Genomic DNA, 57,671 nt, shown 5'->3' on the forward strand with positions numbered 1-57,671 from the left:
TTACTGAACAAAAAGAAGAAGGCTTCTTTGGAAAAATGAAAGATGCTTTTGGCGGCAAAAAATAAAATTTGAGGTTCAATCAATTCTCTATTGATTGAGCCTCTTTTTTCTTTTACTATTATTAAGAAGAGAATAAGTGTTGAAGGAGGTTCGTATGGATAAACTAGATAAGTTGTTTGACCGAATGACTAGAGACATGATGCATTATTTTATTGCTGGAGGACTCGCCGAACCGGATGGACTTATTCGCACAGTTGAATTTTTTTTAAGTTTTGTCGATAAAGGAAAGCTTAGTAATAAATTATTGGATGAAAAAATTGTAAGAGATGCATTGATTCATCACATGCCGAAGCATATGCCGCTGTTTATTGACGAAAGTTTTTATGCCTATCAAATTTTATTAGACCTCTATAGTGCGCTTTATCATGAGGGAATCATTACAGAAAAAGATTGCAAAAATATGCAATATTTTATCTATCTTAACAAAACGACCTTTCTGACACGTATGAGCAGTCCAAATTTTTGGTCAAAAACAAAATTAGGAATTATGGACGAATGGCGTGAAGGGAATTTTGAAGTTGAAGACTCCTATACGGACGGTCATCATGATTATGAACTTGAGGAAGTTCCCCAAAAAAGCAACCTTAATAATATTTTGAAGTTTCCTAAGAAAAAACATACGGAGAATCAGGAGAAGAGCTATTTAATACGTGTTGATCTAAAAGGATATAAACCGCCAATTTGGCGTAGGCTCCAAATCCCAGCTGACATTACGTATGGACGTTTGCATCGCATTTTACAGGTTGCTTTTGATTGGGAGGATAGTCATCTGCATAGTTTCTTTGTCGATCGTACAAAAATGATCGGGCCGAGCGAATTAGAGATGTCACGATTTTCTGAAGAAGAACAGGTGATTGACGAGGACTTTCGTGAAGGCGTCAAAATCGAATATATTTATGATTTCGGGTGTGACTGGGATCATCGGATCTTAGTCGAAAAAATTATCATTAATGAGGAAATGCACGATGACCATGCGATTTGCGTCAAGGCAAAGGGAGATACACCAATGGAAGATTCACGTGGTAATGAGCTTTGGAAGCCATTTGATTTGGCAACAATAAATAAAAAATTAGAACGAGAGTAATTTCAAGTTAATTCAAAACAGTATTCTTTGTTTATTAAAGTCTAGGACACCTTGTCCTAGACTTTTTATGTTTTAGTAATTTTTCTTGACCTTTAGTGAAAGTGCCGTTCTATGATTTTTTTTAGTCGTATTCGAGGAATCACCAAGTTTTATCCAACTAGCAGATTGATTGGATATGGCTAGTGAATTAAATAAATTTTCTTGGTTTAATTGATGACCAACAATACGAGCCATTCTACGTAGTTCATGTCGGCACTCGTGATCTTGTGAGATTCCTAATCTGAGCAATAGAGCCTGACATTCGGATAATTCATCATCAGATAAGTTTTCGATCAAAGATGTATCAATCATGATTCCATCTGTTTTTGTAATTACTGATTGTAAAGATTTAGCCTCAAGATTGATTAAACATGCTTTTCTTTGGGTACAAACAGTTAGTTGAGCGCTCAAAGTAGTCGGTATTTGAATCAATGAAAGGCCACCAAGATAAGTTGCTGAAATATAGCCACTTAACTGGCAGAGTGCGTCATCCCCTAGACCAATGACACCATCAGATGAGGAGAACTTTTGCCTTGTCAGAAATTCATAGACAAAACTCGCAGTGTTAGTGGTATATAGTGATTCATTTAATAGTAAAGTTTGTACGTCAAATCCAAAAATAGTCAAGTATTGAAGTATCTTTGTTCCGTACGTGTTGAAATTATTCTGATCACTAATTAAGACTACTTTTCGTTTTGTCCATAAAGAAGTTGCGTAACTACCGATTGCGGCAAGACCATCTGGTTTAATCATAATTTTAGGTACAGTGTTCATAGATATTCCTCCAATTTTTTTTATTGCCGCATAATCGCCAAAGAAAAAAGCTCATCATAGATTCGAAAATCTACAATGAGCTTTAATAATACAAACATAAAGCCACAATAGATTTTCATCTACGTGGCGAAAAGTCAGCGTGAAAAGCCTTAGCCATCATAGATACAAACTTGAACGTCTGTATCCACGAAGCATGAATACAAACCTATCTAAAATAGCTAAAGTAAAAATTATTCAGTTGTAAAGAGATTAATTGAGTCATAATAAGCGCTCCAAACTGATTTCATTTATATTGTTGTTAATACTAGACGGATACCTTGGGCTTGTCAAGACAAAAAAGCAACTTCGAAAACGAAGCTGCTAATCTCTAAAGATAAAACGTTTAAAGCCACGGTATTTTTTATCACCTTGAATCGGCGCATTATCGGTAATCAATAGTGCAATCATAACGTAGCCGATCCAACTATCACGAGAATACAAAACATATTCTGGAAGCCACTCATTCGCATATTTATCCTTATACTCTTTCAACCCGCCAAACGAGTAGAAACGAGAACCAAAGTTGTAAACCAAATAAGCGACTCGTTCTTGAGTAAAACTTTTTCGAGATGTTCCAACATTGGCTAAAGGGGCCATTCCCAAATCAAAATATTCGATGCCCATTTCATCGCGCATATATTGGAAAAGATTGATAAAAAGAAAATCCATGGTTCCATTAGGTGCTTTTTCAGGACTGTGACGCATTAAATCGATTGTGCCAATTTCGTTTGTATAGGTTGGCATAAAATTCGCGAAGGCAACAATTTCACCATCGCTGTCTTTTATCACAGCGATAGGTGCTCGTTGTAAGTAATCCTCCGAAAAGAAACCGAGCGAGAAGCCCTTCTCTTTGCGGCTGCCTAGCCACTCATCAGAAATTGTTTTCAATGACTTCATAGTTTCAACCGAGAAAGGTGGTTTGAGAACTTCAAATTGATAGCCTTCTTTAAGTACCTTATTGAAGCTGGCGCGCTGACCCTTCATTTTCTTTCCGCTCAAGGTAAAATCACGAAGGTGTACATGGGCCCGTTCACCGAACTTGATAAAGTCATAGCCAAACTCGTGGAGGATCATGACCATTTCTTCACTATTTTCGTAAAAGACAGGTAAGTAATTATAGCGATCCACCTCATTGATTAGAGCCTCTGTTGCCGCTTCAAAGTCGCTTGATTTCCCAGAAGGGTCACCCATTACTAAAATTTTATTATTAAAGGTAGCCAATTGGAAAAACACCGTATCTTCTTCACCGTCATTATAATAGAAAACTTTTTTATCCTTTAAAAATACTAGCTGGCTGTCCGGATTACCGCCATAAGTTTCTAAAATATGTTGAACTCGCTCTTCATCGAGTGTCTCGCCTACCTGAATGCGTTTGTTCTTCAAAAAGCGAATTAATAGCAAGATTATGAAAGAGACAATCAAGATTGCGACAAAGCCAACAATCCAAATTTGTTCACTTGGGAATAGGAAAAATTCCGGTAAATGATGACGATGATGAGTTTTCGGACTGTTGTACACACCAATAATAATATACAGAATAGTCAAACCGCCCATAATAATTCCATCAATCGTTACCCATTCGGCAGAGTAGACAAGTTGCTCCCTAAATAACTCATTCTTCGAAAAAATAACAAATAGTAACAAGAGTGCGAGGAAGATCCCGGTTGAAATACGAAAACCTGCAAGTAAGGAATACAGGAAAGTAAACGTCACAATAATAATCGTTGGGATATAAGCTCGTTTGACACGCGCAGAAATTGCACGACCAGAAACAATCAATAAGAAACCCAGCAGGATGGCTGGAAAGACAACGATTACCCTAGAATGAATCGGATTTAGACGCTGTAAGAATGGCAAGCGAATAAATGCCTCAGGTATAGTTGCAGATAAAACGAGCATTATCCCTGTAAAATAGAGTAGAAAGCTTTCGAGTTTGTGCGCTAATTCTTTAGACAAACTGACTGGAATTCCTTTGTAGCGTGTATTGATTGTCGTACCAAGGTTTTTGAAAAAAAGAATTAAACCGATGGCAAAAGGAATAAAATAGTAAAAAAGTCGGAATAATAAAAGCCATGCTACTACGGTCTCGCGAGGAGTCCCAAGGGCAGATAATCCAAAAATCATCATCAGGTCGAAACTTCCAAGTTCGCCTGGGATCATTGACACGATTCCGATGACTGTTGCTGCGATAAATAACGGTACAACATCACGAATGCTGACGTTGACACCCATTAAAAGTCCAGTAGAAATGAAACTGATCAACACACCTGTCCATTCAAGAAAAGAGGTAGCGATCAATTCAAGTCTGTGAGAGCTCTTCAAATCGCCAAGATATTCACCTTTACCGAAAAGGCTCAGACAGAAGATGATTGGAAAATAGAGTCCGCCGCCAATCAGCCAAATCCAGTATTGACGTAAATAGGCATTATGATCGTCAAACATTACCAGAAAAAAAGAAAGCAAAGCGTAAATAGACAATCCTGACATAGTGAAAACAAGGATTTTTGATAAAGCCTGTACAACTTTTTTCCCAGAAGTTTGCTTTCCGTAAAACTCTGAACGCAATCCCGCACTTACGAATCCGCCAAATCCAGCAATGTTATTTAAAGTATTGACTAACCAGCTGGTTTCAAAGATATATAATTTCTTGGGCTTTTGTTCCAAAATGCTGTTTAATGTGAAATCGTAACCGATCATAGGTATCACAGAAATCAGCCCAATCAGCCCCATTAATAAAATATTCCAAATACTGATCTCGCTAAAAATAGTTGAAAGTTGGCTGAAAGAAATCTTTTTCGCGATATTAGATAATTCAAATAATACAATGATGATAACTGAAATCAAAAAAATCATTTTAAGCTTGCTTAGATGTGCTTTGAACCATTCAATTAACTTTTCCACCAAATTACTCCTCCTCGATTAGAAATTGTAAGACTTCCTGATTGAAGCGCTTTGGGTTTCTTCGTGCGAACATGTGACCTTGCCCTGAAACAATCGCAAAACTTGCATTAGGAATTGATCGTGCGATATACATGGAATGTTGAGTTTTAATCGAATCATGTTTCCCTACGATGACCAACGTTGGTGCTTGAATCTGACTCAAATCTTCTGCGGTCAAACCGATATCTCGGAAAAGCAAGCGTAAAATTGGAAGAAAGTTCCTCATTCCTGTATCGACGAAAGCTCCCACCCGGACAATCGCGTATTGTACATAGCTTAACAAATGCGGAATTGTGCGAACACCGCTGGGTACAGTATTGCCGGCATTCAAAATTAAGTGATCTACTTTCTTGGGATAAAGACGTGCAAAAACCATCGCTAAGTTGGCCCCGTCACTGAAACCTAAAAGATCCGCATGATCAAGTTTTTCTTGATCCATAATCGTAGCGAGATCGTTGGCCATTAATTGGAAGCTCGTCTCTTTTTGCGTATTGGTTGAACGGCCATGACCACGGCTGTCAACGACATAAACGTTGAAATGTTTGCTGAAACTATTTAATTGTTTTGAAAAATATCGACCGCTGCCGCCGTTACCATGAAGCAAAAAGAGCGCTGGTCCTTGACCGTATTTTTCATAATAGATTTCTGAGCCATCGCTCATTTGAGCAATTTTTTTTTCATTTTTCACAACATCACCTACCAGTCATAAGTATACCGATTTTTTTAAATCTTGCACATTAATTTAATTCCCAGACAAAATGAAAACTTTAGAATGATTAATTAAATATAAAGCTATCATTTTTTGCTTTTAAAAGTTCAACCGATTCTTGTAGTATGAATAAAGAAAAAAGAAGATAGTTGGGCAGATTTTTATGTTGAAATTAATTGGAAATTTTTTGAAAATAATTATTGCTTTTGCAATTATTTCCGTCCTGATAATCGGCGGAATTTTTACAGTTCGAACCTACAAGAATACAAACACGGTAAACAGTTACCGCAGTGATGTGCAAACCTTGGCAGATCAGGCAGGAATTGGCAACTATACTGATGTTATTTTAGGGATTATGTACACGGAATCAAAAGGGAAGGGAACGGACCTAATGCAAAGTTCCGAAAGTGTTTACGGCAGTCGCGGGAAAATTGCCAGCCAACAGGAAAGTATCGAGAATGGCGTTAAACATTTTGCGGAAAGTTACAAGCAGGCAAAAGCTGCTGGTTGCGATCTTAATACCGCGATTCAGGCGTATAATTTTGGGACTAAATATATTCAGTACGTACAAGAACGCGGGGGTAAAAATAGTGTTGAGTTAGCGGAAGAGTACTCAAGGGATGTTTTATCACCAGGGTATGGAAACGATCAGCAACACACATATCGGTATATGCAGATGCAGTCAGTGTTATACAATGGCGGTTATTTGTATCAAAACGGTGGTAACATGTTTTATGCCGAAATCGTCCAAATGAACAAGCGATTCATTGACTTATTTCAAAGGTTTCAAAATAGTTAAAATAATGAGCGGAAAGCTTGTAATAATAAAGAAATATGCTAAAATGATAGTCGTATAAGATTGTCTAAAAAAATCGCGCTGTTCGAAAGATGAATTGGGGCGATTTTTTACGGCTGTTATCATATTTTTGGGAATTGGGGTGAGGTTTTTGGTGCAAAGAATTCCCCAACAGGTTATTGATGAGGTTCGTGAAAAAACAAATATTGTCGAAGTTATTGGTCAGTATGTTCAACTTAAGAAATCCGGCAAGAATTATTTGGGGCTTTGTCCATTTCACGAAGAAAAGACTCCGTCATTTTCAGTTGCTGAGGACAAGCAGATATTTCATTGTTTTGGATGTGGCAAAGGCGGCAATGTTTATACTTTTTTACAAGAATTAGAAGGGATTAGTTTTCCCGAAGCAGTAAAAAAGGTTGCCGACATGGAACAAATTCCTTTAGATATTGAGATTTCTAGCGAACCGATCAATCAAACATCAACAGGACAGCAGCAATTGATCGCTTTACATGAACGGACTCGGGATTTGTATCATCACTTATTGATGAATACGAAAGCCGGGGAGGATGCTTTGACTTATCTTCACGAACGTGGATTAAGCGACGAACTGATCAGCGAATTTAAGATCGGTTTTGCGCCAAGTCAACGTGATTTTTTAGTTCAAGTCGCCCAACAGGATAAAGTAAATGCTGATTTGATGGAACGAAGTGGATTGTTTATTCGGCGCGATGATGGAAGCTTTAGTGATCGTTTTTATCAGCGAGTGATGTTCCCTTTGAATGATTTTCGGGGAAAGCCGATTGGTTTTTCCGGGAGGATGCTAAAAACAGAAGAATTTCCTGGGAATGATCAACCAAAATATTTAAACTCGCCTGAAACTGAATTGTTTAACAAACGACAAGTATTGTTCAACTTCGACAAAGCGCGAAACGAAATACGCAAGCAAGGCGAAGCGGTTTTATTTGAAGGCTTTATGGATGTATTAGCTGCCTGGCAGGCGGACATCAAAATCGGCTTAGCCTCAATGGGTACCAGCTTGACTGAGCAGCAAATAGCTGCGATAGAGCGAATTACTGGTCAAGTAGTAATAGCTTACGATGGTGATGACCCGGGGCAAGCGGCTACAGATCGTGCACTGGCTATTCTAGATGCGCATAGTCGATTAACTCTCGCAACGGTTACTGTACCAGAAAAGCTTGATCCAGATGAGTATTTGCGAAAATATGGTGTAGCTGAGTTACAAAATTTATTGAAACATGGTCGACAGACACCCTTTGCATTTAAGATGCAGTATCACAAGAAGGGGTTAAATCTTGATAATGAGTCTGATCGATTAAAATATCTTGAGTTCGTAATGCAAGATTTGGCGAAGGTCCAGTCTCCGGTTGAACAAGATTTGTATTTGGGACAGTTGGCAGTCGAATTTCATTTGACACGAGAAAGTTTAAAGCAACAGCTGCAAATGGTTCGCCAAACGTTACGTACGGAACGTCGTCAACAACAGACAGTCGCTTCTCCTGCACCGGTTCAGCCAGTAAGAAAAGTGTTAACAAAAGAAGAAAAGGCTGAGCAAATGTTATTGTATCGTTGCATGAATGAAAGTTCGATTCGTGAACAATTGGTTCAAACGGATTTTCAATTTATCCACGATCAGTATCAAGAATTGCTTCTTTACTTAGATAGTTATATGATGGTTCATGGAAATTTTATTTTAGCAGATTTTTTGAACTATCTAAAAGAAGATGAGATGAGGCAACTAGTCATCAATATCTCGATGATATCCATGTCAGAAGATAGTAACGAACGAGAAATCTATGATTTGATGCGGGTTATTTCCCAATCTGGCATTGCTGAAGAAATCAAACAACGACAAAAAGAGCAGCTTGAGGCCAGAAAAAACGGGAACCAGCAACGTGAATTAGAGTTGACTGTTCAAATTATCGAATTGACGAAACGCTTGAAACAAGCCTAGAAGTGAAAGGGGCATTTATTTTATGGCAGATGTAAAAAACAAAAAAGAGTACGAAAAAGCTTTAGCGGCCTTGATTAAGGAAAAGAAACCTATGGGACAGGTGGTTTACGATGAGTTAACAAATCGATTAGCCACGCCATTCGAATTAGGCGCAGAAGCAATGGATCAATTGATCCAAAAAGTCGAAGATGCTGGTGTCAGTGTCGTTGATGAAAATGGTGAACCTTCTAAGGCTAGTTTAAAACAAAATGAAAAAACTGCGAAAGCCGCGCAAAAAGAAGATTTATCGGCCCCAACTGGTGTCAAAATCAACGACCCAGTTCGTATGTATTTGAAGGAAATCGGACGCGTTTCGCTGTTGACCGCTGAAGAAGAAGTTGAATTGGCATTGTTGATCGAACAAGGAGATCAAGAGGCAAAGCAACGTCTAGCGGAAGCAAACCTACGTTTAGTTGTAAGTATTGCCAAACGTTACGTTGGTCGTGGTATGCAATTTCTTGATTTAATTCAAGAAGGAAATATGGGCTTGATGAAAGCTGTTGAGAAGTTTGATTACCGTAAAGGATTCAAATTCTCAACTTATGCAACTTGGTGGATTCGTCAGGCAATCACGAGAGCGATTGCTGACCAAGCGAGAACAATTCGTATCCCTGTGCATATGGTCGAGACCATTAATAAGTTAATTCGTGTGCAACGTCAATTATTACAAGATTTAGGTCGGGAACCAACACCAGAGGAAATCGGTGCTGAAATGGACTTGCCAACTGAAAAAGTTCGTGAGATTCTGAAAATTGCTCAAGAACCGGTATCTTTGGAAACGCCAATCGGCGAAGAAGATGATTCACATTTAGGCGATTTTATTGAGGATCAAGAAGCAACAAGTCCTGCTGAACATGCGGCTTCTGAAATGTTGAAAGAGCAATTGGAAGATGTTTTAGATACATTGACTGATCGTGAGGAAAATGTTTTACGTCTGCGCTTTGGTTTGGACGATGGCAGAACTCGAACGTTAGAAGAGGTTGGACGTGTGTTCGGGGTTACTCGTGAACGTATTCGTCAAATTGAGGCGAAAGCACTACGGAAATTACGTCACCCATCTCGTTCAAAACAATTGAAAGACTTTTTGGAATAAATATTTCGAACTCCTCGGGAACTTCTCGAGGAGTTTTTTTGTAGGATTATTGGAGTAAAATCGCGCTAATACGCATTCTTCAAAATGCGAATGGAATTTATTATTTTTGATTAATTCATTCGAAAATTGCTTGGAACATCCCTAAACATATGATAGATTAAAACATATGATTAAAAAAAGGAGCCGATTTCATTGCAAAAATGCCCTAACTGTGGTTTTGAACCAGTCGAAGGATGCACGACTTGTCCGAAGTGTGGCTTTTCATTACAGTTAAATGATTCAGAAAATTCCAATGACATTAATGATAAAAATGATACGATAGAATGGTCCGAACTTGCCGATATGCCAATTGAATCTGTGCAAAAAATGTTTAAGGATAACGAGGATAAGATGAAAGAAGAAAATTCAAAAGAATTAAAAGAAGAGACTCCCGAAATGAATCCTATTTTGGCAGAATACATTCGTGAGCACAAAGATGAGCAAGGAAAACCGGAAAAGGAAGATGCCGAGAAAACGCTTGAAGCAGAGTCAACTCAGCTAGATGAATCTGCATTATCAGAAGAAACCCCAGATACGGAAATCAAAGAACCACTTTCTGACATCATTGAAAGTAAAAATGAGGACAATGATGAAATAGAGACAACTGATGAAAAAAATTCGAAGTTACCAGAGGTGTCTACGGACAAAGAAGTTGATCTTCTTGAAGATGAGGGTCCTGCAGTAACAGAGACTGAAAAACAAGAAGCAAATGCGGAGAAGGTAAAAGAGGAATTTGATGATGGGAATTTACCTCCAGAGCAACCTGGCTCTTCTGAAGAAAAATCTAAAAAAAGCCGAAAGAGACTCTATATTACTTTAGCTGCTATCGCAGTTTTGGGTGCAAGTGGAGGATATTATTATCACCACGAAAAAGAAGTTGAAGCCCAACGCATTGCAACTGTTAAAAAGGAAAATAAGGCGCTTGATTCAATCGAAGAAAGTTTAGCGAGTTATTATACTGATGATAAGCAAGTGTTTCTTGCTGCAGATAAGGTTAATCTTAATGCTGGTAAAATTGATGAAGAACTATCCCGCTACAAAGATAGTAAGCGCTATGCAGAATTAAAGAAGGGGTACGATGAGTTAACGGATAAACAAAAGGCCGAACAGTCCGTTAATCAATTGTTTACAGCTGCTGCAATCAGCGGAAATAAACTGGCGGATAAACCATTATTGAAAGCTGCTTCTCCTGTTGATCTATCTATTAATACAGGGGATAAAGATTTTGATAACTTAATGAATCAAGCAATTAATAACGCAAAAGATCAATATACTAAAATTGAGGCTGCAAAAAAAGCCGCTGACGGTCTATTGAAAGACGGAAATGTTATCGATTCAGTCAATAGAGACCAATATAATGTTGCAAATGACGCTGTTAAGGCAGTCACTAATCAAGAATTGATCCAACCTCAAAAAGAAGAATTAGCGAAGGTCGAACAGACCTTAAAAGATAAAGAGAAAAAGGCGGCTGATGAAAAAGCGGCGGCAGAAAAGGCAGCACAGGAAAAGGCCGAACAAGAAAAAGCTGATCAAGAAGCACAAAACAGGAAAACAACTAATAGCACTAACCAAGTTGGAGATACTAGCAGCGATGCCTATGCCTGGGCGCCTGGAGTTAAAGAAAAGGTTATACAAACTTGTATCTCGCGAGGCTACATAGTGGAAGGCGGGTATAGTCTTGAGCCGGTAAAAGTTGAAAATGGGGAAGGTTTTTATAATCTTTATGCCACTTCCAACCAGGCATCATTAACGAAAGGTTATTCAAATTCCGATCTGCCTATGTATTTAGTCACAATCAACTGTAAAACAGGTTGGTTTAAGGGCGATGGTCCCAATTAATTAATATGAACATTAAGGCTGGGGAGAACGTTCTTCCCAGCTTTAATAATGAGCTATAATATTTATTGAAAATGACGGCTCATCTTTAGATGAAACAATAAGACATAATCTGTGAATTTTGACAGAATGATCTGTACTATGAAGATGAACAGATATTAATATAAATGGGGAGTAATGATTATGAATGAATTATTAGGTCAAGTATTTACCGGGTTAATCATCGATGAAAATGAAAGCATGTATTTAGTACAAAAAAATGGTGTGACATTCCGTCTGTTGAAGGAGGAGGATGTCTCGCATAAAATTGGTGAATCAGTTGAAGGTTTCGGCTACGTCAATCAAAAGAAAGAAGCCGTTTTTACGACAAAGATTCCGCAAGTTCGAATTGGTCATTATGCTTTTGGAGAAGTAACAGATGTTCGTAGAGATCTTGGCGTTTTTGTGAATATTGGACTGCCTGATAAAGACATGGTCGTTTCTTTGGACGAAATGCCTAGTATGAAAGAGCTATGGCCCAAAAAAGGCGATCAATTAATGATCAGCATGCGGGTTGATGAAAAAGACCGGATGTGGGGTACATTAGCAGATGAGGCAATCTTTCACTCATTGAGTCGTGCTGGCTCTGGTGAAATGCAAAACGAAAATAAAAAAGGCACGATCTATCGCTTAAAAGTTATCGGCTCTTATTTGATTACGGAAGATTTCTATCTTGGTTTCGTTCATCCTTCAGAACGCTATCAAGAACCGCGTTTAGGTGAAATAGTCGAGGCGCGTGTAATCGGGGTTCGACCAGACGGCGTTCTAAATATGTCTTTGAAACCTCGTAGTTATGAGATGATCAACGATGATGCAGCGATGATTTTGACGTTACTGCAAAGAAATGCCAATCATGTATTGCCTTATTGGGACAAATCAGCTCCAGAAGAGATAAAAGAAGCCTTTGGAATTAGCAAAGGACAATTCAAACGTGCAATCGGTCATTTATTGAAAGAAAAATTAATCGAGCAAAAAGACGGAGAAATCCGCCTAAAAAGCTAATTGAGAATGTCCTTGCATAAATAAAGCCGATAAACTATAATAATTCTAAGAAAACTTGCAGTGATTTGAATTCTTATTTAGAATTATTATAAAATAGATGGAGGAGGGTTCTCTTGAACGCTATCTTAGCCCTACAAAAAACCAAAAAGCAACTTCATGATTCTGGATTCAAGTTGACACCTCAGCGTGAAGCCACCGTTCTCGTTTTATTGGAAAATGAGAAAGACCATTTATCGGCAGAAGAAATATATTTTTTAGTCAAAAAGAAAAGCCCTGAGATCGGCTTAGCAACAGTTTATCGTACATTGGAGATTTTAACTGAGCTGCATATCGTCAATAAAATAAGTTTTGATGATGGCCTAGCACGTTACGATTTGCGCAAGGAAGGGGCAGAGCATTTTCATCATCATTTACTTTGTCTTGAATGTGGAAATATTGAGGAAATCGAGGAAGATCTATTGGGTGAGGTTGAGCACGTTGTTGAATCGAGATATCATTTTCTAGTGAAGGATCATCGCTTGACTTTCCACGGTATTTGCCAAAGCTGCCAAGAAAAAAAAGATGCTTAACTTTCCTTGGCAAATTGGATTAAGTTATAATTAAATTATATAGTCCCTTGTAAAGATACGTGCTATCATTTCAAGGGACTTTTTGTTATGATAAAGCGAAAGTGGTGAAAACATGGAAGAACAAATAACGGAATATTTGCATTATTTATCGATCGAGCGCGGTCTTTCCGAAAATACACGAATTAGTTACCAAAGAGACTTACAACAATATTTGTCATTTTTGGCTGGCCAGAATGTCAATGAATGGCAGGCAGTTGATCGCTATATGGTTGTGGCTTTTTTGGCGAGTCTGACCGAAGCTGGTAAAGCATCTACTACGATTACGCGAATGATTTCTAGCTTACGTCGCTTTCATCAGTTTTTACGTCAAGAGCGTTATACAGATCATGATCCAATGCAGCATATCGATAGCCCTAAAAAGGCTCAAAAATTACCTCAAACACTTTCACTTGCAGAGGTGGAACGTTTAATTGCTGCGCCAGATACGACAACAGATTTAGGGATTCGGGATCGTGCGATTTTGGAGGTGATGTATGCAACTGGCTTACGAGTTAGCGAACTGATCGGGTTAAGGCTGGGTGATATTCATCTAGAGATGGGATTATTGCAAACTGTCGGGAAAGGTGATAAAGAGCGAATAGTTCCACTTGGGGATTATGCGATTCATTGGGTAGAACGTTATCTTGGGGAAGTTCGTCCCTTATTAACGAAAAAAACACCTAATGAAACTCATTTATTTGTTAACAACCATGGACATGGCTTGAGCCGCCAAGGAATTTGGAAGAACCTGAAGCAGCATGTAATTAAGGCAGAAATCACTAAAGATGTTACGCCCCACACGCTACGGCACAGTTTTGCAACCCATCTGTTGGAAAATGGAGCAGACTTACGGACTGTACAAGAGCTTTTAGGTCATGCGGATATATCTACTACACAAATTTATACTCATATAACTAAACGAAGAATGACCGAAGTATACAAAGAATTTTTCCCGCGCGCTTAATTAGGAGGAGAAAAAATGCTTACTCAATATCGAAAGAATCAACGAAAAATCGCGATGGGCCTTTTAGGTTTTCATGAAACCTTGAGAGATCAACAACATTTACTGAAAGAAATAGATACATATGAAAGTGATGATCATTACCAGCTTTTTTGTTATTACAATGAAAATTCTGATAATGTGCAAGGTGTAATTGGCATCAGCAAATTAGAAGATCAAGAAATCGTACTTCATGACATCAGTTTAAATCCTTCGTATCGCGGCGAGGGTATTAGTATTGTAATGATGGATGAATTACAGGCGCTGTATCCAGATCAAAAAATTATTGGTACACCTGCGACTTCTGCTTTTTTGGCAAAATGGCAGGAACATAAGCGAGGGTAATATGGAAGCAATCAGTTTGAAATTAGATGTTTTTGAAGGGCCGCTGGATTTGTTACTTCACCTTATCCAACAGTTAGAGATCGATATTTATGATATTCCTATTGCGGAAGTTACGGAACAGTACATGAATTTTATTCATACTATGAAGACACTGGAGCTGGAAGTGGCGGGAGAGTATTTGGTAATGGCGGCAACACTGATGTCGATTAAAAGTCAAATGCTTTTGCCGAAACCGGAGCTGGAGTTTGATTATGATGATGAAGAAGGCGAAGATCCGCGTGAAGCTTTGGTTCAGCAACTTTTAGAATATCGAAAATATAAGTATGCGGCGACTGTTTTGTCAGAAAAGGAACAAGAGCGTAGTTTGTTTTATACGAAAGCGCCAATGGATCTGACTGATTATGAAGAAGAAATTCTGCCGCTGCCCAAAAATCAATTGAATACGATTGACCTTTTTTTGGCGTTACATGATGTTTTACAACGTAAGAAACGAAACCAGACGATTGAGACGACGGTTTCTGCTGAAACGATTACTGTCGATCAAAAGGTAAATGAAATTAGTCAACGATTAGTAAGATTATCTGAGAATGAAGGCTTATCATTGGAGTCTTTTTTTGTGGATTATACGAAGGACGAAATGATTACAACCTTCATGGCATTGTTAGAATTAATGAAAAAAGGTCAAGCTTTGGCAATTCAGAAAGAGACCTGTGCACCAATCTTGATTTTTAAAGGAGTCATTATATGAATCAATTGAGTCAAATCGAGGCTATGCTTTTTGTGGTAGGTGAAGAAGGGATTAGTTTGGAAGAATTATCCTTTACGCTGAGACGCCCAATGCCGGAGATTTATCAGAGTATTAATAATTTAAAGGAATCTTATGAGAAGGATGAAAATTCAGCATTGACTCTTTTAGAAGTAGGAAACCATTTTGTTTTGAGTACTAAAAAGGAGTTTGCCCCCTTACTAAAGGAATTTGCTCGTTCTCCTATGGCTAACCGTTTAAGTCAGGCAGCACTTGAAACGCTCTCTATCATAGCTTACAAACAGCCTGTGACGCGATCTGAGATTGATGAATTACGAGGAGTTCAATCAAGTGGAGCTGTTCAGACATTAGTGGCTCGACAATTAATTGAGGAAAAGGGGCGCGTTGATGGTCCGGGCCGTGCAATTTTGTATGGAACTAGTAATTATTTTATGGATTACTTTGGACTGAAGGATTTAGAAGAGTTGCCAGATGTTCAAAAAATGGAAGAAGATTTAGCGGATGAAGACGAATCATTAGATTTGTTTTACGATCGATTTAAAGAAGAGGATGGTCAATAAATGGAGAGATTACAAAAAGTTATCGCGCAAGCGGGAATCGCGTCGCGACGCAAATCCGAAGAGTATATCACTGGTGGAAGAGTAAAAGTGAATGGTGAACTCGTAAAAGAGTTAGGGACAAAAGTTGGCAAGAAAGATATCGTAGAAGTTGATGGTGTCCCCATCTATCAAGAAGAACCTGTGCACTATCTCTTTTATAAACCACGCGGTGTGATCTCAGCAGTTTCTGATGACAAAAATCGTAAAGTTGTGACAGATTATTTTACGGCGGTTTCTGAACGAATTTATCCAGTAGGGAGATTGGATTATGATACGTCCGGTATTCTGATTTTGACAAATGATGGTGATTTTTCACAACGATTAGCCCATCCGAAACATCAAATCGACAAGGTTTATGTTGCAAAAGTTAAAGGTTATGCGGAAAAAAGAAATCTTTTACCCTTAACAAGAGGAATTAGAATTGAGGGTAAAAAGACTGCGCCCGCGCGGTTTGAAATTCTTTCGACGGACAAGAAGGCTGAGACAAGTATTGTTGAGTTAACTATTCACGAAGGCCGCAATCATCAAGTGAAAAACATGTTGGCGGCGGTTGGACTGCCTGTTCAAAAATTGAAGCGAGAACGTTACGGGGATTTGACTTTACAAGGTCTGCGTCCAGGTGAATACCGACGTCTGAACTCAAAAGAGATCAACGGTTTGCTAAATCAATCTAGGTAGCAAAATCATTTACTTGTTTTTTGATAGTAAAATTGTTATAGTAGTTTTACAATAAAAAATAATTTAAGGTTCGTCTTCAGGGGCAGGGTGAGAATCCCGACCGGCGGTGATAGTCCGCGAACTGCGTAAGCAGCCGAATCGGTGTAATTCCGATACCGACAGTACAGTCTGGATAAAGAAGATAGAGCTTATTTGAGTGAGACTATATTCAAGTAACTCTATGCTTTTTCTGAAGCATAGAGTTTTTTTGTGGAAAAGTTTAATTCAAATAGTTCGATGAAGATGATTCCGAAACGGAGGATTTCAGATGAAGAACTTACGATTACAAAAAATGACAGCAGTAGCAGTGGCCGCGGCAATGGGATTGATTTTACAATTTATCGCTTTTCCGATTGTCCCAATGTTTCCCTTTTTAAAATTGGATTTTAGCGATATTCCAGTTCTGATCAACATGTTTATCTTTGGACCGTTGACAGGAGTAGCAACTGCTTTTATACGTTCATTGTTACATCTAACTATGAGCGGCTTTTCTCTAGATAATATGATCGGAGATTTTGCCAGCTTTTTTGCCTCAACTTTATATACCCTGCCAATTTTTCTACTATTTAGAAAAAGGACGGCTTCAAAACGAGTCTTGGGCCTTGGGTTAGGCATTTTGGCAATGACACTATTTATGAGTGTGGCGAATTACTTTGTTATCACACCTCTTTATTTGAAGGCTTTTGGTCTTTCGGCCGGACAAATGTTAGGTATGGGATTAGGACGTTACATTTTGGTTGGAATTGTACCTTTTAATATTCTTAAAGGAATAATAGTTAGTGTTGTTTTCTTAGTTTTACATGCTAAGTTGCTACCGTGGTTATCGAAAAAGACAATGACCTCTCAGCATCATTCAATTTAATAATCAAAAAATCTCAGACAAAACGTCTGAGATTTTTTTTGTTCATGTATGTTATTATGAGTTTTGAAACAATATAGCATGAGAGGGGCACCGTTTTGCCGCCTGGATAACTTCCGGCTGCTGTTCTATGGGAATAAATTCATGAATTGCATCTGGTTCTCCCACGAAAAGAACAAGCCCATCATCTGTATAATCAAAAATTTCTGGCGCAATCGTTTGGCATAAACCACAAGCGATACAACGTTCAGGAATGATTTCGCATTTCATTTTTTCACCTACCACAGGAGATTTTACTATGACTTTTTTTATTTTAACGTTATTTCAGACTGGCTACAAGTTAAGAACCTCAACTTTATATCATTTATTAGTAGGAAAAAGAACCAGTTCGGTCTTACTTCATGGTTTCTTTTTTAAAAATTTGGCTTATTTGGGTTCGCTACCTAATCTGAAAGAAGATACCTTCCAAAAGGAGCTGCAACGATTAGTTAACAATCAACTAATTGCGGTTGAAGACGGTTTTGGTGAATTAACCACAAGAGGTAAAGAATTACTGGAAGAAGATTCTTTCGACTTGAGTGGTTTAAATAATTTGCGCTTCGGTCGAACGCGAGAAGACTCTTGGCAAATGATTCTTTTTGCTGTACAAGTCGTTAGTTATCTTTCATTTGGTGAGAAAAACTATCTTCCTATTGAGAATCGTCCCTACTCTTTACAACAAGTTAAAAAGTGGCTTGCACAGGCAGAGTCAGATTTAGTAGTGCGATTTCAACACGAATTAACGACTATTCTTCAGCGATTACCGGATGAAACGGCTGATTTTTTAGCTAATCAATTTTCCGGTCTTGGTTTTCAAGGAAAAATCACTTTTCAATTATTGCTAGAAAAATGGCAGACAGAGCCGTGGAACATACTTTATCGACAAAACGCGATTGATCTGTTTTTAGCGCAAGTTGAAGGTGAGCAATTGTCAGAGTTATTGTTTGCCTTAGATCAACAAAATATCAATCAAAGTATGCTAAAGACAAAAGAATTCTTTTTAGCTGGTAAAACTGTGAGCGAAATTATGAACTTACGTCATTTAAAACAAGGGACAATCAATGATCATTTTATCGAGTGGGCACTAATGGATAAAACTTTTCCATTTACAAGATTTGACCCAATCGATTTTGATGATCTTGATGAAAATCAAGTAGTCAATGCACACTATCAGGATTACGAGACCCCTTATTTAAATTTTCGGCTGTCACAAATCTATTATTTGAGGAAAAAGCAATGGAATTAACAGAGTTGTTAAAAACAAAATTTAATTATGATCGCTTCCGTCCCGGACAACAAGAGATTATTGAGACTCTTTTATCTGGTAAATCTGTACTTGGAATGCTTCCGACAGGAACTGGCAAGTCTTTGTGTTATCAATTACCAGGATATCTGCTTGAGGGAACGGTAATCGTGATTTCCCCTCTGATTTCATTGATGGAAGACCAAGTAACGCAATTGCAGCGTCTCGGAGAAAAACGTGCTGTCGCCTTAAATAGCTTACTTTCATCTTGGGAAAAACAATGGATTTTGAGTGAAGCACATAAATACAAATTTATTTTTATGAGTCCAGAAATGTTCTTAGCACTTCACGTTCAAAAAACGCTACAGGCGATGAGGGTTTCTTTGGTTGTGGTTGATGAGGCCCATTGTATTTCACAATGGGGAATTGATTTTAGACCAGAATACCTGAAACTTGCTGATGGAATAAAATCCATAGGAGATTCATTGGTGTTGGCATTGACAGCAACGGCTACTAAAACGGTTCGGGAAGATATTCAGCGATTGCTCTTTGATCATGCAGTACCGGAGGTGATCTATTCTGTTGACCGACCGAATATAAGTTTTTTTGTTTATCAAGAAGATAAATACAAGAGATTACAGAAATTACTCGGCTCCTTGGACGGCTCGGGAATTATTTATTGTGCCACCAGAAAAAAAGTCGAAGAGCTCTATGAGGCACTTAAGCAAAATTATGCAATCGCGTATTATCATGGCGGACTTAGCGGGCAAGAAAGACGAATGTTGCAGCAACAGTTTTTATCAGGAGATTTACAGTTGCTAATTGCAACGAATGCTTTTGGAATGGGGATAAATAAAGAAAATATTCGTTTCGTCATCCACTACGATCTACCAGACTCACCAGAAAACTATTTGCAAGAAGTTGGACGTGCTGGAAGAGACGGAAATCCAAGCCAGGCAATTTTACTCTACGAAGAGGGCGACGAACATATTCATCATTTTTTGCAAGAACAAACCAATCAATCGAAGAAATTATTTGAAATTAAGCAAAAAATTGACGGTCTCGTTTTTGAAGATCCATTAATCAAAAAATGGGAACAGTTTTTTCCTAATGATGAATCACACTTGTTAGACTTGTTAAGTCAGCGAGGAACGACAAAAAAGGTTCAGTTGCAAAAAATGCTTGACTATATAACTACATCACAATGTCGACGTAAATTTCTGGTCGCCTATTTTGGTGAAACCTTACCTGAAAAGAATCCAAACTGTTGTGATAATGACGGGGCTATTTTGCCAGAAAAAAAAGGTGAGCGAGAAATTGTCACAGATGTTTTACCGTGGGAAAAAATAATTCAAAAAATTTTTAAAAATGTAGAGAAAGATTGAAAATCGACACCACATTTTCAAGAGCTATGGTATAATACATGGCGATAGCATTTAGGAGGTTAGAGAAATTGAGTAGAAAAGATCGCTATAACGATACGAACAATGAACCGTGGGATCAACATATTTACGAATCTGATGGTGAAGAAGAGTCTTATTCACGCAGCCAGTCTCGCCGTAGTGGTGGTGGAAATAAAGGCGGCGGAAATACGAAATTCTTGACGATTCTAGTCGCGTTATTGTTAGCCCTTATTTTGATTCCGGCTGGTGCTTTTTTCTGGATCACTCGTGGAAATGATAAGCCAGCAGCCTCTCCTGAGAGTACAACGCAGGTATCAAAGGTATCCTCAACAGAAAAAATAAGTACCAAAGAAAGCAGTACTGAAGAAAGTACGACTTCTACAGAATCAGAAGCCAATCAGCAATCGCAACAACAAGCTCAGCAGGCTGCGCAAGAACAACAACAGCAAGCTGATCAGCAGGCAGCAGCGCAACAACAGCAACAGCAGCAGGCACAACAAGAACAGCAGCAAAATCAAAATAATACACAAAGTGATGCAAATGCTCAGTATGGTACAGTTCAATCAGGTGAGGGTCCACAGCAAATAGCTGGACGCTACGGTTTGAGTGTAGATGAATTTTTAAAACTAAATGGTATGGATAGAAGTAATTTCTATTTTGATCCAGGTCAACAAGTACGTGTTAAATAAATTGAATACTCTGCCGTAATCGTTTAGCGATTACGGCTTATTTATTGAAAAGAGGCAGGATATGGATAAAATTTCAATTGCAATCGATGGCCCCGCATCATCTGGGAAGAGCACAGTGGCTAAAATTTTGGCAAACAGTTTCAACTTTGTCTACGTCGATACAGGTGCGATGTATCGTGCCATTACTTTTTTAGCAATTAAGCATCAAGTAGCTTTCTCAGATGAGGAGGCATTAGCTGAATTAACAAAAAGATATCCCATCAATTTCCAGCAGTCTGTACATGGACAACTAGTATTTGCGGATGGTGAAGATATCACCCAAGCGATTCGTCAACCCGATGTGACAGCAGCAGTTTCTGAAGTTTCCGCTCATCGAAAGGTTCGTGAAGAGCTGGTAGAAGCCCAACGTCAGTTAGCGCAACTTGGTGGAATCGTAATGGATGGTCGTGATATTGGAACGACTGTTTTACCACAAGCGGAGGTTAAGATCTTTTTGGTTGCAAGCGTAGAGGAGCGAGCGCAGCGACGCTACAAAGAGAACCAAGAAAAAGGGATTGAAATGGATTATGAAATGATCAAGGAAGCCATTGCGAAACGTGATTACTTGGATTCACATCGAGAAGTTTCGCCGCTTGTTCAAGCAGCAGATGCCGAATTGGTCGACACGACTGGAATGACGATTGAACAGGTAGTAACGAAGATTAAAGAGGTCATCAGCTCAAAAGGTTTCTGATTTTTAGACAAAAACGATAAATAAAGCGAATTTCTTCCGAATTTTTAGAAAAAAAGAAGAAATCGCTTTATTTTTCATGTGGATTATTCTAAAATAGAACATGTAGTGTATTTTACGCAGAATTGTTGGTAAGGAGGACAAACGACATGACAGATTTAGAACAAAATTCGATGGACAACGAAAATGTTTCCATGGAAGCAGCAATGGAAAGTGTGCATGAAGTTCAAGTTGGCGATATTGTTAAAGGTGAGGTGCTCGCCTTAGAAGATAAACAAGTTATCGTTGGTATTGAAGGTGCGGGAGTAGAAGGTGTAGTGCCTGCGAAAGAACTTTCAACATTACCTGTTGAAGATATCAATGAAGAAGTCAAGGTTGGCGATATTCTTGATTTAGTCGTTATCTCTTCTATCGGAAAAGACAAAGAAAATGGTAGTTATCTCCTTTCTAAACGTCGCTTAGATGCGAAAAAAGTTTGGGAAGATATCGAAAAAGAATTCCATGACGGAAAAATTATCGAAGCACCTGTAACTAGCAGCGTCAAAGGTGGTTTAGTTGTTGATGTCGGTGTACGTGGCTTTGTACCAGCTTCAATGATTGATGATCATTTCGTTGATGATTTTTCAACTTATACTGGAAAAACATTAAAATTCAAGATTATTGAAATTGAACCTTCTGAGAATCGTTTAATTTTATCTCATAAGGCAGTTGTCGAGGCTGAAAAAGCCGAGAAGAAGAAAGAAATTTTGGCGGACCTATATGAAGGCCAAGTAATCAAAGGCCAAGTGGCTCGCTTGACTGATTTTGGAGCTTTTATTGATCTAGGCGGCATTGATGGTTTGGTCCATGTGTCAGAGATTTCTCATAGTCACGTAGCAAAACCGTCTGACGTATTAAACGTTGGCGATGAAGTAGAAGTTCAAGTTCTTTCGGTTGATCCAGAAAAAGAACGTATTTCGTTATCGATCAAAGCAAACTTGCCTGGACCATGGACAGATATTGAAGAAAAAGCAGCGCCGGGTTCAGTACTTGAGGGAACGGTGAAACGTTTGACCAGTTTTGGTGCATTTGTTGAAATCTTCCCGGGTGTAGAAGGCTTAGTGCATATTTCTCAAATCTCTCACAAACATATCGCAACGCCTCATGAAGTTTTACATGAAGGTGATCAAGTTCAAGTGAAAGTTTTAGAAGTACACCCTGAAGATCATCGTGTTGCTCTTTCAATCAAAGCGTTGGAAGAGAAACCTGAGGAAGCTAAAGCAGAGCCTGTTGAAGAAGAATCCTATGAATTACCAGAAGAAAACACTGGATTCACTATGGGCGATATCTTAGGTGATGCTTTGAGTGATGATTCAGAAGATAAAGAATAGTAGGGAATCTTAAAGGCGTGCTATTTGCACGCCTTTTCTTAATTTAATAGATGAAAATGGCTCCTTCTCTTGCAAGAAGGAGCTTTCTTCGTTAAACTAAGGAGAATTTGAAAAAAAGCTAGCTGTTAGTTCCATTTTTCACTTTAATAGGATGAATGGAATAGTATATAATCGAATCTGAAAATAAGTTTTATAGAAATTTATTACATTAATTTGAGAGTGTCCAACTGTATTTACTCAACATTATTTCAAAGTCAGTTGATTCGTAATATTTAGTTGGATGTTATACGCTGTGAGCACAAATTTATTTTTTCTTTTGGGATAAAGTAAATATATTAAAAGGAACGAGGAATTAAGATATGTCAAATCCTACAATTGCAATTGTCGGACGTCCAAATGTTGGTAAATCAACACTGTTTAATCGAATCGCTGGAGAACGTATTTCGATCGTTGAAGATACCCCCGGTGTCACTCGTGATCGGATCTATGCGAAAGGTGAATGGTTAGATCATGAATTTTCAATAATTGATACCGGCGGAATCGATATTGGTGATGAGCCATTTATGGAACAGATTAAACAACAAGCACAAATAGCTATTGATGAGGCTGATGTTATTCTATTAGTGGCAAGTGGAAAAGAAGGTGTCACTGATGCCGATGAAGCCGTTGCAAAAATATTATACAGAAGTAAAAAGCCAATTATTCTGATGGTCAACAAAGTAGATAATCCTGAGATGCGTAACGATATTTATGAATTCTATTCATTAGGATTAGGAGAACCTTACCCTGTTTCAGGCAGCCATGGACTTGGCTTGGGAGATGTGCTAGATGAGGCTGTCAAACATTTTCCAGAAGATAGTGAAGAGGAGGAAGATCCGTCAATCAAATTTAGTTTGATCGGACGTCCAAATGTTGGAAAGTCTTCTTTAATCAATGCTATTTTAGGTGAAGATCGAGTAATTGTTTCTGATATTGAAGGGACGACTCGTGATGCAATTGATACAAAATTTGTTGGTCAAAATGGGCAAGAGTTTACTATGATCGATACAGCTGGTATGCGTAAACGGGGAAAAGTTTATGAGAACACTGAGAAGTATTCCGTAATGCGCGCTATGCGGGCGATTGATCGTTCAGATGTTGTTTTAGTTGTCTTAAATGGTGAGGAAGGCATTCGCGAGCAAGATAAACGCATTGCTGGATATGCTCATGAAGCAGGTCGTGGTGTAATCATTGTGGTTAATAAATGGGATCTAGTAAAAAAAGATACCAATACCATGAAAGAATTTGAACAGGAGATTCGTGAGGAGTTTGCTTATTTAGATTATGCTCCAATCATTTTTGTTTCAGCAATGACTAAACAACGGTTAAATAAAGTTCCATTGATTATTGAAGAAGTCAGCATGAATCAGAATCTGCGTATTCCGTCATCTGTCTTAAATGATATCATCATGGATGCGGTAGCAATCAATCCAACGCCAACTGATAAGGGCAAACGTTTGAAGATTTTCTATGCGACTCAAGTTGCGGTGAAGCCGCCAACGTTTGTTGTATTTGTTAACGAAGAAGAATTAATGCATTTTTCATATGCACGATTCTTAGAAAATCAAATTAGAAAAGCATTCGAGTTTGAGGGAACTCCGATAAAAATAATCGCTCGAAGAAGAAAATAAGGTATTTTATCATACTTTTATTTTGGTGACAACAGATTTCACTGATTGATAAAACAACCATGAATTTTATGCCATTAATCGCTAAAAACCTTGCTAACATAAGGTTCTTATGCTATCGTTATAACAGAATATTGACCAAATCAATATTTCTTAGCTGATGACTGGACCACTCAGTTATCAGTCGATGTTTACACATCACTACTCATTTCTCAGGAGGTGAATTCATTCATGGCAAACAAAGCAGAATTGATCGAAAAGGTTGCAGCAGCTACTGACTTAACTAAGAAAGACGCTACAGCTGCTGTCGATGCTGTATTTTCAACCATCCAAGGCGCATTAGCTGACGGTGAAAAAGTTCAGTTGATCGGCTTCGGTAACTTTGAAGTACGTGAACGTGCGGCCCGCAAAGGACGTAACCCACAAACTGGTGAAGAAATCGAAATTCCAGCAAGCAAAGTACCTGCGTTTAAACCAGGTAAAGCGCTAAAAGATGCAGTTAAATAATTTTTGCTGCTAAAACCGTTGTGACTTTAAAGTCGCAACGGTTTTTTGTTGAAAAATGAGTGTAAAAATTGCCTGTTCATTGTCTAGTATTCCTTGACTGTTATTTCATTCAATTTATAACTTATTTTTTATTTTACGAAAGGCTTTACATACGATAGAATAAAGTAGAGAACTTCATGAGGAATAGAAAGAGAGTGGAACGATGTCAAAGGAAAAATTATTTTATGTAAAAAGAAATGATTCTTGGCATTCATATGAATTTCTTGCTCAAAGACAAAATGATCCTAATTGGAGACAGGCATTTTTGGAAGCTGAGGCATTGCAAGAGCAAGAAGACAAGAAAAGAAAACGTCGTAATTTTTTAATATTAATAATATCAGTCCCGGTTCTTTTGATTGCAGTTTTAGTGGGGCTATATTTTTATGGTTCTTCTGGAGAGGAAACAGTACCAAAACGAGATGTGAGTTTGAATGACTCTTTGTCTAGTTCCACAGAAGAGACCGAGGTATCTCAGACCGTTGATACTTCCAGTGTTGGTCAAGTATTAACTACGCCTTGGGGTGAACAGGTAACTGTTCTACGTGTGCTGCCAAATGGGGAGCGTGTAATCAAAGAGGGTCCCTCACAATCGGATTTGAATAATGATGGTGTTCTGACTTTTGAAGAGCTATCACAGGTAGAAGAGGAAATGAATCGAGCAAATCAATAGCAATATCAGCAACAACAGACACCACAGCAGGGACAGAACAACCAACAGCAACAGCAAACGCCGCAACAAGGACAAAATAATCAACAGCAACAGCAGACGCCGCAACAAGAGCAGAACAATCAACAACAGCAAACACCGCAACAAGGGCAGAATGATCAACAAGGTGGATCGACTCAAAATGAGGGAAATACACCCCAAAGCCAAGGACAAAATTATTAATCGTGAGGCTTCGTTGAATCAAAAATTTGGAAATTTGAATATATTTTGATTTTTTTCTTTTTACCTAATAAAATAGTCTATTTACCTTTCGCTGTTTTGTTGCGAGAGGTTTTTTTGTAGTATAAAATAAAGAAAATGGGGTGAGTGAAATGGAAGTAACATATCGAAATAAACAAAAGGAGACACTAATTACGTATGGTGAAACCGTTAGCTCCATGATGCGCAAAAAAGATTTGGCGGATAAACAGATCCTTTTTTGCGGAAATCAACGTTATTATGATTTATATGCAGAAAAGCTACGCCAGTTCATCCCAAAAACGAGTTCACATGAGTGGTTCATTACTCCGAATAATCGTTATTGCAATACGATGGAGACGTTCCAAGAGCTGATCCGATTTTTGGATCGTTTCGGCCGACAAAAGGAGACGATTTTTATTGGGATCGGCAATGAAGGAGTTATTGAACTTTTAGGCTTCACTCATCATGTCACAAATTTTCAGGCGGAGTTGTGCTTTCTGCCCGTTTCATTACGCTCATTTGCTCAAAGTCTATCTTTTGCAGATCAAATCGTTTCTGATAAAACACTAATGACAGTTATGGAGATCGAGGAAGCTCCACAGAGTATTCTTTTCGATCATACATTAGCTGATCAGCAAACGACTGGTAAAATGGTGGATCTGCTAACCTTGATTCGTTGTGGAATCATTTGCGATTATCCATTTCTACAAAGTTTATACGGAAACTTTCCAACCCGCGAGGCACTTTTGCAGCAATCATTTTCAGCCTTTAGCGAAACTCTGATCAACTATTATCAGTTGTACAGTGAGGAACTTCGTGATTTTGGGAAACCATTTGAGAAAGCTTTTTTTCAAACAGAGAATGGTTCTTTGCTATCAAACAGCATGAAGACGATGTTCGGATTATTGTTTGAATTAGCTTGGAATGTATCTGCAAACAACCTTCATTTCAATTTTAAAAATTTTGTGATATGGTTGGTGCGATTAGGATTTCCAATTGTTATGCCAGAGGGAATTTCCATGGCTGATTATGGACAGCAAGTTATTGCTTTAGCACAGGAAAAACCGTTGGCCGAGTTGATTCAAATCGGTGAGGTCGGAATGAAAAAAGTTCCAACTCAAAAGGAATTACTTCAAACATTTGAAGTGTATCAAAAAATCGTAACAGAGATCAGGGGAGAATAGATGCCAAGTTATAGTGAAAAAATGCTAACAGCATTAAAAAATGAAGAGTTAACACAAGCGAACCTAATGTTTGAAGAGGCACTGAAAAAAGATGATCCGGAAATGTTAGCAAGTTTAGCAGAAGAACTGCAAGGATTAGGCTTTTTGGAAGAAACAAAGCGGGTCTTACAAAAATTATTAGCAGATTTTCCTGAAGAAGATGTTTTTAATCTTTCACTTGCAGAAATTGCCATAGAGAACGATGATATTGATGGTGCTTTCGAGTACTTGGAAAAAATCAAACCGGATAGCGATAATTATTTAGAGAGTTTATTAGTGACTGCTGATTTATATCAGGTTCTAGGGATTCCCGAGGTTAGTGAAGCTAAATTATTGCAAGCCAAGACGATTGCACCAGAAGAGCCATTGATTACATTTGCTTTAGCCGAGTTACATTTTTCTGCTAATCAATTAGGAGAAGCAATCAACGATTATGGGCAACTGCAGAAGCAGGGCGTTGATGAAATTGCTAATATTTCGATTGATGAAAGGATTGGATCGGCTTATAGTATGATGGGCGGCTTTGAAGAAGCGATTCCGTTTTTAGAAAGAGCGTTGGAAAATGATCGTACTTCAGATCGATTATTTCAAATAGGTTTTACTTATTATCAGTTACATGATCATCAAAAGGCAATCAATTATTTGCAAGAGTTAATTGCTCTAGATCCACAATATCAAAGCGGTTATTATTACCTTGCTGACAGTCTGAAAGAGGAAGAACTATTAGAAGAAGCGTTACTTGCCGCTGAAGAGGGTATCAAAGAAAATCCATACCAAGTAGAGTTGTTGCATTTAGCCTCCGAAATTGCTTATCGCTTACGTGATAGTAAGAAGGCGGAAGAATTGTTGCTGCAGGCGTTGGAAACAGGTGAAAAAGCCGACGAAACGCTTTTAACATTGAGTAATCTTTATCTTAATGAGGAACAGCCAGATAAAACGATTGAAATGATCAGCCAGATGGATGAGGAAGATAATCCATATGCTGCATGGAACTTGGCACTGGCGTATAATGAATTGGAAGATTTTGGTGCGGCACGGACGTATTACAAGCAAGCATTTGAAAATCTATCTCATGAGCCAGATTTCTTAAAAGCATATGGACTCTTTTTACGCGAAGACGGTCAATTGGAAACCGCAAGAGAGGTTTTAACAAACTATTTGCAGCTTGAACCAGGAGATCTAGAAGTACAGTCATTACTAGAAGATTAGAGAGGTGAGAAAAATGATCGATGTTGGTGAAAAACGTGAGTTTCTCGTTTGGTTGATCAATAATGTGAGCTTTCAACGACGAGAAGTGATTTGGATCTTAAACTATCTAATTAATCATGAAGCAATTTTACGGAATGTTCATATTGTGGAACAGGCCATGGCAACGAATCGAGGTTTGGTCTTTCGGGATATCTCGCAACGTGAAGATCCGATGATGTTTTCGGTAGAGGGGCATCAGTTTTCCAATAGTGATCAGATTTTTCATGAGATTCGTCTACATTGGCAGCAGCCTTTATATTTAGAATGCGTCTTTCCTAATTCTTGGCAGAATGCACAGTATCTATCGGTTTTAGAAGACAACCCTGCGCTTTCTTGGAATGATAATGTCAGTGAAGAGATCGTTTCTGAAGTTGAAAACTTCTTAAAACACCAAGAACAAGAAGCACAAGTTGATTTATTAAAAAAACAAATTGATATGGCTTTGGAGGATGGCGACAAAGAAGCTTTTCTGATTTTGTCTGATGAATTGAATCGGCTAAAATTGACTTTACACGAATAAAAAACTAGCACAGACGTGGATTACACGGTCTGTGCTAGTTTTTTTATTCACCTCGTTTTAAGGTGAATCTACGTCGTTGCGGTTTTAAATAGGTAAAGCCTTCGCCTTCTACGTCGTGAACATTGCTGATTAATATGAATGCTTTTTCATCAACAGAATGAATGATCTTTTTCACTTCATTAATTTCTTGTTGTGAAACTACGATATAAACGATCCGTTTTAATTCTGAAGAGAAACCACCTTCGCCGTGGAGATATGTGACACCGCGTTCCAAATGGGCCATTAATAACTCGGCGATCACATTGCTTTCATTGGAAATAATCATCACGCCTTTGGCGGCATAACCACCAGATGAAAGGACATCGACCACTTTGCTGAAAACAAAGGATACGATCAGGGTGTACATCATCCGCTTTAAATCAAGATAAGTCAGTGAACAAATCAAAACAATAATATCAAAAACCAATAGTGATTTTCCCATCGTGAAGCCAAATCTTTGCTCCAGAATCCGCGCAATAACGTCTGCCCCACCAGTCGTTCCACCATTCCGATAAACTAATCCGCTACCAAATCCAGCGAATAGTCCCGCTAAAATAGAGACGATAAACAAGTCGTGATCTAAATTGATCTGTAAGGGAATTCTTTGCCAAATCCATAAAAAGACTGACAAACAAACAGTCCCTAAAATTGTATAGTAGAAGGAACGTTTTCCTAGAATTTTTCCACCGATTAAAATCAATGGAATATTAATAATCAAAGTGGTATATGCAGGATCAATCCCAACAAGTGCTCGAATAATCAAAGTGATACCAGTGACGCCGCCTTCTGCCAAATGATTTGCAATATTCAAGTAGACTAGACCAAATGCATAAATAGCAGTTCCCACCACAATAAAAATAATTTCTTTGATCCGTGTAGTCATAGTCGTTTCCATACGACACCTCCTAATTTGATTGAATGTATTTCCATGAAAAAATTGACTGATTTGAATGCTGAATGTCATTCAAACAAGCCATTCATTTTCTTTTATGCCGAACTGTAAAAATAAAAAGTTGAAATAGTATCTCAAAATTCGTCCTCAATCAACATAGCATGAAAATCAGATTGTTACAACAACATGATAGGAAACAAATCTGTTTTTTGATAAGATAGGTTTGAGGTGGTTTGATGAATGAAAAGACAATGAAAATCATGCAACAAGAAGTTGATGATTATATCCAGCAATTCAAAACGGGTTATTTTTCACCATTAGGACAAATGGCTCGATTAACAGAAGAAGTTGGGGAGTTGGCACGAGAGGTCAACCATCATTATGGTGAAAAAGCAAAAAAAGATTCGGAACAACCGAAAACGGTACAAGAAGAGTTAGGCGATGTCCTATTTGTTACAATTATCATGGCAAATTCTCTCGATATTGATTTAACAGAAGCATTTAATCGTAATATGGAAAAATTCAATCAACGAGATCGTTTTCGATTTGAACGTAAAGACGGTATGACAGAAGGTGATATTCAATGAGATTAGAAGCGTTTCCTTTAGAATTTCAAGGGGCCATGCCTATTTTGCGGAAATTGCAAACAGCTGGATATGAGGCGTATTATGTTGGCGGGAGTGTCCGTGATATTTTACTGAACAAGCCAATTCATGATGTGGATATCGCAACGAGTGCTTTTCCAGCGGAAGTGAAAGAATTATTTCATCGCACAATAGATGTTGGCATTGATCATGGCACGGTGATGGTGATCACTAAAGAGGCTACTTATGAAGTAACTACTTTTCGGACAGAATCAACATATCAAGATTATCGTCGCCCTGATCATGTAGAATTTGTGCGCTCGTTGAAGGAAGATCTAAAACGTCGGGATTTTACAATTAATGCATTAGCTGTTGGAATCGACGGTACCGTGATAGACCTTTTTGATGGATTAGAAGATTTGCGAAATAAAGTTTTACGTGCTGTAGGAAATCCGCATGAAAGATTCCATGAAGATGCATTGCGTATGATGCGTGCATTGCGATTTGTTAGTCACCTAGGGTTTACTTTGGAACCGAATACTTTTGAAGCAATTCAAGAATACCATTCTCTATTGGCCAAAATTTCGGTGGAGCGAATTAATGTGGAATTTGTAAAACTGATGATGGGGTCTTTTCGTGAGGCTGGATTGCGTTCTTTTGTGGAATCAGAGTGTTATATTTATTGCCCTGGTTTACGAAACTATGGAGAAGCATTATTAAATTTCTCGGAACTTCGTGGGCCTGCCATTCCGACTGAACGTCAAGCTTGGACATTATTGATGGTTATGCTTGATATGAATATTACGAATATTCGTCATTTCATGAAAGAGTGGAAATGCTCAAATCAATTAATTCGAGAAGTCACTCAAATGGTACCGGCGCTGCAATTTCGTTTAAAATATGAATGGGATAACTGGACCCTGTATCAGCTAGGTCGTGAGTTGGCGCTGTCTGTTGAATACTTATTGTATTATTTTGATCGTGAACCAAATTTGGCTAAAATTCGTTTGTTGTATCAGTACTTACCAATCTATTCACTAAAGGACCTTGCTTTGAAAGGTAATGAGGTGATGGAACACTTTGATTACCCACGTGGTCCATGGATTAGTATGACGCTAAACGTTTTAGAGCAAGAAGTAGTAGAAGGTAAATTGGATAATAATAAAGAAGAACTTTTAGTTTTTGCTGAAGAATTTTTAAAAAAGGAGATGTCATGAAAAAAATTACGAAGCAGTATAAAGTCAGTGAGGATCAAACAGCTTTAGCGATGGGTTCTGGTGATTTGGATGTTTTGGCAACACCAGCTTTGGTGGCAATGATGGAAAATTGTGCCAAAATTCTATTAGCACCTGAACTTAGCTCTGTTCAAACCAGCGTTGGCTACAAAATGGATCTAAAGCATCTAGTTCCGACGGCTGTTGGTTCGACAGTAAAGGTTGATGCAGAGATACTCGAGGTTGATGGTAAAAAAATTTCTTATTCCATAAAAGCCTTTGATGATGATCAAGTGATCGGCGAAGCAGTTCATCAACGAGTAATTGTTGAAACAGCAGCTTTTCTGAAAAAATTGAAGTAGAAGCACAACATGTGACCGTTTACTCAAGGTGTGCTACACTTAATTTTAGATCAGTAGTGAGGAGAATGTAGAATGGCAAGAGAAATGACAGCACTAAAATTCTATTTTCGTAATGGCGAAACCTGGACAATCGATCGTCGTTACATTGGCGATTTGTGGATTAAGCAAATTACAACAAGTTTTGGAAGAATTCATGGCAGCGAGTTTGTAGAGATTCACCCTTGTGCCGGATTTAAAATCGAGATTTATCAAGAGGGCGATCATGTTCAAACGACAGATATTAATTTAGGCGGTTTAGAGTTAGGAATGTTTGAACGGGCACGCAAATTTGAAGATATTGAACGGATGGAAATTATTTTCCGTGCAGGACATCCAGATTCTGTTTATTTCCCTTATAAAGATAAAGACAACGAAGGCTTGGACAATATTTATCAATCAACGAAGGTTTCTGAAAAGACAAAAAGTTTATATATCGTGATTGATCCAACGAAAAATGTCGATGATGTGTACGGTGATCAATTTTAGTCAACGATTTAACAGGTATCCAATAGGATGCCTGTTTTTTTGTAATAAATATTTTGAAGGAGGCAATTATTTAAAGAAAATCTTAAGGTACCTGATTAAAACGACTGCTCCTCTTGATTAATTCTTCAGGTACCTGTATTATAAGTGTGTAAGGTACCTGAATAAAAAGGAGAAATGATCTATGGAAAATCAAATGAATGAACAATTTATGAAGCTTCAACATGACTTACGTCGTTACTATCATCGTCAAATGGCAAAAAATCAAGGGTTTGGTCCACATCGTGGGCAAGGGCGTGTTCTGGCATTGCTAAAAATGAATCCTGAGATAAGCCAAAAAGATTTAACCTTTGTCTTGGGAATGCGGCCACAATCTGTTGGAGAATTATTACAAAAACTTGAAGATAAGGAAATGATTACCCGTGAAGCTTCAGAAGCAGATCGTCGGATTATGATTATTCGCTTAACGGAACTTGGTGAAAAGGAAGCAGAAAAAATATCTGACACACCAGATTTTGGCGAAGAATTATTTGCTGATTTCACAGATGATGAAAAGGCTGAATGGTCACGTCTAGTTGAAAAAATTAGTGAAACGCTGAAAAATCAATTAGGAGAAGATGACTCTGAAGAATTTTTCGGTGGCGGTAGAGGCTTTGGTGGACCTCGACCTCCTCATGATCATAAAGGTCATGGTTTCAAAGGACATCATGGAATGGAGCCTGGGTACTCACACCACTATGGAGAATTCAATAGATTTAACTGGTAATTTAAAAGCCGTAAAGGAAAAATTTCCTTTACGGCTTTTTTTTGATACAATGACGTAGAGAAATTTGAGGATGGTTCAAGATGAAAGAATTGAAAGTTACAGAACTTTATAAAACATTTGGTGATAAAACATTATTTGATCGTATTTCCTTTTTAATTCATGAAAAGGATCGGATTGGCTTGATTGGGGTCAATGGTACTGGGAAATCTAGCTTGCTTACTATTTTAGCTGGTCAAGATAGCGGTGATGGAGATGTTTCTGCAATTGAGAAGGCTAGTGATTATCGAATTGGCTATTTGGCACAAGAACAGATTTTCTCTGCAGATTTATTGGTTTTGGACGCAGTATTTCAAGGAGATAATCCATTAATGCAGACAGTACGTAACTACGAGAAGGCCTTATTAGAGTTGTCGAATGATAATAATGCAGAATCACAACGGCGGTTTACGGTAGCTGAGGAAGCGATGAATAAACAAGACGCCTGGACGGCTGATAGCGAGGCTAAGGCAATTTTAAATAAATTAGGAATCGATACGCTGGATAAAAGAATCGATGAGCTTTCCGGTGGACAAATTAAGCGTGTGGCATTAGCACAAGTATTGATTGATGCACCAGATTTATTATTATTGGATGAACCAACGAACCATTTGGATTACGATGCAATTCAATGGTTAGAAAGCTATTTGAAAAGTTATACAGGCTCACTATTAATGGTCACTCATGATCGCTATTTTTTGGATCGAGTAACCAATCGTATTTTTGAACTTTCTTTTGGAAAATTATATGAATATCAAGGAAATTATGAAGCCTATTTAGTTGAAAAAGCTGAGCGAGATCGTATTGCTGGCGAGCAAGAGGGGAAAAGAAAACAACTCTATAAACAAGAGTTGGCCTGGATGCGAGCTGGAGCTAAGGCTCGAACGACTAAACAACAAGCACGAATCAATCGTTTTGAGGATTTAAAAGATAATCTTCACCAAGTCAAAACGGATGGTCAGTTGGAGATGAACATTGCTACAACTCGTCTAGGGAAAAAGGTTTTGGAGCTTAAGCAAGCCAGCTACGCGATTGCAGGAAAAACTATTTTAGAAAATTTTGATCTTCTAGTTCAGTCAAAAGAACGTTTAGGAATCACTGGAAAAAACGGTGCAGGAAAATCAACTTTATTGAACATTTTAGCCGGTCGACTTCCATTAGATAATGGAGTGATCGAAATGGGCGAAACAGTTCGCTTAGCTTATTATACTCAACAAAACGAAACCTTAGATCCTAACAAACGGATGATTGCATATTTGCAAGAAGCTGCCGAGGAAGTGAAGCAACGAGACGGTTCACAAATAAGTGTCGCTGAAATACTAGAACGTTTCTTGTTTCCACGCTTTATGCATGGTAGTTTGATCGGGAAATTATCTGGCGGAGAGAAGAGACGCCTTTATTTATTAAAATTACTGATTCAACAGCCTAATGTTCTTCTATTGGATGAGCCGACAAACGATTTAGACATTGCTACGTTGACAGTCTTAGAGGATTATTTACAAGAGTTTTCTGGAGCTGTGATTACCGTTTCTCATGATCGTTATTTCTTAGATAAAGTAGCGGAAAAATTATTGATTTTTGAAGGAAATGGCATGATTACTTCCTATTTTGGTTCTATCGTGGATTTCTTGGAACAACAGGCTCCAGTAAAAGAAGAAAAAGTTAGTAAAGTGAAGCCGCAGCCAAAGGAACGAAAGAAAAAACTTTCATATAAAGAACAAAAAGAGTGGGAAACTATTGAGGATGATATTGCCTTGTTAGAGAAGAACATCGATGAGCTGACAGAAGCGATGAACCATCAAGGAGACGATTTTACGAAACTGCAAGATTTGCAAAAAGAAATTGATCAAACTGAACAATCATTAGAAGAAAAAATGTCTCGTTGGGAATATTTAAGCGAGCTTATTGAGGATAATTAATTTAGACTATTATTTGACAAGTATAGAAAACATTATTCTTTTGTTGATTGAAAACAAGTGAATGAATATGAACGAGGAGGAATGGCATGCTTATAGCGATTTGGGCGCAAGACAAAAATGGTTTAATTGGTAAAAACAATCGACTGCCTTGGCATTTACCAAATGATTTACGCTTTTTTAAAGAGGCAACGACCAATCATACTTTAGTGATGGGAAGAAAAACATTTGAAGGAATGGGCGGGCGTCCATTACCGAACCGTCAAACGATTGTATTAACCCGAGACTCAGGATATCAAGCGTCGAATGTCTTAGTTATGCATTCTTTAGAAGAAGTGATTGATTACGATAAGAATAATGGCGGAGAGACTTTCATTGCTGGAGGGGCCGCAATTTATACGGAGTTTTTGCCATACTGTGAAAAAATATATCGAACGTTTATTGAGGCCAGTTTTGAAGGGGATGCCTATTTTCCTTTGATGCTTTGGAATAAGTGGCAGTTAACTGAGCGAAAACAGGGTCAGAGAGATGAAAAAAATCCTTATCGTTATTATTTTGAAACATATGAAAGAGCCGGGTCCTAGTGACACGGTTTTTTCAAGATTTATAAAGAAATAGTTTCAAGAATGATTTATTTCATCAGTTTTGATATACTGAAATTAATTTGAAACTAGGTATGGAAAGAAGGATCAGAATGCCAAATGTCAAAATTGTAACCGACTCTTCCTGTACGATTGAAAAATCAGTGCGAGATGAATTAAATATTACGGTTATCCCATTATCTGTGATGATCGATGATGTTGTTTATCCTGATGATGATGAGTTGACCGGAGAGAGATTTATGGAGATGATGGCACAGGCCAAAAATCTACCAAAAACGAGCCAACCGCCAATAGGATATTTTGCAGAGCTTTATGATGAGCTAGGAAAAGATGGAAGTCCAATTGTTTCGATCCACATGTCTCATACATTAAGTGGTACAGCAGAAGCCGCTCGGCAAGCTACGTTTTTAAGCAGCAGTGATGTAACAGTAATTGACTGCGGATTTATTGATCAATCGCAAGCCTTTCAAGTCATTGAAGCTGCAAAATTGGCTCAATCAGGAGCTACTCTTGATGAAGTATTATTAGGTGTAGAGCGAGTAAAAGATCACAGCAAATTGTTTATCGGGATCTCTTCACTTGATAATTTGGCTAAAGGTGGACGCATTAGTAGAGTAGCAGGAGTAATTTCCAGTGTACTTAATATGCGTGTAGTAATGGAACTCGAAAATGGAGAGCTTTTGCCAATCACTAAAGGTCGTGGAAAGAAAACTTTCAGTAAATGGTTTTCTTCATTCATAGATGAGGTATCAAAGGTTAATGTGAAGCAAATAGGAATTTCTTACGCTGGTAAGCTGGATTTTATTGATGAAGCGAAACAAGCGTTGCAGGAAATGTTTCCCGATATGCACATTCCGGTTTTGCATACTAACCCAATCGTTGCCACACATACGGGACCTGGAGCTTTTGCGATTATGTATTACACAGATTAGTTGAACCTGCCTCTAGCAATAGAGGCCTTTTTTTACAAAGGAGTAAATGAATGAAACGATTTTCAACGATATTGATTCCACTAGCTGCGGCTGTAGCAACATTACTAATCCTTTTTCTGACAATCCCTAAAGCTGATTCACGTATTCACGTTGTTAGAGATGATAGTCAGAATTACAAGAAATCCGTTCACTTTGTAGCAGTGGGAGATTCATTGACTGAAGGGGTCGGTGATGAGACGAAACGTGGCGGATATGTGCCATTAGTCGCTGACGCTTTACAACAAAAATACGAGCTGACTTCTGTTGAGAAAGATAATTACGGTGTTTCTGGTGAACGCAGTGATCAAATTTTAAAACGGGTGAAAAAGGATTCCGACCTGAGAAATAGTTTAGCCAGTGCTGATATTATTACTATGACGGTTGGAGGCAACGATCTTTTTCAAGCGTTTCAAAAAAATCTGACTGCGAAGACTGCGAAACAATTTGATCGTTCGATTAAAAAATATGGAAAGCAAGTTCAGGATATTTTATCTGAGATGCGGGAATTGAACTCGAAAGCACCGATTTATATTGTCGGTATCTATAATCCGTATTATTTGAATTTTCCAGACATCAAAGCGATGCAGACTGTTGTTGATAATTGGAATGATGAGACAAAAGGTTTAGCCAAAGAAACGAAAAATTGCTTTTTTGTTCCAGTAAATGATTTATTATATAAAGGCATCGCAACGAAGGATAGTCAAAAAACAGGCGAAAGCTCAAGCGCTGAAGTGAAGAACAACGCGTTATATGACGAAGATAATTTTCATCCGAATAACTTAGGTTATCAATTGATGGCTACGGCGATTCAAGAAAAAATTGTGGATACAAAGGATTTATGGTTAACAAAGGAGAACAATTAATGGCAGAAAAGGAAGAAAACAAAGAAACAAAAAAAGAAGAATCTAGCAGAACGAACAAAGTGAAGAAGAAAGTCAATGGTTGGAAAATTGCTTTTCTGGTTTTGATAGGCATAATTTTAGGTGGAGTCATCTTTTCAACGGTACGAATTTTTACGGCTCGTGAAACGAATCTTCCGCCAAGTAGTGAAACAACGGTACCAAAAGGTTCTCCTGTGCTCTCAATGAATACAAATAAGAAAAAATTGAACACTGTGATGGCATACTTTTTGAATGACTTACAAAAAGGATCGGATGTTAAATATGAATTCTATTTAGAAAACCAAGCGATGCTTAAAGGTGAGTTCAAAATTTTAGGTGCCAAGGTCGATTTTTATCTTTACTTTGATCCGTATGTTATGGATAATGGCAATGTTCAATTAAAAGCTCGTGATTTGTCAATTGGTTCGTTAAACTTGCCTGTAAGTCAAGTCATGGCGACCGTTAAACGTGGTTATAAGTTTCCTAAATGGGTAGCCATTGATCCAGAAGAACAAACAATTGTTTTGAAGTTGAATGAGTTCAAATTGAATAACGGAATGTTTATCAAAGCAAATCACATCGATCTTGTCGGTGATGATATCCAATTTAGTTTATATCTACCAAAAGAAAAGAAGGCGGATGATTGATCAAAAGAAACAATGGTAATCATCGAGGTGAAAAAATGAGAAGAAGTTTTTATCATTATATTTTGACACAGCGTGGTCATAATCCCCATGATCCTGTTGAAGCATTTGCTGGATCAGTCGCAAAAGACATCATGTTTCCTAAACAATCGGAGGATTATCATGAGATTACGGATTACTTAGAATTGAGTGTCGACTATTTAGACTCGATGGATCTTTTTGATCAAGTTTGGGATAAATATTTAGAAAACAATAAATAATTAAAAAGGAAAAGTCGTGGAAAGCTTTTCCTTTTTTTTCTAGCGTGCTATCATGAAAAAAAGGGTGAAAGGAAAATGCGCCTTGCAAAAAAAAACGTTACCAGTATCGATTTTTTTAATATCGATCGTATGTACTGTCGTGATTACCGCGGTAGTAACTCATTTTATTGAACAAAAGCAAGCGATGGATAATGATTCGGTTGTTAAAATTACAAGGAACGATCTAGATGATGTCCAAGATTTGTATGATTTAATCAGCACAAATTACGTGGATAAAGTTGATAAGGAACAGTTGATTCAAGGTGCTTTAAAGGGAATGACTGAATCTCTTCAAGATCCTGAATCTGAATTTCTAACAGCAAAAGAAACCAAAGATCTAAATGCAAAAGTGGCTGGAAGTTTTGAGGGGATTGGAGCAAATCTTCAACTCGAAAATCGCTTACCAGTGATTGATCGTGTTCCTGTCAAAAATTCTCCGGCCGAAAAAGCTAAATTGAAGGCCAAGGATATTATCTTAGAAGTGGATGGTCAAAAAACACAAGATAAGTCGATTGATCAAGTGGCAAATATGATACGCGGAAAAAAAGGGACACAAGTCAAATTATTGATTCAAAGGGACAACGAGCAATTTGAAGTTTCAATTGAGCGAGATGTCGTTCCGGAGGACACCGTTAAGGGAGCTCTTGATTCGAAAGATAAGTCAATTGGTTCAATCCAAATTGACAATTTTCGTGAGACGACAGCACTAGAGTTTCGAACGATTATCGAGCAATTACGTAAAGAGGGCGCTAAATCATTTGTGATTGATTTACGTCAAAATTCGGGTGGTTTGATGGCTGAGGCGGAACGAGTTGCTAGTTATTTTCTAGAAAATGGAGATACGATTGCGCAATTTTCAAATAACAAAAAAGTCATCTCAATTGATAAAGCCGGGAAAAAAATTGACCAAGGCTTTAAGGTTAAGGAACCCACAGTATTTTTAGTGGATCAAGAGAGCTCTTATGGGGCAGAACTTTTGGCAGCAGCAGTCAAGAATAAGAACTACCCAATCATTGGTGTTAATACCTTTGGTAAAGGCAGCGTTCAGAGTATTAGTCCGATTGGAAAAGATAATTATATCCAGTTAACGATTATGAAATGGTTTGCTCCAGATGGATCATCAGTCGAGGGCAAGGGCGTTACGCCGACGATTGAGGCTGATTATCCTGAGTATGCTAAATTGCCTCCTATCTCAAAACAGTCTAACTGGCGTATTGGTGATTCTGGAGATGCAATCAAGAATATTAATACGATGCTAAAGGCACTGGGATATCCAACCGAAGGAAATTTATTCAATGAAGCGACTAGAGATGCCGTAACTGAGATTCAGACAGAGAATAATTTATCAGCAACAGGTGCGTTAGACGTTAAAACAGTAGATGTTTTACAAGAAAAAGTGTTTAAACTGGTCAAAACAAATGATGTCGCATATGCTAAAGCTATTGAGACATTGAAAAATAAGTAGTAGAGTTGAGCTCCGTTTTCTTGATAGCGAGGAGGGAAGTCATTGAAAAACTTGCTGACAAAGGGTCATTTATGGTTAGGTGTTAAATATTTGTTGATTTCCCTCTTTGTTGGTGTGGTCATCCGGGGCTTTTTATTGATCCCTGTACCCGTAACTGGAAATTCAATGGACCAAACCCTAACGCAAGGGGATATGATCTTGATGGAAAAATTTAGCAAGGTCAAACGTTTTGATGTTATCGTTTTCCAACAACCTGATGGCACGATCTATATCAAACGCGTAATAGGACTACCGGGTGATGAAATCCGTTATGAAAAGGATCAATTGTATATTAATGGTGATAAGCTTACAGAGTCCTTTCTCACGAATAATCGAAGTCATGATCATCAAGTTTCTCCATACACAACTGATTTTCAATTAAACGAATTGATCGGCGAAGGGCGGTTACCTAAAAATGAGTATTTTGTTTTAGGGGATAATCGACGAATATCAAAGGATAGCCGTTCTTTCGGTACTGTTCAGAGTAAGGACATCTTAGGTAAAGCACAAGCGGTTTACTATCCGTTAACACATATAAAAATTATTTCATAAAAGGATGGGATTCCCATCCTTTTTCTTTGTTCAAAATAAAAGAAAAAAATTGAGAAAAGTTCTCATTTTATTCAATTGCAGTTAAATTTTTATTACGTTACTCTTGAGGTAGGAAGTCGACTCCTAATCAATTATGAAGGAGAAAAAGATATGTATCATGCGCGATTTAATGGCACTCACTACGAAATAGGCAAGAGATGGGGAGAACTAATAAAAAAGAATGGTAAATGTCTGCTTGACAATATCCCTTTTGAAATAACCCAGGAGATGAGGGATTTTTCCAAAGCCTGTTTACCTTACTATGAAGATTTTTTTCCGGAAGTTATCGATGAGATAAATGGTATTGCGGATGGTCAAAAAGTTGACTCAGAATCTCTATATACCATTCTTTTTCCAATGTATGCACTTGTCAGAGTCACAAATTGTTCAAGTTTCATTGTAAAAAATGAACGAGCCTTTTTACTCGGACGAAATAGTGACTTTTTGACGGCTATCGAAAAATTATATATGAATTGTCTATATTCATTCAAAGCAACTGAATCTTACGCTTTTTCAGGAAATACGACGGCATTTGTGGAAATGGAAGATGGGATTAACCAATGGGGGTTTGCTATTGCTCTTACCTCCGTTTTCCCTGATTCGATAAAACCCGGAATGAATGTTGGTCTAATACTGAGAATGTTGCTAGAAAAATGCCGAACTGTAGCAGAAGCGATCGATTTACTTGGAAAAATTCCACGTTGTTCGGCCGGTACATTAGTAATGGCTGATTCTTCGGGGGCAGCTTATTTGGTTGAATTCACGAATGAAAAATTGGTGTATTCTTCTTTAAATGGAGATGGCTATCTATGTGCCACAAACAGCTTTCATTTACCGAAATTGAATTCTCATAAGATATCATTGGAGGATGATTGGTTTGCGGAAGAACGTTATGAAACCCTGGACAGTTTTATCTGAATGCTCATTCTCAGTCTATGGGCGTGTCAGAGGCGAAACAATTATTGGGTGGCGAGTTTGGTTTTATATGTCAATATGACCGTAAGACGGGAAAAGACACTGTTTGGTCCGCAATTTATGATTTGAAAAATGATCAAGCCTATCGTTGTGAAGGGAATCCCTCACGAAAGAAGTATAAGAAAGATACTAGATTTATCTTTAATCAATAGTAAAAATGAATACGGAAGCAATCACAGAATTCAGGGGAAAAATTTGTGATTGCTTTTTTTATATGTTAAAGAAAACTGAGTCAAGTTTATAAAAAACGTTTCGCAGAGTGGTACACACAAAAGTTAATTATGATACAATAACGTGTGGAAAAGGAATAATAAGGTACTAGAAGTAAAAGATAGTTTAGAATACCAAATAAGTGTTGATTAAATTTCGTTATTTTACAAGGTCATTGACTGATGATGTCCATTTTGTAAAACGAACTTTTACTAGTTAACCCATAAAAGCACTTTTTCTTTAAGGAGGAAATACATATATGACTATTCAATGGTTTCCAGGCCATATGGCTAAAGCAAGACGAGAAGTTTCTGAAAAACTAAAATTTGTTGACATTGTTTTTGAATTAATTGATGCTCGCTTACCCTTATCGTCACGCAATCCAATGCTAGATCAAATTGTACAACAAAAGCCACGTTTAATACTTTTGAATAAATCGGATTTGGCTGATATAAATCAAACCAATCAGTGGCTCAATTATTTTCGTGATCAGGGTCATCAAGTCCTTGCACTGACGGCCAAGGATGATAAGAGTGTAAAACAGATTGTTCCAGCTAGTAAAAAAGTATTGGCAGAGAAAATTGCCAGAGATAAAGACAGGGGAGTAAAACCAAGAGCTATTCGTGCAATGGTTTTAGGGATTCCTAATGTAGGCAAATCTACTTTACTTAATCACTTAGCCGGAAAAAAAATTGCAAGTACTGGCAATCGACCAGGGGTCACAAAAGGACAACAATGGCTTCGTTTTGGGACCCAACTAGAGCTATTGGATACGCCAGGAATCTTATGGCCTAAATTCGAGGACCCTGCTGTCGGTAAAAAATTAGCATTAACTGGTGCCATTAAAGATGATCTTTTACATTTAGATGATTTGGCTCTTTATCAGTTAGAAATTTTTTGCCGCTATTATCCAGAGCAATTAAAGGATCGTTACAAATTAACTAATGAGGACTTATTTTTGGACTTTCCAGAATTATTAATGCTAGTTTCTGAGAAACGCGGTTTTAGGGATGATTATGAGCGTGCAAGTGAAATGTTGATTCTTGAGTTACGACAAGGAAAATTGGGACGCTATACCTTGGATCGTTTTGAGGAGCTAAGTGAATGATGGAAAAATTATCGATTAGTGCTGTTAAAATGGAACTAAAAAAAATTATTTCTTCGAATGATCCTCGTTTGAAAGAATTTAGACAAGATGAGCGCAAAGGTGTACAACTAGCAATAGCTCAATGGCAAAAAAAACAAGATAGACAGGCTGCTTTGGCGGAGAAATACGAAGAGATGTCTCTTTTCGAAAAAGAAAAAAAAGAAGAGGGTTTTCGTGCAATTTGTGGCATTGACGAGGTGGGTCGTGGCCCATTAGCTGGACCGGTAGTAGCTGCTGCGGTTATCCTAAATGATGAACATACTATCTTGGGATTGAATGATTCAAAGCAGCTTTCGGTACAAAAGCGGGAGGAACTTGTTGCTGAGATTAAAAAAAATGCACGTGCAATCGGTATCGGCGAAGCCACCGCAGAAGAAATCGATCAATTGAATATTTATCAAGCTACGAAGGTTGCTATGCAACGTGCCATTGATCAGCTAGAGATTGCACCAGATTGTTTGTTAATTGATGCGATGACTTTAGATAATGGCCTGCCGCAAGAAAAAATAATTAAAGGCGATGCTAAATCTGTATCGATCGCGGCTGCAAGTATCGTAGCGAAAGTATATAGGGATGAGTGGATGACCAACTATGGTGATAAATATCCGGCATATGGCTTTGCCAAAAATGCAGGTTATGGAACCAAAGAACATTTACAAGCCATAGAAGACCAAGGGGTCTTACCTATTCATAGAAAAACTTTTGCTCCAATTAAATATAAATAAAAAATAATATCCTTCTTTTTTATGTATCTTTTTGATAAAGGACTAGAAAGAGGGATATTTTTGAAAAACAAATTTCTTTTACACTTATCATTAACTAAAGGCTTGGGCGCTTTTGGAAAGCAACGTCTCTATCAATTTGCCAAAAGACATCAATGGTGGCAATTTGATAGTTTGGAAGTACGGTTATTGGCACAAACAACAAAACCAAATGATTGGAATGAATGGACGAACGATCGTTTGCAGGAGATTGATTCCACCCATCAATACATTACCATCGAAGATGAAGATTATCCTGAAGTACTACGACATGTACCAACACCGCCAATAGTATTATTTTATAAAGGTAATTTACAGTTACTAAAACGAGAGACGTTGGCGATCGTCGGTGCTCGAGACGCAACGAATTATGGTTATCATGTTTTGCAGGAACTGATGCCGGATCTAACCAAACGAGGATTTGTTATTGTTAGTGGGTTAGCAAAAGGAATTGATAGTTTTGCTCATCAGTTTGCTATTAGTAATCAAGGAAAAACGATCGGAGTGGTTGGAACCGGTTTAGATATTTGTTATCCTAAAACAAGTGGGAACTTACAAATCGAGATGAGTCAGCACCAATTAGTCTTGAGCGAATATCCCAATGGTACGCGACCAGCAAAATTCCATTTTCCGATGCGCAATAGAATTATTGCCGGTTTGAGTACAGGTGTGTTAGTAGTAGAAGCGAAAAAGAGAAGCGGATCGTTGATTACTGCGCAGCAAGCCTTGGACTATGGTAAGGACGTTTTTGTGGTTCCAGGATCAATTTTGGATGGACGTTCTAGCGGTTGTCATCAGTTGATTCAAGACGGTGCAATTTGTGTAGAAAAAACACAAGATATTTTTGATTCATACGATTTATGGAAGAAAATTCATTAGACCTGACTTGACAAACAAAATTTGAATAGCGTATTATAGGCTACGATTTGTCAGTAGTTACCGATATATAATAGTAGAAAAAATTGAGGAGGCAAAAACATTTGGCCTATAAATACCTAGTTATCGTAGAATCTCCCGCTAAAGCAAAGACCATTGAAAAATATTTGGGAAGAAATTATAAGGTGGTTGCAAGTGTTGGGCATGTTCGTGATCTACCAAAAAGTAAGATGGGAATCGATGTTGAAAACAACTATGAACCCCATTATATTTCAATTCGCGGTAAAGGCGACGTTATCAAAAGTTTGAAACAAGCAGCGAAAAAAGCGCAAAAAGTCTATCTCGCAAGTGACCCGGATAGAGAAGGGGAAGCAATCGCTTGGCACCTTGCTTATTTATTAGGGTTAGACTTAGAAGATAAAAATCGCGTGGTCTTTAATGAAATTACCAAAGATGCGGTAAAGGCGGCCTTCAAAGAACCTCGTTCTATTGATGTCTCTTTGGTTGACGCTCAACAAGCGCGCAGAGCATTGGATCGTTTGGTTGGTTATTCGATCTCGCCAATCCTTTGGAAAAAAATTAAGAAGGGATTAAGTGCTGGACGTGTTCAATCAATTGCTCTGAAAATCATCATTGATCGTGAACAGGAAATACGTGATTTTGTACCAGAAGAATACTGGAGCATTGATGGAAACTTCAAGAAAAAGGCTAAGAAATTTAAGGCTAATTTCTGGGGAGTAGACGGCAAGAAGAAAAAATTACCTAACGCAGAAACAGTGAAGGAAATCACTTCAAGAATTGACGGTAAAGACTATGAAGTAACAAAAGTTGAGAAAAAAGAACGCAAACGAAACCCTGCCTTGCCATTTACTACAAGTAACATGCAACAGGAATCCGCTCGGAAATTGAATTTTCGAACTAGAAAAACAATGATGGTAGCACAACAATTGTATGAAGGAATTGCCCTTGGAAAACAAGGGACTGTCGGTCTGATTACTTATATGCGTACAGATTCAACGAGAATTTCCGATACAGCAAAGACCGAAGCGGCAGAGTTCATTGAAAAAACATACGGAAAAGAATTCTCCCAGCATCATGCACGCAAGGTGAAAAATCCGCAAGGGTCACAAGATGCCCATGAAGCAATTCGACCAACGAGTGTTCAGCGCACACCAGATGAAATGAAACAGTATTTGGATAAAGATCAACTGAAACTTTATACGTTGATCTGGTCAAGATTCGTTGCAAGTCAAATGACTGCAGCTATCCTCGATACAATGAAAGTGACTTTGGAGCAAAATGGTGTAATCTTTATTGCTAATGGCTCAAAGATCAAATTTAAAGGGTTTATGCAAGTTTATATTGAAGGTCGCGATGATGGAAAAGAAGACAAAGAAAATGTTTTACCCGATATTGAAAAGGGTGACATTGTTCAGTCTGTTGATATCGAACCAAAACAACATTTCACTCAACCTCCTGCACGATTTAGTGAAGCTACACTGATTAAGACATTGGAAGAAAATGGTGTTGGCCGGCCGTCTACTTACGCGCCGACATTAGATACGATCCAACGTCGTTATTATGTGAAATTAACGCAACGACGTTTCGAACCAACTGAACTTGGAGAAATCGTCAATAATTTAATTGTCGACTTCTTCCCACAAATCGTTGACGTCAATTTTACTGCTGAGATGGAAAATGATCTAGATAAAGTTGAAGATGGTAAAGAAGAATGGACTAAAGTGGTCGATCGATTCTATAAACCGTTCGCGGTAGAATTAGAAAAGGCCGAAGAGGGAATAGAAAAGATTCAAATCAAAGATGAACCTGCTGGTTTTGATTGTGATGTTTGTGGTCATCCGATGGTTATTAAATTGGGACGTTATGGGAAATTCTACGCATGTAGCAACTTTCCAGATTGTCGCAATACGAAACCGATTATTAAAGAAATTGGTGTGGAATGTCCAGTTTGTCACAAAGGACAAGTTGTTGAGCGTAAGTCGAAGAAGAATCGCTTGTTCTATGGATGTTCGAGATATCCGGATTGTGATTTTACATCTTGGGATAAGCCTGTCGGCCGAAATTGTCCAAAATGTGATGGTTATCTGGTAGAGAAAAAAGTCAAAGGTGGCAAGCAAGTTGTTTGTATCAATGGTGATTACGAAGAAACAGTACAAAAATAATTTCCATAAGTGAGGGAATCAATGGTAAAAACAGTCAATGTTGTTGGGGCAGGCCTTGCCGGAAGTGAAGCTGCGTGGCAGTTAGCAGAGGCAGGTGTTCCAGTTAATTTATACGAGATGCGACCGGTAAAAACTACCCCGGCACACCATACTGGAGATTTTGCAGAACTTGTCTGCAGTAATTCGTTACGCGGCAATGGTCTGACCAACGCAGTTGGTGTTTTGAAAGAAGAAATGCGTCGTTTGAATTCAATTGTAATAGCATCCGCAGATGAAACAGCAGTTCCAGCAGGAGGAGCTCTGGCGGTGGATCGTAATAATTTTTCGGCTCTGATTACGAAAAGAGTCAAGGAGCATCCGATGATAACTGTCATTTCTGAGGAAATGACAAAAATTCCTAAAGGGATCACAATTATTTGTACAGGTCCTTTGACTTCAGAAGCTTTAGCAGAAGAAATCTCTGCTTACAATGGTTCCCACGGTTTTTACTTTTATGACGCTGCAGCACCAATCATCGATAGTACCACTATTGATCGTGAAAAAGTATATTTGAAATCTCGTTATGACAAAGGTGAGGCCGCCTATTTGAATTGTCCAATGACCGAAGAGGAGTTCATACGTTTCTATGAAGCGTTGATTGGAGCAGAAGTTGCGCCGCAAAAAGATTTTGAGAAGGAAAAATTTTTCGAAGGTTGTATGCCAATTGAAGTCATGGCGAAACGCGGCATTAAAACAATGCTGTTTGGGCCAATGAAACCGGTCGGATTAGAAGATCCAAAGACAGGTAAAAGACCGTATGCAGTGATTCAGTTGCGTCAAGATAATGCTGCGGCTTCGATGTATAATATGGTTGGTTTTCAAACACATTTAAAATGGGGCGAACAAAAGCGTGTCTTTCAAATGATCCCTGGCTTAGAGAATGCTGAATTTTTACGTTATGGAGTAATGCATCGAAATAGTTTCATGAATTCGCCAGAACTTTTAAGACCTACTTATCAAAGTAAAAAGCGCGATGATCTATTCTTTGCTGGTCAAATGACGGGTGTTGAAGGTTATGTTGAAAGTGCGGGTAGTGGATTGGTTGCCGGTTTGAATGCAGCTAGACTTGCAAAGGATGAAGAGTTATTAGTATTCCCGCGTGAGACGGCAATCGGATCGATGTCTCACTATATTACACATGCAGAAGGCAAGCATTTTCAACCGATGAATGCGAACTTCGGGTTATTTCCTAGTTTGCCAGAACGGATTCGCGATAAAAAGATGCGTTATGAGGCATTGGCTGATCGTGCTTTGAATGCTCTAACTGAAATGAATATTTAAAAGAATTCTGTTGCCTCGGCAACGGATTTTTTATTTTCGACAAAATAAACCGCATTCATGTCCGTTTTGTCAGCAATTATGAAATATCTGTAAAGAATTGTTAGTATATTCGTGAAAAATCAATAAATTCTGACAATTCAATTGTATTTAAAAAGCGCTTATGCTACATTTGTGATATGTTTGTGAGGTGAGTAAAAGTTTGGAAAATGAACTGGCAATGCAAGAGTTTATGAGTTATTTAATGACTGAACGCGGCTACTCAGAAAAAACAAAAGAAGCCTATCAGCGAGACCTAAATGACTTTTGCCAATTTTTAGAAGATTCAGGTGAAGCAGCATTATTAACTGTTGATCATCTGGATGTACGGGTCTATTTAGCTTACCTAAACGATAAAAAATATAGTCGTAACACGATTAGTCGAAAAATCGCTAGCCTACGATCTTTTTATCATTATTTCTTGAAACACGAAAAAATTAAAGAGAATCCTTTTTCTTATGTTCACCTCAAGAAAAAGCAAGCACGACTACCGCGTTTTTTTTATGAAAAAGAGATTGAAGTTCTTTTTACGAGTGTCGATGGCACGACACCCCTGGATCAACGTAATCGCGCATTATTAGAAGTTCTTTACGGATCCGGATTACGGGTCAGCGAGTGCGCCAATCTAAGATTATCAGTCATTGATTTTGATAATAGTGTGATGCTGATTCATGGGAAGGGAAACAAGGATCGCTATGTCCCGCTAGGTTCTTACGCAGCGGATGCAATTCAAGAGTTTATCAGTGATGGACGTAAAGGTTTGATGGATCATTTCGGTAAAGATCATGATTATCTTTTTATTAATCATCGTGGAGAACAGATTACAGCGACCGGGATCGAATATGTACTCAATCAGATTATAAAGAAAAGCAGTTTGACTAGTGATATTCATCCTCATATGCTACGGCATACGTTTGCGACACATTTGTTGAATAACGGTGCTGATTTACGAACAGTTCAAGAATTGTTGGGACACGCTAATTTATCGACGACGCAAATCTATACCCATGTTACAAAGGAGAGTCTCCAAAAGAGTTATCGTTCGTTTCATCCAAGAGCTTAAATTGAAATGGATAACAACCTACCATTTTTCTCAGCTTTAGAAATGAAAAGGATCTGACTGCTTTGATTCAAAAATGATCGTTATAAACAAAGCGTGTAAATAATTTTTATCATAAAAATTTCTAAGTAAAATAAAAATAATACTAATATATGAGGAGAGAGTAAGATGTCTGAATCACAATTTCACTCAACTACAATTTGTGCAATTGAAAAAGATGGAAAGTTAGCAATGGCTGGTGATGGTCAAGTTACAATGGGAGAACAAGTCATTATGAAAGGAACTGCGCGAAAAGTGCGTCGAATTTATAATGGCAAGGTCGTTGTTGGATTTGCTGGGAGTGTTGCGGATGCGTTTACTTTAGAAGAAAAATTTGAAGGCAAATTGAATGAATACAATGGCAATTTGCAACGGGCGGCTGTTGAGCTGGCGCAAGAATGGCGCACTCAACAAGCAATGAAAAATTTGGAGGCCCTGCTAATTGTTATGAATGATGAAGAGATGTTGCTGGTTTCTGGCAATGGCGAGGTGATTGCACCAGATGACGGTATCTTAGCCATTGGTTCAGGTGGTAATTATGCCCTAGCCGCAGCACGGGCAATGAAAAAGTATAATTCTGATATGGATGCAAAAGAAATAGCCGAAAGTGCATTAAATATTGCTGCAGATATTTGTGTTTTTACAAACCACAATATTATTGTTGAAGAAATGTAGTTTTTAAAAGTATAGATCAAAGCAAATTTTTGTCGACCTAATATATGTCATAAGAAAGAAATCTATTAATACGAGTAAGGAGAGTCAAGATGACTGAAGTTAATAAAACACCAAAAGAAATCGTTAGTGAATTGGATCAATTTATTATTGGTCAAGATGAAGCAAAGCGTTCTGTAGCAATTGCTCTACGGAATCGTTATAGACGGATGCAGTTAGAAGAGTCGATGCAGCAAGAGGTTACCCCAAAGAATATTTTAATGATCGGACCAACAGGTGTAGGTAAAACTGAAATTGCTCGGCGTTTGGCAAGAATCGTCAAGGCACCTTTTGTCAAAGTTGAGGCAACGAAATTTACAGAGGTAGGTTATGTTGGTCGTGATGTGGAATCAATGGTTCGTGATTTAGTTGAAAATGCAATTACGATTGTTGAGAAGGAGCAATACTCAAAAGTTTATTTACAAGCTTTAAAACGGGCCAATAAGCGCTTGGTGAAAATTCTAGTTCCAGGAATTAAAAAGGAACAGAAACAAAGTAATAACCCGTACGAACAAATGATGAACATCTTTAACCAAGCACAAACTGAACCAAAAGAAGAAGTCACAGAGGATATTAAGGTTAATCGTCAAACCGTTCTTGATCAGTTAGAAAAGGGAATGCTTGATCAACGAGAAGTAACAATCGAAATAACTGAACCTAAAAAAGCTATGCCGATGAATAACGGGTTGGAACAGATGGGAATTGATTTGACTGACACGTTAGGTGCACTGACACCGGATAAAAAAGTTCATCGTACAGTAACCGTTAAGGAAGCTCAAGAACTCTTAGTAAAAGAAGAACAGGCACAATTAGTCAATGATGGCGATATTTATACTGCCGCAATTAAACTAGCCGAAAGTTCAGGTATTATTTTTATTGATGAGATCGATAAGATTGCCTCTAAGTCACAACAAAATTCAGGGGAAGTTTCTCGTGAAGGAGTTCAAAGAGATATCTTGCCTATCGTTGAAGGTTCGCAGGTTAATACTAAATATGGCGCGATTCAAACAGATCACATTCTATTTATAGCTAGTGGTGCATTTAGCTTCTCTAAACCGAGTGATTTAATTCCAGAATTACAAGGGCGTTTTCCTATTCGTGTAGAGTTAAGTGATCTTTCAGCTGAAGACTTTGTTAAAATTTTGACTGAACCAAATAATGCCTTGATTAAGCAGTATGTTGCCTTAGTTGGTACAGAGAATGTCAAAATTGTTTTTACGCAAGAAGCAATCACACGAATTGCTCAAATCGCTTTTGATGTCAATCGTGAGACTGACAATATTGGCGCTCGTCGTCTTCACACAATATTGGAAAAATTGTTAGAGGATCTTTTATTTGAAGCACCAGATATGCAAATGGGTGAGATTAAGATTACAGAAGCGTATGTGGATGAAAAATTAGCATCGATTGCTCAAAATAAAGATTTAAGTCGTTTTATTCTTTAAAAATGGAGGGGAAAAAGTGGAAACATTATTAGAAAAAACTCGTCAAATAAATAAGTTAATGCAGCAAAAAAATGCCTTTGAACCAGCTGCAGAGCTACCTTATAATAATATGGCGCGAATATTAGGGGATATCTTAGGCTCGTTGACTTATATTATTGGAGCCGAAGGGGAATTGTTGGGACTAAATGAAAAAATTGACATTAATACTGATCGAGTCCGATCTTTTCTTGTCGATCGTCAGTTTCCAGATAGTTATGTATCTGAAATGAAGGAAGTCTTTAAAACAAAGGCAAATATTCCTGTGGCTAATGATTTGACAGCATTTCCGACCGAACGTGCTGAACTTTATCCTAATGGATTAACAACGGTTATTCCGATTTTTGGATCAGGAGAACGTCTAGGTACAATTGTACTAGCTCGAACTGAAGGAGCGTTTGATGATGATGATCTTGTGTTGGCTGAATACGGTGCAACTGTTATCGGAATGGAAGTTTTATATCAGCAATTCTTAAATGTCGAGGAAAAGATTCGCAGTCAGACAGCTGTTCAAATGGCGATCAGCACACTTTCATACAGCGAATTAAAAGCAGTCAAAGCAATTTTTGATGCTTTAGAAGGCGATGAAGGTAGATTGACAGCATCAAATATCGCAGACAAGATCGGTATCACTCGCTCGGTGATCGTGAATGCTTTGCGAAAATTAGAATCGGCAGGGATTATTGAATCCCGTTCTCTTGGTATGAAGGGGACTTATTTGAAAGTATTGAATCCGTTGTTTAAAGATGAACTAGTACGTCATAAATAGGGAGTGGATTACTTATGTCAGTGATAATCAGCAATGATTTCTTACAAGCGACAATTAACGAGAAAGGTGCAGAACTTACGAGTTTACGAGCTAATGAGATTGAATATATCTGGCAAGCAGATCCTAAGTACTGGGGGCGACATGCACCATTTCTATTTCCATTTGTTGGTCGATTAAAGGATAATCAATATACGTATAAAGATAAAGTATACTCAATGGGTCAGCATGGTTTTGCTCGCGATAAAGAATTTACAGTTGTTGAACAAAAGAAAGATAAAGTAACTTTTTTGCTTGCTAGCGATGAAGAAACAAAACGTATTTACCCGTTTGATTTTATATTGACAATCAGCTATGAAATTTGGGGTGAAGGAGTTCGCATTCGATTCAATGTGGAGAATACAGGAAATGAAGAAATGATTTTTGCATTAGGCGGGCATCCGGCTTTCAATATTCCATTGACGGATGATTTGTCTTTTGATGATTATTTCATCGCTTTTTCTCCACAAAAATCACGGGTGAAGATTCCATTAGAAGGTCCATTTGCCAATCTTGATCAAAAAACAATTGGACAAACGAATACAAATATTCAATTAAGCCATGAATTATTTAAAGAAGATGCCTTGATTTATGAAACGCGTGGACTAAACGCATATACTTTAGGTAGCGAGGAATCTTCTCACAGTGTCACATTAGCCTATAACAATATCCCATACGTAGGCCTGTGGTCGCCATATCCAGTTGAGGCACCGTTTGTTTGTATTGAACCTTGGTGGGGATTCGCGGATACTGTGGATAGCAATGGACGTCTAGAGGATAAAGAAGGAATGAATCGTTTGGCTGCAAAAGAAAATTTTAAAACCGAATTTTCAATTACAGTTAGTTAGAAAGGTTGGGGCTCGGCCCCAGCCTTTTTTTGTTTTGTAAAATACGAATATTCTACAATAGAGTTATTTCAATCCTGACTTAATTAACTGAAATGATATATATATACGCAATTATTTACCAAAAAAAGAGTCACTCATTTCTTAGAAGTGTTGATAAGAAAAAAATCTGTCACTTTTTAAGGTGACAGATTTTTTAGTCAAATGGTACGTGCCAACTCCCATCGGCATGTGCAGCAAAACATAGTTCAATTTGTTCTGCAGTGTTTTTCTCCTCAGCTAATAGAGGTAATGCGCTTAGTTCAAACCAATCGATTTGAAGAGTTTCAATATTCTCTATAAATCCGCCATCAAGAAAACGACATTCGATAAAAACTTTGCAGACACTATAAGCGTAACGTGGTAGATTATGTTTATTTCGATCTTGAATAGCAATAACTTTCACAGGTTCAACGTTTAATCCAGTTTCCTCTAAGGTTTCTTTGACTGTATTTTCTTTGATTGATTGATCGAAATCGACCCACCCGCCAGGCAGAGACCAAAGGCCATCTTTTTCTTGAACTAACAAAATTTTATTATTCTTAAAAACAGCTGCTCGTGTATCCAACTTAGGCGTAGGATAGCCGCTTTCTTCAGCAAATAAATTACGCAATTTTGGTATCGGAATTGGCGATTCGATCGCAAGCATTTCTACAGCGATGGTACGGATACGTTTGAAGCGCTCTTGATCAAAAGGATCTTTTGTGTAAGCCAAACCGGCTTGAGCTAATGCTTGTAATTCGATTGCCCAATCTAGAAATTGATCATCCATTTATTTCTCCTTTTTATTTAGCCCAAAAGAAACGCGGTTTTCCGTTCCATCTTTGATTCGTTGAATGTTTTCCTTATGACGATAAATGATATAACAAGTCAAGGCCAGACAGACGATTGTCAATAACCAGTTTTGTGTAGGCAAAATTGTTGGCCAAATATAAGGCAATATAATTGATGATAAAGTAACAAAGATTGCAGAAGCGATGCTGGCTGCGCTAACCATACTAGTTATATAAAGAACGATCAGGAAAAACGCCAGTGAATAGAAAAAAAACAAAGGAGCAAAGCCTAATAACATCCCTGCACTAGTAGCTACCGCTTTTCCCCCTTTAAAACCGGCAAAAATCGGCAGTGTATGGCCGATGACAGCAATCAGACCAAACCATAATGGATTAATATCTAAATGAAAAATAAGAGGCAGACAAGTTGCTAAAGTACCCTTCAATAAATCCATTGCGAAAACAACAAGACCTGCTGTTTTTCCTAACACGCGAAAGGTATTAGTAGTCCCTGAATTGCCGCTACCAAACTCACGTATGTCTTTCTTAAAAAAAAGTTTCCCAATCCAAATTCCAGAAGGAATGGAGCCTAGAAGGTAAGCTAGGACTAAAAGTATAGCGGTTTTCATACGAATCCTCATTTCTCTATTAATAAGGCTATTTTAGCAGATTTCAAAAGAGTGAACAAATTCTAATCTCGTGATATACTAATTGCTATCAATAAAAAATTTGAATTGAGCGAGGGCGAGCAAATGAGTTTTCAAAATCCTAGTCAAGAAAAAATTTTTCAATATTTAGATGAAGCAAAAGTGATTGCGGTTGTCGGTCTAAGTGATAATCCTGAAAAAACTAGTTACCAAATAGCTGACTTATTAAAAACGTACGGCTATAAATTATATGGTGTAAATCCAAAATTGGCTGGTCAAACGATCAATGAGATTCCTGTTGTAGAAAATTTATCGTTAGTACCAGAAACGATTGATATTGTGGATATTTTTAGACGTAGTGAATTTTTACCAGCAGTGGCAGAGGAGTTCCTGAAAACAGATGCTAAAGTTTTTTGGGCACAGCTCGGTTTAAGTAGTGATAAAGCAGCCAAAATATTACAAGATCAAGGACGGAACGACATTGTGATGGATCGTTGTGTGAAGATTGAATTGAACAAAAAGCATAATCGTTGAGTTGATTTTATTAAAAAAAAAGATTAAAATGCCTTTTCAGCAACAGGAGAGGCTTTTTTTTTGAGTTTTTTTAGCGTATCATACAAATGATGTACTTTTGATAAAGTTGCTTGTTTAACTTTACCCTTATGATCCTCGTTGCATCAAGCTAATAAAAAGGGGCGCATTCAATAGAGAATGCAATTAATGAAAAAATTGAATTTTCATTATCTTTGTTAAATGGCATATAGTACGAACAATAAATTTATTTTCTCAAAAAATAATTACGTTAAACAGGAGTAAGGAGTTGTAGGATTGGCTAAAATGAACAATGAATACAATGACGCTTCAATCCAAGTACTAGAGGGATTAGAAGCGGTTAGAAAACGTCCAGGAATGTATATAGGTTCGACAGATGGTCGAGGCCTACATCATTTGGTTTATGAAATCGTCGATAATGCGGTCGATGAAGCATTATCTGGTTTCGGAAGTGAAATTGAAGTCACACTTCATCCAGACAACAGCGTTGAAGTAAGTGATAAAGGTCGGGGAATGCCAGTTGGAATGCATGCATCTGGAATCCCGACTGTCGAGGTAATCTTCACGATTCTTCATGCTGGAGGAAAATTCGGACAAGGCGGCTATAAAACTTCCGGCGGGTTGCATGGTGTCGGTGCTAGTGTAGTGAACGCGTTATCCGAGTGGTTGAATGTGACGATCGTTCGAGACGGGGTAGAATATCGCGAAGAATTTAAAGATGGTGGTAAACCACAGGGCACGTTGAAGAAAATTGGTAAGACTCGTAAACCCAACGGAACTACAGTGCATTTTTTACCTGATGCTCAAATCTTTTCAACTTTACACTTTTCGTATGAAACATTATCAGAGCGTTTACGAGAATCTGCTTTCTTGTTACGTGGTGTAAAAATTACCTTAACGGATTTACGTGGAGATGAGCAGGTCCAAGAAATTTTTCACTTTGAAGAAGGTATCAAAGAATTTGTCGAATATCTAAATGAAGATAAAGATACATTGACACCTGTCGTTTATTTTTCTGGTGAACGTGATGGAATCGAAGTGGAATTTTCATATCAATACAACGATGGCTACTCAGAAAACCTTCTTTCGTTTGTTAATAATGTAAGAACAAAAGATGGCGGTACACACGAGTCTGGTATGAAGACCTCCATGACCAAAGCATTTAATGAATATGCTCGTAAGTCAGGGTTGCTAAAAGAGAAGGATAAGAATTTGGAAGGTTCAGATTTCCGTGAAGGGTTATCTGCGGTCTTATCTGTACGAATTCCAGAGAACCTTTTGCAATTTGAAGGACAGACGAAAGAAAAGTTGGGTACACCGGCAGCTCGCGGTGCCGTTGACAATGTTATCGGAGAGCAAATGGGGTTCTATCTGCAAGAAAATAGCGAGAATAGTCAAATGTTAGTTCGTAAAGCGATTAAAGCCCGCGAAGCTCGCGAAGCAGCACGTAAGGCTCGTGAAGAAAGTCGTAATGGTAAGAAACGTAAAAAGGGCGAGTCTCTACTCTCAGGGAAGTTAACACCGGCACAATCACGTAATGCTGCTAGAAACGAATTGTTTTTAGTCGAAGGAGATTCCGCCGGCGGCTCGGCAAAACAGGGACGTGATCGGAAATTCCAAGCAATTCTGCCATTACGTGGAAAAGTTATTAATACTGAAAAAGCCAAAATGCAGGATATTTTGAAAAACGAAGAAATTAACACCATGATTTATACTATTGGTGCAGGAGTAGGGCCAGAATTTTCAATTGAAGATTGCAATTACGACAAGGTTATTATTATGACCGATGCGGATACTGATGGTGCCCATATTCAGGTTTTGTTATTAACATTTTTCTATCGCTATATGAAACCGTTGATTGAAGCAGGGAAGGTCTATATTGCCTTACCGCCATTATACAAAGTTTCAAAAGGTTCAGGACGTAAACAAGTTCTTGAATATGCATGGACTGATGATGAATTGCAAGAAGTGACGGATAAAGTGGGCAAAGGTTATATGTTGCAACGCTACAAAGGTCTTGGGGAAATGAATGCGGATCAATTATGGGAAACCACGATGGATCCAGAATATCGTACGCTTGTCCGTGTACGAATTGACGATGCTGCTAAAGCTGAGCGTCGCGTTACGACCTTAATGGGTGATAAAGTTGAACCTCGTCGTAAATGGATTGAAAATCATGTTCAATTTACGTTAGAAGAAGATGGAAGCTTGTTAGACAATAAGGAAGAAGATTCAGCTGTATCGGTAGCTGAAAAAAGTAAATTAGAGGAAACAGCTGATGAAGTAAAAACAATCAGTTTGTTCGATGAATAGGGGGTGGTCAAAGAATGGATACGAAACATTCAATTCAAGAGTTAACATTAGAAGAGGTAATGGGTGACCGGTTTGGCCGCTATTCAAAATATATTATTCAAGAACGAGCGTTGCCGGACATTCGCGATGGCTTGA

General features: G+C 38.0%; 59 protein-coding genes and 1 riboswitch (2 of these 60 running past the window's edge). Of the genes, 52 read left to right on the forward strand and 7 right to left on the reverse strand.

Annotation, left to right across the window (positions count from 1 at the left end):
• Positions 1–65 carry the end of a molecular chaperone DnaJ gene (dnaJ, locus tag PGP85_RS03610; RefSeq protein ID WP_010739451.1) on the forward strand. It extends 1,099 nt beyond the left edge of the window, so only the last 65 of its 1,164 coding nucleotides appear in the window; its start codon lies beyond the left edge, outside the window; its stop codon occupies positions 63–65.
• 89 nt (positions 66–154) lie between these two features.
• Entirely contained in the window at positions 155–1,144 is a 990-nt protein-coding gene (locus PGP85_RS03615) for a plasmid pRiA4b ORF-3 family protein (protein WP_010739450.1), read from the forward strand.
• 72 nt (positions 1,145–1,216) lie between these two features.
• On the opposite strand, the gene PGP85_RS03620 is transcribed toward PGP85_RS03615, so the two are convergent.
• From PGP85_RS03620 to PGP85_RS03630, 3 genes are all read right to left on the reverse strand, one after another.
• Entirely contained in the window at positions 1,217–1,957 is a 741-nt protein-coding gene (locus PGP85_RS03620; protein WP_010739449.1) for a hypothetical protein, read from the reverse strand.
• A gap of 360 nt (positions 1,958–2,317) precedes the next feature.
• Positions 2,318–4,897 (reverse strand): bifunctional lysylphosphatidylglycerol flippase/synthetase MprF, encoded by a 2,580-nt coding sequence (gene mprF, locus PGP85_RS03625; RefSeq protein WP_270326216.1) that lies wholly within the window; start codon positions 4,895–4,897, stop codon positions 2,318–2,320.
• A gap of 4 nt (positions 4,898–4,901) precedes the next feature.
• Positions 4,902–5,624, reverse strand: a complete 723-nt coding sequence (locus PGP85_RS03630; protein WP_010739447.1) for an alpha/beta fold hydrolase — start codon at positions 5,622–5,624, stop codon at positions 4,902–4,904.
• 184 nt (positions 5,625–5,808) lie between these two features.
• On the opposite strand from PGP85_RS03630, the gene PGP85_RS03635 reads away from it, so the two are divergent.
• The 12 genes from PGP85_RS03635 (at position 5,809) to PGP85_RS03690 (ending at position 17,358) form a co-directional block, all read left to right on the forward strand.
• Positions 5,809–6,444: a lysozyme family protein gene (locus PGP85_RS03635; protein ID WP_010739446.1), complete on the forward strand. Its 636-nt coding sequence runs from the start codon at positions 5,809–5,811 to the stop codon at positions 6,442–6,444.
• Positions 6,445–6,592: 148 nt separating this feature from the next.
• On the forward strand, positions 6,593–8,413 hold the full coding sequence (dnaG, locus tag PGP85_RS03640; RefSeq protein ID WP_034708274.1) for a DNA primase: 1,821 nt from the start codon (positions 6,593–6,595) through the stop codon (positions 8,411–8,413).
• A 22-nt stretch (positions 8,414–8,435) separates the two neighbouring features.
• Complete coding sequence (gene rpoD, locus PGP85_RS03645; protein ID WP_010739444.1) at positions 8,436–9,545, forward strand: RNA polymerase sigma factor RpoD; 1,110 nt, start codon at positions 8,436–8,438, stop codon at positions 9,543–9,545.
• A gap of 192 nt (positions 9,546–9,737) precedes the next feature.
• Positions 9,738–11,423: a cell division site-positioning protein MapZ family protein gene (locus PGP85_RS03650; protein WP_010739443.1), complete on the forward strand. Its 1,686-nt coding sequence runs from the start codon at positions 9,738–9,740 to the stop codon at positions 11,421–11,423.
• 180 nt (positions 11,424–11,603) lie between these two features.
• Entirely contained in the window at positions 11,604–12,461 is an 858-nt protein-coding gene (locus PGP85_RS03655; RefSeq protein ID WP_010739442.1) for a CvfB family protein, read from the forward strand.
• A 113-nt stretch (positions 12,462–12,574) separates the two neighbouring features.
• Positions 12,575–13,030: a ferric iron uptake transcriptional regulator gene (fur, locus tag PGP85_RS03660; RefSeq protein ID WP_010739441.1), complete on the forward strand. Its 456-nt coding sequence runs from the start codon at positions 12,575–12,577 to the stop codon at positions 13,028–13,030.
• 112 nt (positions 13,031–13,142) lie between these two features.
• Positions 13,143–14,033: a site-specific tyrosine recombinase XerD gene (gene xerD / locus PGP85_RS03665; protein ID WP_010739440.1), complete on the forward strand. Its 891-nt coding sequence runs from the start codon at positions 13,143–13,145 to the stop codon at positions 14,031–14,033.
• 15 nt (positions 14,034–14,048) lie between these two features.
• On the forward strand, positions 14,049–14,414 hold the full coding sequence (locus PGP85_RS03670; RefSeq protein ID WP_010739439.1) for a GNAT family N-acetyltransferase: 366 nt from the start codon (positions 14,049–14,051) through the stop codon (positions 14,412–14,414).
• Position 14,415: 1 nt separating this feature from the next.
• Positions 14,416–15,162 carry a segregation/condensation protein A gene (locus tag PGP85_RS03675; protein WP_010739438.1) on the forward strand — a complete coding sequence of 249 codons (747 nt, stop codon included), beginning with the start codon at positions 14,416–14,418 and terminating at the stop codon, positions 15,160–15,162.
• Positions 15,159–15,740, forward strand: a complete 582-nt coding sequence (scpB, locus tag PGP85_RS03680) for an SMC-Scp complex subunit ScpB (protein ID WP_010739437.1) — start codon at positions 15,159–15,161, stop codon at positions 15,738–15,740. Before PGP85_RS03675 ends, scpB begins: the two co-directional genes overlap by 4 nt.
• Positions 15,741–16,457 carry a pseudouridine synthase gene (locus tag PGP85_RS03685; protein WP_010739436.1) on the forward strand — a complete coding sequence of 239 codons (717 nt, stop codon included), beginning with the start codon at positions 15,741–15,743 and terminating at the stop codon, positions 16,455–16,457.
• A 68-nt stretch (positions 16,458–16,525) separates the two neighbouring features.
• Positions 16,526–16,644, forward strand: a riboswitch (FMN riboswitch).
• Between the two features lie 120 nt (positions 16,645–16,764).
• The gene (locus PGP85_RS03690; protein ID WP_010739435.1) at positions 16,765–17,358 is read left to right on the forward strand and encodes an ECF transporter S component; all 594 of its coding nucleotides are present in this window, start codon (positions 16,765–16,767) and stop codon (positions 17,356–17,358) included.
• Between the two features lie 54 nt (positions 17,359–17,412).
• On the opposite strand, the gene PGP85_RS03695 is transcribed toward PGP85_RS03690, so the two are convergent.
• Positions 17,413–17,625, reverse strand: coding sequence for a ferredoxin (locus PGP85_RS03695; RefSeq protein WP_010739434.1), 213 nt, complete (start codon positions 17,623–17,625; stop codon positions 17,413–17,415).
• Positions 17,626–17,653: 28 nt separating this feature from the next.
• Between PGP85_RS03695 and PGP85_RS03700 the strand changes: the two genes are divergently transcribed.
• The 11 genes from PGP85_RS03700 (at position 17,654) to PGP85_RS03750 (ending at position 28,940) form a co-directional block, all read left to right on the forward strand.
• Positions 17,654–18,640, forward strand: coding sequence for a helix-turn-helix domain-containing protein (locus PGP85_RS03700; RefSeq protein ID WP_270326219.1), 987 nt, complete (start codon positions 17,654–17,656; stop codon positions 18,638–18,640).
• Positions 18,631–20,022 carry a RecQ family ATP-dependent DNA helicase gene (locus PGP85_RS03705; protein WP_270326221.1) on the forward strand — a complete coding sequence of 464 codons (1,392 nt, stop codon included), beginning with the start codon at positions 18,631–18,633 and terminating at the stop codon, positions 20,020–20,022. The genes PGP85_RS03700 and PGP85_RS03705 overlap by 10 nt, the downstream gene beginning before the upstream one ends.
• A gap of 68 nt (positions 20,023–20,090) precedes the next feature.
• A complete protein-coding gene (locus tag PGP85_RS03710) occupies positions 20,091–20,729 on the forward strand; it encodes a LysM peptidoglycan-binding domain-containing protein (RefSeq protein WP_270326223.1) in 639 nt (212 codons plus the stop codon).
• A 61-nt stretch (positions 20,730–20,790) separates the two neighbouring features.
• Positions 20,791–21,462, forward strand: a complete 672-nt coding sequence (gene cmk, locus PGP85_RS03715) for a (d)CMP kinase (RefSeq protein ID WP_010739430.1) — start codon at positions 20,791–20,793, stop codon at positions 21,460–21,462.
• Positions 21,463–21,608: 146 nt separating this feature from the next.
• Positions 21,609–22,829 (forward strand): 30S ribosomal protein S1, encoded by a 1,221-nt coding sequence (gene rpsA, locus PGP85_RS03720; protein ID WP_090405391.1) that lies wholly within the window; start codon positions 21,609–21,611, stop codon positions 22,827–22,829.
• Positions 22,830–23,188: 359 nt separating this feature from the next.
• The gene (gene der / locus PGP85_RS03725) at positions 23,189–24,499 is read left to right on the forward strand and encodes a ribosome biogenesis GTPase Der (RefSeq protein WP_010739428.1); all 1,311 of its coding nucleotides are present in this window, start codon (positions 23,189–23,191) and stop codon (positions 24,497–24,499) included.
• A gap of 228 nt (positions 24,500–24,727) precedes the next feature.
• A complete protein-coding gene (locus PGP85_RS03730) occupies positions 24,728–25,003 on the forward strand; it encodes an HU family DNA-binding protein (protein ID WP_010739427.1) in 276 nt (91 codons plus the stop codon).
• Between the two features lie 202 nt (positions 25,004–25,205).
• Positions 25,206–25,712: a hypothetical protein gene (locus PGP85_RS03735; protein ID WP_270326230.1), complete on the forward strand. Its 507-nt coding sequence runs from the start codon at positions 25,206–25,208 to the stop codon at positions 25,710–25,712.
• Positions 25,713–26,080: 368 nt separating this feature from the next.
• Positions 26,081–27,133 (forward strand): hypothetical protein, encoded by a 1,053-nt coding sequence (locus PGP85_RS03740; protein ID WP_010739425.1) that lies wholly within the window; start codon positions 26,081–26,083, stop codon positions 27,131–27,133.
• A complete protein-coding gene (locus PGP85_RS03745) occupies positions 27,134–28,381 on the forward strand; it encodes a tetratricopeptide repeat protein (protein ID WP_010739424.1) in 1,248 nt (415 codons plus the stop codon).
• A 13-nt stretch (positions 28,382–28,394) separates the two neighbouring features.
• Positions 28,395–28,940, forward strand: coding sequence for a YpiB family protein (locus PGP85_RS03750; protein WP_010739423.1), 546 nt, complete (start codon positions 28,395–28,397; stop codon positions 28,938–28,940).
• A 43-nt stretch (positions 28,941–28,983) separates the two neighbouring features.
• Here PGP85_RS03750 and PGP85_RS03755 read toward each other — a convergent pair whose 3' ends face one another.
• A complete protein-coding gene (locus PGP85_RS03755; protein WP_010739422.1) occupies positions 28,984–29,874 on the reverse strand; it encodes a YitT family protein in 891 nt (296 codons plus the stop codon).
• Positions 29,875–30,107: 233 nt separating this feature from the next.
• Here PGP85_RS03755 and PGP85_RS03760 point away from each other — a divergent pair, with 233 nt between their 5' ends.
• From PGP85_RS03760 to PGP85_RS03875, 24 genes are all read left to right on the forward strand, one after another.
• Positions 30,108–30,458, forward strand: a complete 351-nt coding sequence (locus PGP85_RS03760) for a nucleotide pyrophosphohydrolase (RefSeq protein ID WP_010739421.1) — start codon at positions 30,108–30,110, stop codon at positions 30,456–30,458.
• On the forward strand, positions 30,455–31,672 hold the full coding sequence (locus PGP85_RS03765; RefSeq protein WP_010739420.1) for a CCA tRNA nucleotidyltransferase: 1,218 nt from the start codon (positions 30,455–30,457) through the stop codon (positions 31,670–31,672). Before PGP85_RS03760 ends, PGP85_RS03765 begins: the two co-directional genes overlap by 4 nt.
• Positions 31,669–32,031: a thioesterase family protein gene (locus PGP85_RS03770; RefSeq protein ID WP_010739419.1), complete on the forward strand. Its 363-nt coding sequence runs from the start codon at positions 31,669–31,671 to the stop codon at positions 32,029–32,031. Before PGP85_RS03765 ends, PGP85_RS03770 begins: the two co-directional genes overlap by 4 nt.
• Positions 32,032–32,103: 72 nt before the next feature.
• Entirely contained in the window at positions 32,104–32,556 is a 453-nt protein-coding gene (locus tag PGP85_RS03775) for an apurinic/apyrimidinic endonuclease family protein (protein ID WP_010739418.1), read from the forward strand.
• Positions 32,557–32,737: 181 nt separating this feature from the next.
• Positions 32,738–33,319 (forward strand): MarR family winged helix-turn-helix transcriptional regulator, encoded by a 582-nt coding sequence (locus PGP85_RS03780; protein ID WP_010739417.1) that lies wholly within the window; start codon positions 32,738–32,740, stop codon positions 33,317–33,319.
• Positions 33,320–33,399: 80 nt separating this feature from the next.
• Positions 33,400–35,274, forward strand: coding sequence for an ABC-F family ATP-binding cassette domain-containing protein (locus PGP85_RS03785; RefSeq protein ID WP_010739416.1), 1,875 nt, complete (start codon positions 33,400–33,402; stop codon positions 35,272–35,274).
• A gap of 86 nt (positions 35,275–35,360) precedes the next feature.
• Positions 35,361–35,855, forward strand: a complete 495-nt coding sequence (locus PGP85_RS03790) for a dihydrofolate reductase (RefSeq protein ID WP_010739415.1) — start codon at positions 35,361–35,363, stop codon at positions 35,853–35,855.
• Between the two features lie 110 nt (positions 35,856–35,965).
• The gene (locus PGP85_RS03795; protein ID WP_010739414.1) at positions 35,966–36,805 is read left to right on the forward strand and encodes a DegV family protein; all 840 of its coding nucleotides are present in this window, start codon (positions 35,966–35,968) and stop codon (positions 36,803–36,805) included.
• A gap of 50 nt (positions 36,806–36,855) precedes the next feature.
• A complete protein-coding gene (locus PGP85_RS03800) occupies positions 36,856–37,707 on the forward strand; it encodes an SGNH/GDSL hydrolase family protein (protein WP_010739413.1) in 852 nt (283 codons plus the stop codon).
• Positions 37,707–38,372, forward strand: a complete 666-nt coding sequence (locus PGP85_RS03805) for a YpmS family protein (protein ID WP_010739412.1) — start codon at positions 37,707–37,709, stop codon at positions 38,370–38,372. Before PGP85_RS03800 ends, PGP85_RS03805 begins: the two co-directional genes overlap by 1 nt.
• 35 nt (positions 38,373–38,407) lie before the next feature.
• Positions 38,408–38,629, forward strand: a complete 222-nt coding sequence (locus PGP85_RS03810; RefSeq protein WP_034708599.1) for a YozE family protein — start codon at positions 38,408–38,410, stop codon at positions 38,627–38,629.
• Positions 38,630–38,711: 82 nt separating this feature from the next.
• The gene (locus PGP85_RS03815; RefSeq protein WP_090405363.1) at positions 38,712–40,133 is read left to right on the forward strand and encodes a S41 family peptidase; all 1,422 of its coding nucleotides are present in this window, start codon (positions 38,712–38,714) and stop codon (positions 40,131–40,133) included.
• Positions 40,134–40,175: 42 nt separating this feature from the next.
• Positions 40,176–40,724: a signal peptidase I gene (gene lepB, locus PGP85_RS03820; RefSeq protein WP_010739409.1), complete on the forward strand. Its 549-nt coding sequence runs from the start codon at positions 40,176–40,178 to the stop codon at positions 40,722–40,724.
• A gap of 150 nt (positions 40,725–40,874) precedes the next feature.
• Entirely contained in the window at positions 40,875–41,681 is an 807-nt protein-coding gene (locus PGP85_RS03825; RefSeq protein WP_270326236.1) for a C45 family autoproteolytic acyltransferase/hydolase, read from the forward strand.
• Between the two features lie 526 nt (positions 41,682–42,207).
• Positions 42,208–43,056 carry a ribosome biogenesis GTPase YlqF gene (gene ylqF / locus PGP85_RS03830; protein WP_270326238.1) on the forward strand — a complete coding sequence of 283 codons (849 nt, stop codon included), beginning with the start codon at positions 42,208–42,210 and terminating at the stop codon, positions 43,054–43,056.
• Entirely contained in the window at positions 43,056–43,820 is a 765-nt protein-coding gene (locus PGP85_RS03835; protein ID WP_408639889.1) for a ribonuclease HII, read from the forward strand. Before ylqF ends, PGP85_RS03835 begins: the two co-directional genes overlap by 1 nt.
• A 60-nt stretch (positions 43,821–43,880) precedes the next feature.
• On the forward strand, positions 43,881–44,735 hold the full coding sequence (gene dprA, locus PGP85_RS03840) for a DNA-processing protein DprA (protein ID WP_270326242.1): 855 nt from the start codon (positions 43,881–43,883) through the stop codon (positions 44,733–44,735).
• Between the two features lie 101 nt (positions 44,736–44,836).
• A complete protein-coding gene (topA, locus tag PGP85_RS03845; protein WP_010739369.1) occupies positions 44,837–46,915 on the forward strand; it encodes a type I DNA topoisomerase in 2,079 nt (692 codons plus the stop codon).
• 21 nt (positions 46,916–46,936) lie between these two features.
• On the forward strand, positions 46,937–48,235 hold the full coding sequence (trmFO, locus tag PGP85_RS03850; protein WP_270326243.1) for an FADH(2)-oxidizing methylenetetrahydrofolate--tRNA-(uracil(54)-C(5))-methyltransferase TrmFO: 1,299 nt from the start codon (positions 46,937–46,939) through the stop codon (positions 48,233–48,235).
• Between the two features lie 217 nt (positions 48,236–48,452).
• Positions 48,453–49,334: a tyrosine recombinase XerC gene (gene xerC, locus PGP85_RS03855; RefSeq protein ID WP_010739367.1), complete on the forward strand. Its 882-nt coding sequence runs from the start codon at positions 48,453–48,455 to the stop codon at positions 49,332–49,334.
• A gap of 165 nt (positions 49,335–49,499) precedes the next feature.
• A complete protein-coding gene (hslV, locus tag PGP85_RS03860; protein WP_010739366.1) occupies positions 49,500–50,045 on the forward strand; it encodes an ATP-dependent protease subunit HslV in 546 nt (181 codons plus the stop codon).
• 89 nt (positions 50,046–50,134) lie between these two features.
• Positions 50,135–51,526: an ATP-dependent protease ATPase subunit HslU gene (gene hslU, locus PGP85_RS03865; protein WP_010739365.1), complete on the forward strand. Its 1,392-nt coding sequence runs from the start codon at positions 50,135–50,137 to the stop codon at positions 51,524–51,526.
• Positions 51,527–51,542: 16 nt separating this feature from the next.
• Positions 51,543–52,331, forward strand: a complete 789-nt coding sequence (codY, locus tag PGP85_RS03870; RefSeq protein ID WP_010739364.1) for a GTP-sensing pleiotropic transcriptional regulator CodY — start codon at positions 51,543–51,545, stop codon at positions 52,329–52,331.
• 14 nt (positions 52,332–52,345) lie between these two features.
• Positions 52,346–53,215 carry an aldose 1-epimerase family protein gene (locus PGP85_RS03875; RefSeq protein WP_010739363.1) on the forward strand — a complete coding sequence of 290 codons (870 nt, stop codon included), beginning with the start codon at positions 52,346–52,348 and terminating at the stop codon, positions 53,213–53,215.
• Positions 53,216–53,408: 193 nt separating this feature from the next.
• On the opposite strand, the gene PGP85_RS03880 is transcribed toward PGP85_RS03875, so the two are convergent.
• Both PGP85_RS03880 and plsY read right to left on the reverse strand, forming a co-directional pair.
• The gene (locus tag PGP85_RS03880) at positions 53,409–54,023 is read right to left on the reverse strand and encodes an NUDIX hydrolase N-terminal domain-containing protein (RefSeq protein ID WP_270326246.1); all 615 of its coding nucleotides are present in this window, start codon (positions 54,021–54,023) and stop codon (positions 53,409–53,411) included.
• Positions 54,024–54,653 (reverse strand): glycerol-3-phosphate 1-O-acyltransferase PlsY, encoded by a 630-nt coding sequence (plsY, locus tag PGP85_RS03885; RefSeq protein ID WP_010739361.1) that lies wholly within the window; start codon positions 54,651–54,653, stop codon positions 54,024–54,026. It abuts the gene before it with no gap.
• Positions 54,654–54,776: 123 nt separating this feature from the next.
• On the opposite strand from plsY, the gene PGP85_RS03890 reads away from it, so the two are divergent.
• The 3 genes from PGP85_RS03890 to parC all read left to right on the forward strand — a co-directional run.
• A complete protein-coding gene (locus PGP85_RS03890) occupies positions 54,777–55,205 on the forward strand; it encodes a CoA-binding protein (RefSeq protein ID WP_090405343.1) in 429 nt (142 codons plus the stop codon).
• Positions 55,206–55,508: 303 nt separating this feature from the next.
• Positions 55,509–57,536, forward strand: a complete 2,028-nt coding sequence (parE, locus tag PGP85_RS03895; RefSeq protein ID WP_090405593.1) for a DNA topoisomerase IV subunit B — start codon at positions 55,509–55,511, stop codon at positions 57,534–57,536.
• Between the two features lie 14 nt (positions 57,537–57,550).
• Positions 57,551–57,671, forward strand: partial view of a DNA topoisomerase IV subunit A gene (parC, locus tag PGP85_RS03900; RefSeq protein WP_251867586.1) — the 5' end (the start) only. Its footprint extends 2,327 nt past the window's final position; the window shows 121 of its 2,448 coding nt (coding positions 1–121); it begins with the start codon at positions 57,551–57,553; its stop codon lies beyond the right edge, outside the window.

Source organism: Enterococcus malodoratus, assembly GCF_027659535.1.
In the GTDB taxonomy this organism is placed as follows: Bacteria; Bacillota; Bacilli; order Lactobacillales; family Enterococcaceae; genus Enterococcus_A; species Enterococcus_A malodoratus.

Excerpts from the sequence above, each read along its gene's own strand:
- PGP85_RS03620 (WP_010739449.1), bottom strand. The coding sequence starts at position 1,957 with ATGAACACTGTACCTAAAATTATGATTAAACCAGATGGTCTTGCCGCA.
- xerD (WP_010739440.1), top strand. The coding sequence starts at position 13,143 with ATGGAAGAACAAATAACGGAATATTTGCATTATTTATCGATCGAGCGC.
- trmFO (WP_270326243.1), top strand. The coding sequence starts at position 46,937 with ATGGTAAAAACAGTCAATGTTGTTGGGGCAGGCCTTGCCGGAAGTGAA.
- PGP85_RS03700 (WP_270326219.1), top strand. The coding sequence starts at position 17,654 with ATGACTTTTTTTATTTTAACGTTATTTCAGACTGGCTACAAGTTAAGA.
- scpB (WP_010739437.1), top strand. The coding sequence starts at position 15,159 with ATGAATCAATTGAGTCAAATCGAGGCTATGCTTTTTGTGGTAGGTGAA.
- PGP85_RS03875 (WP_010739363.1), top strand. The coding sequence starts at position 52,346 with ATGTCAGTGATAATCAGCAATGATTTCTTACAAGCGACAATTAACGAG.
- PGP85_RS03755 (WP_010739422.1), bottom strand. The coding sequence starts at position 29,874 with ATGGAAACGACTATGACTACACGGATCAAAGAAATTATTTTTATTGTG.
- PGP85_RS03690 (WP_010739435.1), top strand. The coding sequence starts at position 16,765 with ATGAAGAACTTACGATTACAAAAAATGACAGCAGTAGCAGTGGCCGCG.
- PGP85_RS03675 (WP_010739438.1), top strand. The coding sequence starts at position 14,416 with ATGGAAGCAATCAGTTTGAAATTAGATGTTTTTGAAGGGCCGCTGGAT.
- PGP85_RS03805 (WP_010739412.1), top strand. The coding sequence starts at position 37,707 with ATGGCAGAAAAGGAAGAAAACAAAGAAACAAAAAAAGAAGAATCTAGC.
- rpoD (WP_010739444.1), top strand. The coding sequence starts at position 8,436 with ATGGCAGATGTAAAAAACAAAAAAGAGTACGAAAAAGCTTTAGCGGCC.
- PGP85_RS03825 (WP_270326236.1), top strand. The coding sequence starts at position 40,875 with ATGTATCATGCGCGATTTAATGGCACTCACTACGAAATAGGCAAGAGA.
- PGP85_RS03780 (WP_010739417.1), top strand. The coding sequence starts at position 32,738 with ATGGAAAATCAAATGAATGAACAATTTATGAAGCTTCAACATGACTTA.
- rpsA (WP_090405391.1), top strand. The coding sequence starts at position 21,609 with ATGACAGATTTAGAACAAAATTCGATGGACAACGAAAATGTTTCCATG.
- PGP85_RS03760 (WP_010739421.1), top strand. The coding sequence starts at position 30,108 with ATGAATGAAAAGACAATGAAAATCATGCAACAAGAAGTTGATGATTAT.
- PGP85_RS03890 (WP_090405343.1), top strand. The coding sequence starts at position 54,777 with ATGAGTTTTCAAAATCCTAGTCAAGAAAAAATTTTTCAATATTTAGAT.
- PGP85_RS03670 (WP_010739439.1), top strand. The coding sequence starts at position 14,049 with ATGCTTACTCAATATCGAAAGAATCAACGAAAAATCGCGATGGGCCTT.
- PGP85_RS03695 (WP_010739434.1), bottom strand. The coding sequence starts at position 17,625 with ATGAAATGCGAAATCATTCCTGAACGTTGTATCGCTTGTGGTTTATGC.
- parE (WP_090405593.1), top strand. The coding sequence starts at position 55,509 with ATGAACAATGAATACAATGACGCTTCAATCCAAGTACTAGAGGGATTA.
- PGP85_RS03880 (WP_270326246.1), bottom strand. The coding sequence starts at position 54,023 with ATGGATGATCAATTTCTAGATTGGGCAATCGAATTACAAGCATTAGCT.
- PGP85_RS03735 (WP_270326230.1), top strand. The coding sequence starts at position 25,206 with ATGTCAAAGGAAAAATTATTTTATGTAAAAAGAAATGATTCTTGGCAT.
- plsY (WP_010739361.1), bottom strand. The coding sequence starts at position 54,653 with ATGAAAACCGCTATACTTTTAGTCCTAGCTTACCTTCTAGGCTCCATT.
- PGP85_RS03635 (WP_010739446.1), top strand. The coding sequence starts at position 5,809 with ATGTTGAAATTAATTGGAAATTTTTTGAAAATAATTATTGCTTTTGCA.
- PGP85_RS03800 (WP_010739413.1), top strand. The coding sequence starts at position 36,856 with ATGAAACGATTTTCAACGATATTGATTCCACTAGCTGCGGCTGTAGCA.
- xerC (WP_010739367.1), top strand. The coding sequence starts at position 48,453 with ATGCAAGAGTTTATGAGTTATTTAATGACTGAACGCGGCTACTCAGAA.
- PGP85_RS03770 (WP_010739419.1), top strand. The coding sequence starts at position 31,669 with ATGAAAAAAATTACGAAGCAGTATAAAGTCAGTGAGGATCAAACAGCT.
- PGP85_RS03795 (WP_010739414.1), top strand. The coding sequence starts at position 35,966 with ATGCCAAATGTCAAAATTGTAACCGACTCTTCCTGTACGATTGAAAAA.
- PGP85_RS03685 (WP_010739436.1), top strand. The coding sequence starts at position 15,741 with ATGGAGAGATTACAAAAAGTTATCGCGCAAGCGGGAATCGCGTCGCGA.
- PGP85_RS03745 (WP_010739424.1), top strand. The coding sequence starts at position 27,134 with ATGCCAAGTTATAGTGAAAAAATGCTAACAGCATTAAAAAATGAAGAG.
- PGP85_RS03615 (WP_010739450.1), top strand. The coding sequence starts at position 155 with ATGGATAAACTAGATAAGTTGTTTGACCGAATGACTAGAGACATGATG.
- PGP85_RS03750 (WP_010739423.1), top strand. The coding sequence starts at position 28,395 with ATGATCGATGTTGGTGAAAAACGTGAGTTTCTCGTTTGGTTGATCAAT.
- hslV (WP_010739366.1), top strand. The coding sequence starts at position 49,500 with ATGTCTGAATCACAATTTCACTCAACTACAATTTGTGCAATTGAAAAA.
- PGP85_RS03730 (WP_010739427.1), top strand. The coding sequence starts at position 24,728 with ATGGCAAACAAAGCAGAATTGATCGAAAAGGTTGCAGCAGCTACTGAC.
- ylqF (WP_270326238.1), top strand. The coding sequence starts at position 42,208 with ATGACTATTCAATGGTTTCCAGGCCATATGGCTAAAGCAAGACGAGAA.
- cmk (WP_010739430.1), top strand. The coding sequence starts at position 20,791 with ATGGATAAAATTTCAATTGCAATCGATGGCCCCGCATCATCTGGGAAG.
- PGP85_RS03775 (WP_010739418.1), top strand. The coding sequence starts at position 32,104 with ATGGCAAGAGAAATGACAGCACTAAAATTCTATTTTCGTAATGGCGAA.
- PGP85_RS03705 (WP_270326221.1), top strand. The coding sequence starts at position 18,631 with ATGGAATTAACAGAGTTGTTAAAAACAAAATTTAATTATGATCGCTTC.
- PGP85_RS03785 (WP_010739416.1), top strand. The coding sequence starts at position 33,400 with ATGAAAGAATTGAAAGTTACAGAACTTTATAAAACATTTGGTGATAAA.
- PGP85_RS03790 (WP_010739415.1), top strand. The coding sequence starts at position 35,361 with ATGCTTATAGCGATTTGGGCGCAAGACAAAAATGGTTTAATTGGTAAA.
- PGP85_RS03810 (WP_034708599.1), top strand. The coding sequence starts at position 38,408 with ATGAGAAGAAGTTTTTATCATTATATTTTGACACAGCGTGGTCATAAT.
- PGP85_RS03740 (WP_010739425.1), top strand. The coding sequence starts at position 26,081 with ATGGAAGTAACATATCGAAATAAACAAAAGGAGACACTAATTACGTAT.
- PGP85_RS03765 (WP_010739420.1), top strand. The coding sequence starts at position 30,455 with ATGAGATTAGAAGCGTTTCCTTTAGAATTTCAAGGGGCCATGCCTATT.
- der (WP_010739428.1), top strand. The coding sequence starts at position 23,189 with ATGTCAAATCCTACAATTGCAATTGTCGGACGTCCAAATGTTGGTAAA.
- PGP85_RS03655 (WP_010739442.1), top strand. The coding sequence starts at position 11,604 with ATGAATGAATTATTAGGTCAAGTATTTACCGGGTTAATCATCGATGAA.
- PGP85_RS03835 (WP_408639889.1), top strand. The coding sequence starts at position 43,056 with ATGGAAAAATTATCGATTAGTGCTGTTAAAATGGAACTAAAAAAAATT.
- hslU (WP_010739365.1), top strand. The coding sequence starts at position 50,135 with ATGACTGAAGTTAATAAAACACCAAAAGAAATCGTTAGTGAATTGGAT.